The sequence below is a fragment of the Shewanella sp. GutCb genome (genome assembly GCF_002836135.1).
Classification (GTDB): Bacteria; Pseudomonadota; Gammaproteobacteria; order Enterobacterales; family Shewanellaceae; genus Shewanella.
This window is the reverse complement of sequence record NZ_PJBL01000008.1, coordinates 1-55,574: the sequence shown is the minus strand read 5'-3', so window position 1 is coordinate 55,574 and position 55,574 is coordinate 1. Positions and strand designations below refer to the sequence as shown.

The 55,574-nt window shown below is 44.6% G+C and carries 52 protein-coding genes and 1 pseudogene; 13 read left to right on the top strand and 40 right to left on the bottom strand.

Going from position 1 to position 55,574, the window contains the following annotated elements; genetic code table 11:
• Positions 1-336 precede the first annotated feature (336 nt).
• Both secA and CXF86_RS06265 read right to left on the bottom strand, forming a co-directional pair.
• Complete coding sequence (gene secA / locus CXF86_RS06270; protein ID WP_101089389.1) at positions 337-3,060, bottom strand: preprotein translocase subunit SecA; 2,724 nt, start codon at positions 3,058-3,060, stop codon at positions 337-339.
• Between the two features lie 59 nt (positions 3,061-3,119).
• Positions 3,120-4,019 carry a M23 family metallopeptidase gene (locus tag CXF86_RS06265; protein ID WP_101089388.1) on the bottom strand — a complete coding sequence of 300 codons (900 nt, stop codon included), beginning with the start codon at positions 4,017-4,019 and terminating at the stop codon, positions 3,120-3,122.
• Positions 4,020-4,046: 27 nt separating this feature from the next.
• Here CXF86_RS06265 and CXF86_RS06260 point away from each other — a divergent pair, with 27 nt between their 5' ends.
• A complete protein-coding gene (locus tag CXF86_RS06260) occupies positions 4,047-4,499 on the top strand; it encodes a DUF721 domain-containing protein (protein WP_101089387.1) in 453 nt (150 codons plus the stop codon).
• 7 nt (positions 4,500-4,506) lie between these two features.
• Here the strand turns inward: CXF86_RS06260 and lpxC are convergent, their stop codons facing one another.
• From lpxC to mraZ, 15 genes are all read right to left on the bottom strand, one after another.
• Positions 4,507-5,427, bottom strand: a complete 921-nt coding sequence (lpxC, locus tag CXF86_RS06255) for a UDP-3-O-acyl-N-acetylglucosamine deacetylase (RefSeq protein WP_101089386.1) — start codon at positions 5,425-5,427, stop codon at positions 4,507-4,509.
• A gap of 176 nt (positions 5,428-5,603) precedes the next feature.
• Complete coding sequence (gene ftsZ, locus CXF86_RS06250) at positions 5,604-6,776, bottom strand: cell division protein FtsZ (protein WP_101089385.1); 1,173 nt, start codon at positions 6,774-6,776, stop codon at positions 5,604-5,606.
• Positions 6,777-6,807: 31 nt separating this feature from the next.
• A complete protein-coding gene (ftsA, locus tag CXF86_RS06245; RefSeq protein ID WP_101089384.1) occupies positions 6,808-8,043 on the bottom strand; it encodes a cell division protein FtsA in 1,236 nt (411 codons plus the stop codon).
• Between the two features lie 3 nt (positions 8,044-8,046).
• Positions 8,047-8,811 carry a cell division protein FtsQ/DivIB gene (locus CXF86_RS06240; protein WP_102038616.1) on the bottom strand — a complete coding sequence of 255 codons (765 nt, stop codon included), beginning with the start codon at positions 8,809-8,811 and terminating at the stop codon, positions 8,047-8,049.
• 105 nt (positions 8,812-8,916) lie between these two features.
• Positions 8,917-10,386, bottom strand: a complete 1,470-nt coding sequence (murC, locus tag CXF86_RS06235) for a UDP-N-acetylmuramate--L-alanine ligase (protein ID WP_101089382.1) — start codon at positions 10,384-10,386, stop codon at positions 8,917-8,919.
• 1 nt (position 10,387) lies between these two features.
• Positions 10,388-11,485 carry an undecaprenyldiphospho-muramoylpentapeptide beta-N-acetylglucosaminyltransferase gene (gene murG / locus CXF86_RS06230; RefSeq protein WP_101089381.1) on the bottom strand — a complete coding sequence of 366 codons (1,098 nt, stop codon included), beginning with the start codon at positions 11,483-11,485 and terminating at the stop codon, positions 10,388-10,390.
• An 11-nt stretch (positions 11,486-11,496) separates the two neighbouring features.
• Positions 11,497-12,714, bottom strand: coding sequence for a cell division protein FtsW (gene ftsW / locus CXF86_RS06225; protein ID WP_101089380.1), 1,218 nt, complete (start codon positions 12,712-12,714; stop codon positions 11,497-11,499).
• Positions 12,707-14,023, bottom strand: a complete 1,317-nt coding sequence (gene murD, locus CXF86_RS06220; protein ID WP_102038615.1) for a UDP-N-acetylmuramoyl-L-alanine--D-glutamate ligase — start codon at positions 14,021-14,023, stop codon at positions 12,707-12,709. Before murD ends, ftsW begins: the two co-directional genes overlap by 8 nt.
• A 14-nt stretch (positions 14,024-14,037) precedes the next feature.
• Positions 14,038-15,120, bottom strand: coding sequence for a phospho-N-acetylmuramoyl-pentapeptide-transferase (mraY, locus tag CXF86_RS06215; protein ID WP_102038614.1), 1,083 nt, complete (start codon positions 15,118-15,120; stop codon positions 14,038-14,040).
• Complete coding sequence (gene murF, locus CXF86_RS06210) at positions 15,120-16,487, bottom strand: UDP-N-acetylmuramoyl-tripeptide--D-alanyl-D-alanine ligase (RefSeq protein WP_102038613.1); 1,368 nt, start codon at positions 16,485-16,487, stop codon at positions 15,120-15,122. Before murF ends, mraY begins: the two co-directional genes overlap by 1 nt.
• The gene (gene murE, locus CXF86_RS06205; protein ID WP_257985303.1) at positions 16,484-17,965 is read right to left on the bottom strand and encodes a UDP-N-acetylmuramoyl-L-alanyl-D-glutamate--2,6-diaminopimelate ligase; all 1,482 of its coding nucleotides are present in this window, start codon (positions 17,963-17,965) and stop codon (positions 16,484-16,486) included. The genes murF and murE overlap by 4 nt, the downstream gene beginning before the upstream one ends.
• On the bottom strand, positions 17,965-19,701 hold the full coding sequence (locus tag CXF86_RS06200) for a peptidoglycan D,D-transpeptidase FtsI family protein (RefSeq protein WP_101089375.1): 1,737 nt from the start codon (positions 19,699-19,701) through the stop codon (positions 17,965-17,967). The genes murE and CXF86_RS06200 overlap by 1 nt, the downstream gene beginning before the upstream one ends.
• Positions 19,698-20,012, bottom strand: coding sequence for a cell division protein FtsL (gene ftsL, locus CXF86_RS06195; RefSeq protein ID WP_101089374.1), 315 nt, complete (start codon positions 20,010-20,012; stop codon positions 19,698-19,700). The genes CXF86_RS06200 and ftsL overlap by 4 nt, the downstream gene beginning before the upstream one ends.
• An 8-nt stretch (positions 20,013-20,020) precedes the next feature.
• Complete coding sequence (gene rsmH, locus CXF86_RS06190) at positions 20,021-20,977, bottom strand: 16S rRNA (cytosine(1402)-N(4))-methyltransferase RsmH (protein ID WP_102038611.1); 957 nt, start codon at positions 20,975-20,977, stop codon at positions 20,021-20,023.
• A 29-nt stretch (positions 20,978-21,006) separates the two neighbouring features.
• Positions 21,007-21,465, bottom strand: a complete 459-nt coding sequence (gene mraZ, locus CXF86_RS06185; protein ID WP_101089372.1) for a division/cell wall cluster transcriptional repressor MraZ — start codon at positions 21,463-21,465, stop codon at positions 21,007-21,009.
• A gap of 606 nt (positions 21,466-22,071) precedes the next feature.
• On the opposite strand from mraZ, the gene CXF86_RS06180 reads away from it, so the two are divergent.
• The gene (locus CXF86_RS06180; RefSeq protein ID WP_101089371.1) at positions 22,072-22,398 is read left to right on the top strand and encodes a hypothetical protein; all 327 of its coding nucleotides are present in this window, start codon (positions 22,072-22,074) and stop codon (positions 22,396-22,398) included.
• Here the strand turns inward: CXF86_RS06180 and glpK are convergent.
• From glpK to leuA, 7 genes are all read right to left on the bottom strand, one after another.
• The gene (gene glpK / locus CXF86_RS06175; protein ID WP_102038610.1) at positions 22,395-23,876 is read right to left on the bottom strand and encodes a glycerol kinase GlpK; all 1,482 of its coding nucleotides are present in this window, start codon (positions 23,874-23,876) and stop codon (positions 22,395-22,397) included. The two genes, CXF86_RS06180 and glpK, sit on opposite strands and share 4 nt — an antisense overlap.
• 11 nt (positions 23,877-23,887) lie before the next feature.
• Positions 23,888-24,031 carry a hypothetical protein gene (locus CXF86_RS22695; protein WP_157822875.1) on the bottom strand — a complete coding sequence of 48 codons (144 nt, stop codon included), beginning with the start codon at positions 24,029-24,031 and terminating at the stop codon, positions 23,888-23,890.
• Positions 24,032-24,309: 278 nt separating this feature from the next.
• Positions 24,310-25,623 (bottom strand): outer membrane protein transport protein, encoded by a 1,314-nt coding sequence (locus CXF86_RS06170; protein ID WP_102038609.1) that lies wholly within the window; start codon positions 25,621-25,623, stop codon positions 24,310-24,312.
• A gap of 510 nt (positions 25,624-26,133) precedes the next feature.
• Positions 26,134-26,739 carry a 3-isopropylmalate dehydratase small subunit gene (gene leuD / locus CXF86_RS06165; protein ID WP_101089368.1) on the bottom strand — a complete coding sequence of 202 codons (606 nt, stop codon included), beginning with the start codon at positions 26,737-26,739 and terminating at the stop codon, positions 26,134-26,136.
• Positions 26,740-26,750: 11 nt separating this feature from the next.
• On the bottom strand, positions 26,751-28,151 hold the full coding sequence (gene leuC, locus CXF86_RS06160) for a 3-isopropylmalate dehydratase large subunit (RefSeq protein ID WP_101089367.1): 1,401 nt from the start codon (positions 28,149-28,151) through the stop codon (positions 26,751-26,753).
• A gap of 2 nt (positions 28,152-28,153) precedes the next feature.
• On the bottom strand, positions 28,154-29,248 hold the full coding sequence (gene leuB / locus CXF86_RS06155) for a 3-isopropylmalate dehydrogenase (RefSeq protein ID WP_101089366.1): 1,095 nt from the start codon (positions 29,246-29,248) through the stop codon (positions 28,154-28,156).
• A gap of 71 nt (positions 29,249-29,319) precedes the next feature.
• A complete protein-coding gene (leuA, locus tag CXF86_RS06150) occupies positions 29,320-30,891 on the bottom strand; it encodes a 2-isopropylmalate synthase (RefSeq protein ID WP_101089365.1) in 1,572 nt (523 codons plus the stop codon).
• Positions 30,892-31,408: 517 nt separating this feature from the next.
• Between leuA and CXF86_RS06145 the strand changes: the two genes are divergently transcribed.
• Positions 31,409-33,157, top strand: a complete 1,749-nt coding sequence (locus CXF86_RS06145) for a nucleotidyl cyclase domain-containing protein (RefSeq protein WP_102038608.1) — start codon at positions 31,409-31,411, stop codon at positions 33,155-33,157.
• Positions 33,158-33,167: 10 nt separating this feature from the next.
• Here the strand turns inward: CXF86_RS06145 and recQ are convergent, their stop codons facing one another.
• On the bottom strand, positions 33,168-34,991 hold the full coding sequence (gene recQ / locus CXF86_RS06140; protein WP_101089363.1) for a DNA helicase RecQ: 1,824 nt from the start codon (positions 34,989-34,991) through the stop codon (positions 33,168-33,170).
• A gap of 173 nt (positions 34,992-35,164) precedes the next feature.
• Here recQ and CXF86_RS06135 point away from each other — a divergent pair, with 173 nt between their 5' ends.
• Both CXF86_RS06135 and rarD read left to right on the top strand, forming a co-directional pair.
• The gene (locus CXF86_RS06135) at positions 35,165-35,629 is read left to right on the top strand and encodes a thioesterase family protein (protein WP_101089362.1); all 465 of its coding nucleotides are present in this window, start codon (positions 35,165-35,167) and stop codon (positions 35,627-35,629) included.
• 253 nt (positions 35,630-35,882) lie between these two features.
• Complete coding sequence (rarD, locus tag CXF86_RS06130) at positions 35,883-36,770, top strand: EamA family transporter RarD (protein ID WP_101089361.1); 888 nt, start codon at positions 35,883-35,885, stop codon at positions 36,768-36,770.
• Between the two features lie 70 nt (positions 36,771-36,840).
• Here the strand turns inward: rarD and CXF86_RS06125 are convergent, their stop codons facing one another.
• The 5 genes from CXF86_RS06125 to radC all read right to left on the bottom strand — a co-directional run bounded on the left by CXF86_RS06125 (position 36,841) and on the right by radC (position 40,274).
• Entirely contained in the window at positions 36,841-37,359 is a 519-nt protein-coding gene (locus tag CXF86_RS06125; protein WP_101089360.1) for a PH domain-containing protein, read from the bottom strand.
• Between the two features lie 77 nt (positions 37,360-37,436).
• The gene (gene argA, locus CXF86_RS06120; protein WP_101089359.1) at positions 37,437-38,756 is read right to left on the bottom strand and encodes an amino-acid N-acetyltransferase; all 1,320 of its coding nucleotides are present in this window, start codon (positions 38,754-38,756) and stop codon (positions 37,437-37,439) included.
• Between the two features lie 295 nt (positions 38,757-39,051).
• Complete coding sequence (gene rpmG / locus CXF86_RS06115; protein WP_101089358.1) at positions 39,052-39,225, bottom strand: 50S ribosomal protein L33; 174 nt, start codon at positions 39,223-39,225, stop codon at positions 39,052-39,054.
• Between the two features lie 6 nt (positions 39,226-39,231).
• Positions 39,232-39,468, bottom strand: coding sequence for a 50S ribosomal protein L28 (gene rpmB, locus CXF86_RS06110; RefSeq protein ID WP_101089357.1), 237 nt, complete (start codon positions 39,466-39,468; stop codon positions 39,232-39,234).
• A gap of 128 nt (positions 39,469-39,596) precedes the next feature.
• Positions 39,597-40,274, bottom strand: coding sequence for a RadC family protein (radC, locus tag CXF86_RS06105; protein ID WP_101089356.1), 678 nt, complete (start codon positions 40,272-40,274; stop codon positions 39,597-39,599).
• Positions 40,275-40,423: 149 nt separating this feature from the next.
• Here radC and coaBC point away from each other — a divergent pair, with 149 nt between their 5' ends.
• The 5 genes from coaBC to folE all read left to right on the top strand — a co-directional run bounded on the left by coaBC (position 40,424) and on the right by folE (position 45,751).
• Positions 40,424-41,617, top strand: coding sequence for a bifunctional phosphopantothenoylcysteine decarboxylase/phosphopantothenate--cysteine ligase CoaBC (gene coaBC, locus CXF86_RS06100; RefSeq protein WP_102038607.1), 1,194 nt, complete (start codon positions 40,424-40,426; stop codon positions 41,615-41,617).
• Complete coding sequence (gene dut / locus CXF86_RS06095) at positions 41,618-42,076, top strand: dUTP diphosphatase (protein ID WP_101089354.1); 459 nt, start codon at positions 41,618-41,620, stop codon at positions 42,074-42,076.
• Positions 42,077-42,175: 99 nt separating this feature from the next.
• Positions 42,176-42,769 carry a nucleoid occlusion factor SlmA gene (gene slmA, locus CXF86_RS06090; RefSeq protein WP_101089353.1) on the top strand — a complete coding sequence of 198 codons (594 nt, stop codon included), beginning with the start codon at positions 42,176-42,178 and terminating at the stop codon, positions 42,767-42,769.
• 133 nt (positions 42,770-42,902) lie between these two features.
• Positions 42,903-44,873, top strand: a complete 1,971-nt coding sequence (locus tag CXF86_RS06085) for an alpha/beta hydrolase family protein (protein ID WP_102038606.1) — start codon at positions 42,903-42,905, stop codon at positions 44,871-44,873.
• Between the two features lie 218 nt (positions 44,874-45,091).
• The gene (folE, locus tag CXF86_RS06080; RefSeq protein ID WP_101089351.1) at positions 45,092-45,751 is read left to right on the top strand and encodes a GTP cyclohydrolase I FolE; all 660 of its coding nucleotides are present in this window, start codon (positions 45,092-45,094) and stop codon (positions 45,749-45,751) included.
• A 222-nt stretch (positions 45,752-45,973) separates the two neighbouring features.
• Here folE and pyrE read toward each other — a convergent pair whose 3' ends face one another.
• Both pyrE and rph read right to left on the bottom strand, forming a co-directional pair.
• Positions 45,974-46,615 (bottom strand): orotate phosphoribosyltransferase, encoded by a 642-nt coding sequence (gene pyrE / locus CXF86_RS06075; protein ID WP_102038605.1) that lies wholly within the window; start codon positions 46,613-46,615, stop codon positions 45,974-45,976.
• Positions 46,616-46,735: 120 nt separating this feature from the next.
• A complete protein-coding gene (gene rph, locus CXF86_RS06070; protein ID WP_101089349.1) occupies positions 46,736-47,449 on the bottom strand; it encodes a ribonuclease PH in 714 nt (237 codons plus the stop codon).
• Positions 47,450-47,641: 192 nt separating this feature from the next.
• Between rph and CXF86_RS06065 the strand changes: the two genes are divergently transcribed.
• Positions 47,642-48,505 (top strand): YicC/YloC family endoribonuclease, encoded by an 864-nt coding sequence (locus CXF86_RS06065; RefSeq protein ID WP_101089348.1) that lies wholly within the window; start codon positions 47,642-47,644, stop codon positions 48,503-48,505.
• Between the two features lie 202 nt (positions 48,506-48,707).
• Here CXF86_RS06065 and CXF86_RS06060 read toward each other — a convergent pair whose 3' ends face one another.
• Positions 48,708-49,478 (bottom strand): DUF1223 domain-containing protein, encoded by a 771-nt coding sequence (locus CXF86_RS06060; RefSeq protein ID WP_257985302.1) that lies wholly within the window; start codon positions 49,476-49,478, stop codon positions 48,708-48,710.
• 77 nt (positions 49,479-49,555) lie between these two features.
• Between CXF86_RS06060 and CXF86_RS06055 the strand changes: the two genes are divergently transcribed.
• The gene (locus tag CXF86_RS06055; RefSeq protein ID WP_101089346.1) at positions 49,556-49,831 is read left to right on the top strand and encodes a Rho-binding antiterminator; all 276 of its coding nucleotides are present in this window, start codon (positions 49,556-49,558) and stop codon (positions 49,829-49,831) included.
• On the opposite strand, the gene CXF86_RS06050 is transcribed toward CXF86_RS06055, so the two are convergent.
• Positions 49,815-51,305 carry a Na+/H+ antiporter NhaC family protein gene (locus CXF86_RS06050; RefSeq protein WP_102038604.1) on the bottom strand — a complete coding sequence of 497 codons (1,491 nt, stop codon included), beginning with the start codon at positions 51,303-51,305 and terminating at the stop codon, positions 49,815-49,817. The genes CXF86_RS06055 and CXF86_RS06050 overlap by 17 nt on opposite strands.
• A gap of 179 nt (positions 51,306-51,484) precedes the next feature.
• Here CXF86_RS06050 and CXF86_RS06045 point away from each other — a divergent pair, with 179 nt between their 5' ends.
• Positions 51,485-51,688, top strand: a complete 204-nt coding sequence (locus CXF86_RS06045) for a cell division protein ZapB (protein ID WP_101089344.1) — start codon at positions 51,485-51,487, stop codon at positions 51,686-51,688.
• 240 nt (positions 51,689-51,928) lie between these two features.
• On the opposite strand, the gene CXF86_RS06040 is transcribed toward CXF86_RS06045, so the two are convergent.
• The 6 genes and pseudogenes from CXF86_RS06040 to CXF86_RS22690 all read right to left on the bottom strand — a co-directional run.
• Positions 51,929-52,141 carry a DUF1107 domain-containing protein gene (locus tag CXF86_RS06040; RefSeq protein WP_101089343.1) on the bottom strand — a complete coding sequence of 71 codons (213 nt, stop codon included), beginning with the start codon at positions 52,139-52,141 and terminating at the stop codon, positions 51,929-51,931.
• Positions 52,142-52,507: 366 nt separating this feature from the next.
• Positions 52,508-53,119: a thiol:disulfide interchange protein DsbA/DsbL gene (locus CXF86_RS06035; RefSeq protein WP_101089342.1), complete on the bottom strand. Its 612-nt coding sequence runs from the start codon at positions 53,117-53,119 to the stop codon at positions 52,508-52,510.
• 123 nt (positions 53,120-53,242) lie between these two features.
• Complete coding sequence (locus tag CXF86_RS06030; RefSeq protein ID WP_101089341.1) at positions 53,243-54,277, bottom strand: serine/threonine protein kinase; 1,035 nt, start codon at positions 54,275-54,277, stop codon at positions 53,243-53,245.
• A 47-nt stretch (positions 54,278-54,324) separates the two neighbouring features.
• Positions 54,325-54,630 carry a DUF3630 family protein gene (locus tag CXF86_RS06025; protein ID WP_101089340.1) on the bottom strand — a complete coding sequence of 102 codons (306 nt, stop codon included), beginning with the start codon at positions 54,628-54,630 and terminating at the stop codon, positions 54,325-54,327.
• A gap of 61 nt (positions 54,631-54,691) precedes the next feature.
• A complete protein-coding gene (locus CXF86_RS06020; protein WP_102038603.1) occupies positions 54,692-54,985 on the bottom strand; it encodes a hypothetical protein in 294 nt (97 codons plus the stop codon).
• 112 nt (positions 54,986-55,097) lie between these two features.
• Positions 55,098-55,574, bottom strand: a pseudogene (locus CXF86_RS22690) (hypothetical protein); the annotation flags it as partial.

Genomic DNA, 55,574 nt, shown 5'->3' with positions numbered 1-55,574 from the left:
AGAAAAAACGTCCTTTCTTCAATGTTTTTACTTAACCACACTTTAGCCACTACTTACCCTCAGAGTTATCCACAGATCTTTACTTAAGCGTTTGTTTTACATACAACACCGTGGATTTAATTTGGATCTAAGCTCAAGTGCTACATTGATAAATATGCTATTTAAGTATATTTGTGTCTATCTGCCACATTCAATCGCAATACAAACACTATATTGTCATGCCTTTAGCGAATACGAGCACATTGCGGTAATGACACTCATAAAACCTTAAAAAATGACAACAAAAAAGGGTGACTTCTCAGTCACCCTTTTAATTATTTCATGAAGCGAGTGCTTTTAGCTCAATTTACCGTGGCACTGTTTGTACTTCTTACCAGAACCACAAGGGCAAGGATCATTTCGGCCCACTTTCTCACCGTCACGCACTTGCGGCTGTGTAGCCACTAGTGCTGCACTTTCTTCTCCACCGACTAAAGCTTCAGCTTCTGCGTGCTGATAGTCACGACGGATCTTTGCATCTTCTTGACGACGACGCTCTTCCATCTCTTCAACATCGGACTGCGCTTGTACCTGTACTTTAGACAAGACACTGATCACGTCGTGTTTAAGTGATTCGAGCATTTGCTGGAATAATTCAAATGACTCACGCTTATACTCTTGCTTAGGATTCTTTTGTGCGTATCCGCGCAAGTGGATACCTTGACGTAGATGATCCATGGCAGAAAGGTGTTCTTTCCATAGTCCATCTAAGGTTTGTAACATGACTGCTTTTTCAAATTGACGCAGTACTGACTCACCGACCATCTCTTCTTTTGCTTTGTATGCGTTAATCCATGTTTCAACAATACGTTCGCGTAATGTCTCTTCATGCAGTTCATCTTCTTTATCTAACCACTCTTGAACAGGCAAGCTCATTGAATACTCTTGCTGCAAGCGTTGCTCTAAACCTGGTACATCCCATAACTCTTCTACTGATTGAGGCGGAATGTATTGATCCATTAACTCTTGAATGACGTCAGTTTGAATATTGGTAATAGTGTCTTTAATGCTTTCAGCATCCATTAGCTCATTACGCTGAGCATAGACAACCTGACGTTGATCATTAGCAACATCATCAAACTCTAGCAATTGCTTACGAATATCAAAGTTACGGGCTTCTACTTTACGCTGTGCGTTTTCAATAGCACGAGATACCCATGGGTGCTCAATGGCCTCACCTTCTTCCATACCCAGCTTCTTCATCATTGAAGAAACACGGTCAGAAGCAAAGATACGCATCAAGCTATCTTCCATAGATAGATAGAAACGAGATGAACCTGCATCACCTTGACGACCAGAACGGCCACGTAGCTGATTATCGATACGGCGAGATTCGTGACGTTCTGTCCCTAGAATATGTAAACCACCGGCATCAACAACTTCATCATGACGAATTTGCCAATCTGCTTTGATGGTAACTCTCTGCTCGCTAGTCGGATTCGCAATGGCGTCAATTTCCATATTCCAGTTACCGCCTAACACGATATCGGTACCACGACCGGCCATGTTAGTCGCAACGGTTACAGCGCCAAGACGACCAGCTTGAGCCACAATGTCAGCTTCACGTTCATGGAACTTAGCGTTCAAGATCTCATGTGGGATCTTTTGCTTCTTCAATAAACTGTGCAGTAATTCTGATTGCTCAATTGATACCGTACCTACCAACACTGGTTGCCCACGCTCACGGCAACCAATGATGTCTTTAACAATAGCGGCATACTTTTCATCAGCTGTAAGGTAAACCAAATCTGGATTATCAATACGTACCATAGGGCGGTTAGTTGGGACGACTACAGTATCGAGTCCATAAATATGTTGGAATTCGAATGCTTCTGTATCGGCTGTGCCCGTCATACCGGCAAGCTTTTTATATTGACGGAAGAAGTTCTGGAAAGTAATTGATGCTAAAGTTTGGTTTTCATTTTGAATATGAACACCCTCTTTAGCTTCTACTGCTTGATGTAAACCTTCAGACCAACGACGACCTGGCATAGTACGGCCAGTATGTTCATCAACAATAATGACTTCATTGTCTTGAACAATGTAATCAACATCTTTTTCAAATAAGGTATGAGCACGTAGCGCTGCAGTCACATGGTGCAGTAACGAGATGTTAGCGGCAGAATATAATGAGTCGCCTTCAGCTAACATGCCACGCTCAGTCAACAAGACTTCGACCTTTTCTTGGCCGCGTTCTGTCATATGAACTTGTTTGGCTTTTTCATCAATGGAGTAATCGCCTTCACCAATCTCATCTTCAGTGTCTTCTTTTTCTTGCTGAATGAGGTTTGGAATAAGGGTGTTAATCTTGGTGTAAAGCTCTGAGCTATCTTCAGCTGCACCGGAAATAATAAGCGGTGTACGCGCTTCATCGATTAGGATTGAATCGACTTCATCGATAAGGGCGTAATGCAAGGGACGCTGCACTCGCTCTGCTGGCGAGAAAGCCATGTTGTCACGAAGATAATCAAAGCCGAACTCGTTATTGGTTCCGTAGGTAATGTCAGCGTCGTAGGCAGCTTTCTTCTCTACCTGACCAAGACCCGCTACATTAATACCAACAGTTAAACCAAGAAACTCAAAAAGAGGACGGTTATTGTCGGCATCACGTCCAGCTAGATAATCGTTCACGGTAATGACGTGAACACCTTTGCCCGTTAAACCATTGAGGTATGCTGGCAAGGTTGCTGTTAACGTTTTACCTTCACCGGTACGCATCTCTGCAATACGGTTACTGTCTAGGATCATGCCACCAATCATCTGCACATCGAAATGACGCATTTCGAATACACGCTTTGATGCTTCACGGACAGTAGCGAACGCTTCAGGTAAAACAGAATCTAATGTTTCACCTGCATTGAGTCGTTCACGAAAAAGGGTTGTTTTTGCTTTTAAATCTTCATCGGATAACTGCGCGTACTCTTCCTCAAAACCATTAATTTTATTAACGACTTTTCCGAAAACTTTAAGTGTACGATCGTTGCGACTACCAAATACTTTTGTCAGTAATTTACCAAACATCTGAACCACTTCTATGTTGTTGGCCAAGTCCCTTTAAGAGCCTGAAAGCCTAATTTAGATTAACCTGCCTTGCGGTAGACATATTTTTGCGGATCGATCTGCTGTCCACCGCGTAACACTTCATAGTGCACATGAGGCCCGGTTGAGCGCCCAGTACTTCCCATAACAGCGATTTTATCGCCCTTCGCGACCACGTCACCTACAGTTACTGACAAAGCTTTATTGTGACCATAACGAGTTCGTAGACCATTACCATGATCAATTTCAACGAGCTCACCATAACCAAACATTTTGTCCGCCCACATAACAACTCCACCTGCAGTAGCTATTACATCGACGCCCTCTTCTCCAGCAAAGTCGATGCCTTTATGCATCGTTCGTTTACCGTTAAAAGGATCATTTCGTAAACCATAGGACGAGGATAACCACCCTTTTTCAATTGGTCGCCCAGATATAAAACGTTCTCTATCTATATGGTGATTAGATGCTACCGTTTCAAGTAGTGAGAGCTGAACATTATTATTATCCATTCGTGATACCAGCGCATCCATATCGGCAATGAGCTGATCGAGTTCGATGTTAGTACCTAATTCACTGATACCACCAACACCGACTTCTGAAGAGAAATCAAATTGATCTTCTAATTGATTGTTTAAAGCAACCTGCTGACCCAACGCTTCTAAACGACTGAGCTTAGCTTGCATACGCGCAACGTGGGTGACTAACATCGACAATTGAGTTTCAGTTGCACTCTTTAAAGAGTTCAACTCGCTTTTTTGCCCTTCACGAGCTAAGCGTTCATTATCAGTATTAGTCTGTTGCTGTATAAGCTGTTTGGCATTGTGTTGATAAAGACCTGTACCTGCTGCAATGAGCAAGATAGGTAGAAGCAACCAACGCTTTCCCGGTTGCCAGCGTGTGGCACCGTTTCGACCTTGAATAAAAACTGTTACACTCATAGCCTAATTAAGCCATTTTATTATCATATGAAAAAGCCCCCACAAGATCTCAGTCAATTACTGCATCAGCAAGGGAACATGCCCAACTTAGCTGAAAAAGCAGAACTGCTATTACACTTAGATCACTACGTAAAAAAAGTGCTAACTGGCCCAGTGATAGAGCAGCTAAAAGTTGCCAATCTACGCCAAGGTATCTTGGTGATTGAAACAACGACGGCTGCTTGGGCTGCAAGAATTAACTTCCAAAAACCCAAGATACTGCAAATGCTGCAAGCCGAAACGCTACCCATGCTTACCGCTATCGAGGTCAAAGTCAACCCAAGCTTGTTAATGTATGCAACAAAACCCAAACTAGCTCACAACCACATAAGTGAAAATGCGGCGGCTCACATTGAAGCGTTAGCTGAACATGCCGAAGGCACTCTGGCGGTAAAACTAAAACGGCTGGCTGCATTAGCCAGCCGTCCAAGGCAATCTTAATTCATAATTAAGCGAACACGGCACCCGAAGGTACTGAGAAGCTTACTGGGGCGTCAGCTTCTTTTTCGAAACTAACGATTTCCCAGGCGTCTTGCTGGGCAAGCATTGCACGCACTAACTGGTTGTTTAAGGCATGTCCTGTCTTGTATGCACAGAACTCGCCAACTATAGCGTGACCCGCCACATACAGGTCACCAAATGCATCAAGAATTTTGTGCTTAACGAACTCATCCTCATAACGCAGGCCATCGGGGTTGAGAACTCGATATTCGTCAAGTACAACAGCATTTTCCATACTGCCACCAAGCGCTAGATTATTAGCCCTTAAATATTCAATGTCTCGCATAAAACCGAAGGTTCTCGCTCGACTGATATCTTTAATGAAAGCAGATGATGAAAAATCCATTACCATGTGTTGTTGACTGCGGGCTATTTCTGGATGATCAAAATCAATTTCGAAATCAACTCTAAAACCTTTAAACGGTTTTAGCTCAGCCCACTTATCACCATCTTCAACACGAATTGGTTTGGTGATCTTGATGTATTTCTTAGCCGCGGCTTGTTCTTGAATACCTACCGATTGCAGCAGGAATACAAAAGGACTCGCGCTGCCATCCATAATGGGGATTTCAGGCGCATCAACTTCAATGATAGCGTTATCAATACCCAAGCCGGCAAGTGCCGCAAAAAGATGCTCAATAGTCGATATACGAACACCATCGTCATTTACCAATGCAGTACACATTGTTGTTTCACGAACTTGATCGGCTACAGCTGGAATTTCAACTGCAGGCGACAGATCCGTACGAACAAGAATAATGCCGGTATTGACTGGTGCGGGTTTAACGATCAAAGTCACCTTGTTGCCGGAATGCAATCCAACACCAGTAGTTTTAACTATTTCTTTGACTGTTCTTTGAAAAATCATGTGTTTACCCGTTTATTCGCTCAACAAAAAAGCACACCCTGCACACTAATTAACCGTGTATGGCGTTGCTGGACGCATATCTTAGCATATCTTAGCGAGTTCACCAAAAATGAGCCCGCTTTAAGACAATACATTAGTATTACCTCACATTACTTAACATGCTATTAACATAGATTTTAATCTGCTTGCTTACGCAAAAATGCAGGAATGTCTAAGTAATCAAGGTCGTTCTTTTTCTCTGCTACTGGAGCGACAGCTGGCTGAGTTACTGCCGCGGTATTACCGTGCGATAACGTAGCCGAAATAGGATCTTCTGCAGCAAATGTTTCCACTGGCACAATAGGCTCTGGGCGTGAAACAGGCTTAGTGACTAACTGGATATCCGCCTTTTTCTCAGCACCGATACCTGTAGCGACAACCGTTACACGTAATTCATCTGACATTTCAGGATCAATAACTGCACCCACGACAACAGTGGCATTATCTGAAGCATAAGCTTTTACATGGTTACCCACGGTTTCAAACTCTTCAATGCTCATATCCATACCAGCCGTGATATTAACCAGTACGCCACGTGCACCCGCTAGATCGATATCTTCTAGTAATGGGCTTGCGACTGCAGCTTCAGCAGCTTCTTCTGCACGATCTTCACCACTTGCAACGCCTGTACCCATCATGGCGTTACCCATTTCTGACATAACCGTTTTCACATCGGCGAAATCGACGTTAATCAGACCTGGACGAGTAATTAACTCAGCAATACCTTGAACAGCGCCCAGCAGTACATTGTTAGCCGCTGCAAAAGCATCAAGTAAAGAGGTGCCACGACCCAGTACTTTAAGTAGTTTCTCGTTTGGAATAGTAATCAACGAGTCCACATTCTTAGCTAGTTGCTCAATACCCTGTTCAGCGTAGGTCATACGCTTTTTCCCTTCAAATGGGAAAGGTTTGGTGACAACGGCTACCGTTAAGATCCCCTCTTCACGAGCGACCTCAGCAACCACTGGCGCAGCACCTGTACCCGTACCACCACCCATACCCGCTGCAATAAAGATCATGTCAGATCCCTTAATTGCATTACGAATACTTTCTCTGTCTTCTTCAGCTGCTAAACGACCTATTTCAGGGTTAGCGCCAGCGCCTAGCCCCTTAGTCACATCGCGGCCTAGCTGAATAGTGGTGCCTGCAGATGACTTACGTAATGCTTGCGCATCCGTATTAGTCGCTACAAATTCAACACCTTCAATATTGTGCTTAACCATATGCTCGATAGCATTACCGCCACCGCCACCAACACCGATGACCTTAATCACCGCTTCATCTGTATGACTATCCATGATCTCAAACATGGTGTTTTCTCCGTTTGCCTGCGTTGCTAAATTAAAATTCGCCTTTAAACCAACTTTGGACCCGATTCCAAAGACTGGTTACCCCTTGTCGCTCAGGACGCTCGAACTGACGTTCAATTACTCTGCGCGCTCCATAATGAAGCAACCCGACTCCAGTAGAGTAAATAGGCTGATCCACATATTCATATAATCCTTTTACTGGCAACGGTTGTGCCATTCGAACTGGCATACCAAATGTTGCTTCCGCAATATCAACCGCCCCTTCTATCGAAGCGGTTCCGCCAGTGAGCACGATGCCCGCTGCAACTTGATCTTCAAGTCCACAATCTCGCAATTGCTTTAAAATCAATTCAAATAGTTCTTGGTATCTTGGCTCAACCACTTCAGCAAGTGTATGGCGCGACATACTACGTGATGGCCGTCCACCCACTGAAGGGACTTCGATACTGTCTTCGCGACTGACCATAGAGCTACGCGCACTCGCATGTTGCACTTTGATCTGCTCTGCATGCGATAATGGCGTTCTAAAAATTTTGGCGATGTCGTTAGTCACTTGATTACCCGCTACTGGTACCACTGCGCAATGACGCAATGCTCCATTGGTATAAACCGCTATATCTGTGGTACCACCACCGATATCAACCAAACAAACACCCAAATCTTTTTCGTCGTCAGTCAACACTGAGTCTGCTGAAGCGATGGCAGAAAACACTAAGTCATCGACTTTTAGTCCGCAACGTTCAACGCTCTTAGTAATATTCTTTGCCATATCATTCGCACACGTAACGATATGCACTTTGGCTTCCATACGCATGCCTGACATGCCTATAGGGCTCTTAATTCCATCTTGGACATCAATAGCATATTCTTGCGGTAACACGTGCAATATACGTCTTTCCGTCGGGATCTTTACTGAGCGTGCCGTATGAATAACGTTATCGACATCTTCTTGTGTCACTTCTTCATCGTTAATCGATACCATGCCATTTTCGTTCTGGCATTCGATATGCTTGCCTGAAATGCTCAGGTAAACAGAAGAGACTTGGCAATCTGCCATTAATTCCGCTTGATCAAGTGCTCGTTGCACACTGCGTACAATAGAATCGAGATCGTTTACACCGCCTTTATCCATGCCGCGCGACGGATGGTTGCCTAGGCCGACAATACTGATCTCGCCATCAGGCAATACTTCGCCAATGATCACAGCAACTTTCGAAGTCCCTATGTCCAAAGCAACGATCAGATTTCTATCTAGATTCTTAGTCATTAATTAACGGCTCTCTGTTTGTGCATCATCCCAATCTACGGCCAATCCAGTGTCGTAGCGCAAATCCACCACCCCTACTTTTTTATCTTGCGCTGCAAGCTTGGGGTAGACATGAATAAATCGTTGTATCCTTGCCATACTATCTTCACGGCCAAGCTCAAGCTTGATTCCGTTGTTTAATTCTGCATGCCATGCATGCCTTGCACTTAAGCTCAAACTCTGCAAAACAAATCCATTTATGGTTAACAACTCTCCCAGCTGCTGGTAGGTTGTTAACACTGATTTACCTTGATTCTCTGGTCCGGTAAGCGACGGTAAATTAGGTATTCCCTCCTTCACTGGCGCGTCAAATACATCACCATAGGTATTGAGCCAAGCATCGCCGTTCCATTGAGCAACCGGTGTCTGTTCGACTAAATACACTTTTAACTTTGCTGGCCACTCTCGCCTAACCGATGCTCGATAAACCCATGGCAGATCTTCCAATGCTTGTTGCACTGCATTTATGTCTGCAGAGAAAAAACTTCTTTGCATTAAATCTTGTAGCGCCACTTGAATCTCTTCATCTGCGGTATAACGTCGCTCGCCTTTAATCGCAACAGCTTCTATCGGCAACGCATCAGCATCATTCAATACCGCATTGAGCTTAAAGGCCGCAGCTGAAAGCCCGATTAAAACACACAATAAAAACACTAACCCAAAGCATAAATACCAGTCCGCTTTTAACAGCAAAATCCGAACACGTTGGCCTTTATCGCTCCAAGACATCTTCACGCCCTCTTTTGAAGTCGCGAAGACAGAAAACCGGCCATTATATAGACCTTATTCCGATCGTCAAAATTTACAGCGTAACTCACTGAATATCTTTCTAAGTTACCCATTTTTATCTTCAGCATGTTTTGAGTCAAAGCCCAAATTTGACTGTGCCAAATTTCGCGATAACAAGCCAATGTTACCCGCCCCTTGAGTGAGAAGGAGATCACCGTGTTGAAGTAGTTCCGGCAACACGGTTTGCAGCTGCTCGGCACTGGCAACAAAAACAGGTTCGAGCTGACCACGAACGCGGATAGAGCGACATAATGCCCGACTATCCGCTCCCGGTATAGGCGCTTCGCCAGCGGCATAAACATCAAGCAATAACAAGCAATCAACTTGAGACAGTACTTCAACAAAGTCTTCGTAAAGATCGCGAGTGCGGCTGTAACGGTGCGGCTGATAGATCATCACCAATCTTCGTTCAGGCCATCCCTGTCTAGCCGCTTTAATAGTGGCTGCTACCTCACTAGGATGATGACCATAATCATCAACCAGTTTGATCTCACCTTTACGGGTTTCAAAATCTCCAACTTGCTGGAAACGGCGGCCAATCCCTTGGAACTCAGCCAATGCTTTAATGATTGCTTCGTCTTCAATGTCATCTTCACTTGCTACCGCAATTGCCGCTAATGCATTGAGCACATTGTGCTCACCCGGCAGGTTGACAGACAATTGCAGATCTTCAACGCCATTACGCTTAACGGTAAATTGGCTGCTATAACCAGTTTGCGAGAAGTCAGTGGCTTGTACATCAGCCTCTTCACTAAAACCATAAGTGACTATTTTTCTGCTAAAGCGTGGCAATAACTCACGTACGATAGGGTCATCGATACAAACAACCGCGACACCATAAAAGGGAAGGTTATGAATGAAGTCGACAAATGTCGTCTTTAACTTCTCAATATCGCCGCCATAGGTATCCATATGGTCGGCTTCAATGTTGGTCACTACGCTGACCATAGGTTGCAGGTGTAAAAAGCTCGCATCGCTTTCATCAGCTTCAGCGATTAAATAACGACTATGACCTAGACGAGCATTAGTGCCCGCACTATTCAACAAGCCACCGATGACAAAAGTTGGATCGCGATCAGCCTCAGCGTATACACTGGCGATTAAACTGGTGGTAGTCGTTTTACCATGGGTTCCAGCTACCGCAACGCCGTGACGATAACGCATCAACTCAGCAAGCATTTCAGCACGCTGTACTACCGGTATGCGCAATTCTTTGGCAGCAATGAGTTCTGGGTTATCTGCACTAATTGCGGTTGAAACCACCACAACGTCCACATCTTTAACTTGACTGGCATCGTGGCCAATATGAATAACTACACCTAACTGTGTTAGCCGCTGTGTGACCGCATTTTCAGCAATGTCCGAGCCACTTAACTTGTATCCTTCGTTAACAAGCACTTCCGCTATGCCACCCATACCCGCACCACCTATTCCAACAAAATAGATATGCTTGACCCTACGCATTTCAGGGATCATGGTTCTTAGCTGCGAATACTTCTCTGCTTTGTTACTCATCTCAACCCTTTTCCGCTAATTTAATACAGACGTCGGCGACTCTTTTTGTTGCATCGAGTACTGCCACATCTCGGGCGCGCTCGCCCATCTTGCATAACTCTTTTCTATCTGAGGCCAGCATCGACAGCTTGGTGATCAATTTACTGCTATCAACCACTGGCTGAGGTAGCAAAAACGCCGCTCCAGCCTCAACTAATACTTGGGCATTCTTAGTTTGGTGATCGTCCACCGCGTGCGGGTAAGGGACGAGCAAACTGGGTAGTCCAACAGCCGCTAATTCTGAAACTGTCAGTGCACCAGAGCGACAAACGACAACATCAGCCCAACGATATGCTGATTCCATATCGTCAATAAACTCAGCCACTTTAACGCTGCCATCTTGTCCTAAATGCTGATATTCACTTTTCACCGACGCCAAATTATTGCGTCCTACTTGATGCCATACTGTCATAGAGTGGGTTTTACTCACTCCCTCAAGGACACTTGGCATCACATCATTAAATATTTTTGCACCTAGGCTACCGCCAACCACTAAGACTTTAAGTGCATCTTCTTCGCATGCAGTATCCCTATTGCCGCCAAGAGCGATTAGCTCTTTACGGATAGGATTACCCACGGTTTCAGCGGTGACATCGGTAAAGGTGTCAGGAAATGCACATAACACTTCATTTGCCACCTTGGATAACAACTTATTGGTCATTCCAGGAATCGCATTTTGCTCATGCAATACCAAAGGAATGCCAGATAGCTTGGCAGCAACACCACCTGGACCACTGGCAAAGCCGCCCATACCCATCACCACATCAGGCTTAAAGTCCTTTATCACTGAGCGAGCCTGCATAACCGAACGCAACACCTTAAAAGGCGCTGCTAACTTACGCAGTAAGCCGTTACCTCTAACACCTTTGATATCAATAAAATCAATATCAAAACCATGTTGAGGGACTAATCTTGCTTCCATTCTATCTGCCGTGCCTAACCAACGCACCTTCCAGCCTTGCTGGCTGAGATATTTAGCCACCGCGAGCGCCGGAAAGACATGGCCGCCAGTGCCACCTGCCATAATTAAAATGCGCTTATCTGATGCTTGGTCAGTCATTAATTTACTCATTATTTTGGACCTCGCCCTTCTACGGCTTGGGTCACGCTTAATCTTCTTTCGTAGTCAATTCGTATCAACATCATTGCCGCTGCAGTCATGACCCATAAACTACTACCGCCATAACTGATAAACGGCAAAGTTAATCCTTTGGTCGGTAACATACCGATGCTCGCACCGACATTCACCACAGTTTGGAAGCAGATCCAGATGCCTATACCGTAGGCAAGGTAACCATCAAATGCTCGCTCAAGCGCAAGGCACATGTTGCCTAACTTTATTGCTCTCAAAGCCACAAATAGCAGTACCGAAAGCACCACTATAATGCCAACAAATCCTAACTCTTCACCGATAACGGCAAAGATAAAATCGGTATGAGCCTCTGGTAAATACTCAAGTTTCTGAATACTGTTTCCTAGTCCCTGACCAAACCAGTCACCTCGGCCGTAGGCCATTAGTGACTGTGTTAACTGATAGCCGCTGCCAAATGGATCTTGCCAAGGGTCTAAAAAAGAGGTGACTCGGCGCATACGGTAAGGTTCTAATGCCACCAACGCTACGAACGCTAACACGCCGGTTAAAATCAACGCGAAAAAGTCCAGTAAACGTGCCCCCGCTAAAAACAACAACCCTACAGTGCCCACAAACAACACCACCACGGTGCCGAGATCTGGCTGCATCAAAATAAGAAATGCATACACGGCAAATACGGCTATCGGTTTATAAAACCCTTTAGCATTTTCTCTAATTTCTTGGTGACGTCTAACCAAGTAGCCCGCCATATATATTGCAAAAACAAACTTGGCGATCTCAGCAACCTGTATCCGAATAGGACCGATAGATAACCATCGAGTTGCGCCGTTTACCGTGGTGCCAACAAAGAGCACTGCAACTAGCATGATGCCAACAATCAGCAGTAGAAACGGGCTAAAGTTTTGCCAATGCCGCATCTCTACTTGTAGGACAACGCCAGCAATCACCATGCACCCCACTAAATAGGCGCTGTGGCGCCAAACAAAGTGAAATGGATTGCCCGTTAAACTCTGCGCTTCAGGCATCGAAGCCGACATCACCATCACAAACCCAAAGCAAATCAATGATAATATTGCAAACAGTAATGCGCGGTCATACAACTGCATTCCTGGCGCAGTTCTATCAGTAAATAAGCTTGATAGCGACCATTTGAAACGGTGACTAAACAGACTTAACTGCTTTTCATCGCTAGGCATTTAACTTGCCAACTTCAGCACGGAAATCATCACCACGCACCATAAAATTAGGGTACATATCTAAGCTCGCACATGCCGGTGACAGGATCACTATATCACCCGCTGTCGACACTTCATTCGCCAAAGCGACCGCTTCGGCCATCGTATTTACGGCCAATGCGCCCTCTTTTAAAGCCGCAATTTTGCCACCATCTTGCCCAAGAGTAATTAAAGTACTCACTTTTCCCAATGCCGTTGCAAGCGCTGAAAAATCAGCGCCTTTACCATCACCGCCAGCGATAAGAATTAATTCACCTAAATGTTCACTTAAACCGTCAATAGCTGCCACCGTGGCTCCGACATTAGTGGCTTTAGAGTCATTAACGTAGGTGACGCCAGCAATATCAGCAACCACTTCACAACGATGTGTGAGTCCATTAAATTGCTGGGCGACTTCAACAAGGTATTGACGTTCAATACCCGCCGCGGTCGCCAAAGCCATTGCTGCGATGAGATTGGCATGGTTATGACTGCCGACTAAGGCTACATCGCTAATGGCCATTATCTGGCTACTGCCATGCACTATTTGTCCCTCGACGACTCCCCAAGCATCCACTTCAGGAGCATCTAACCCAAAACTGTTTTGATTCATTGGGCTGTTCGGCAAGGTGAGCTGATCTTCTCGGTTAAATAACACACTCTTGCTTTGGTCATACAGATTCAACTTAGCTTGTCGATAAGACTCTAGATCACTATAGCGATCCATATGGTCTGCACTAATGTTCAAACAAGTCGCCGCGATACAATTAAGACTATGGGTTGTTTCAAGCTGAAAACTCGACAGTTCAAGCACGTATAGCTCTTTTGGCTCGAGTAGTAAATCCAATACTGGAATACCGATATTACCGCCCATCGCGTATGACCGTCCGGCAGCTGCTGCCATCTCACCCACTAAGGTGGTAACTGTCGATTTACCATTTGAACCTGTGATAGCAATGACACTAGCAGGGCTATTTGCTAACGCTCTAGCAAATAGCTCAATATCACCAATAACCTCAATACCCATATCAAATGCAGCACGAACCTCTGGCGTTTCAACCGAAATACCAGGGCTTATCACTATCTGGGAAGCCTGAACTAAATAACGGCAATCAAATCCGCCAGCAATCAACTCTACGCTAGGATAGGCAGCAGCCAGCTTGTCAGCCCCAGGAGGATTCATTCGACTGTCCATAACCAAGGGCGTTATCCCCTGCTCACACAAGTAGCGCACAACAGATAACCCTGTTGCACCCAACCCTAAAACGATGTGTGAATACTGCTGTGCCATGTTATATGTCCGTATTATCTAAGCTTCAATGTTGCAAGTCCTAGCAAAACTAGGAATAAGGAGATGATCCAAAAACGCACAATAACTCGTGGTTCGGGCCAACCTTTCAACTCATAATGGTGGTGTATAGGTGCCATGCGGAAAATACGCTGGCCCCTTAATTTGTATGATCCCACTTGCAAAATGACCGACACCGTCTCCATCACGAAAACACCGCCCATGATCACCAGTAGGATCTCTTGACGGACTAATACCGCGATTGCACCTAATGCCGCCCCAAGTGCTAAAGACCCAACATCGCCCATAAACACTTGTGCAGGGTAGGTGTTAAACCACAAGAATCCCAAGCCAGCACCCACGATAGCGGTACAGACAATGACCAATTCACCCGCCCCGGGCAGATAAGGTATATGCAAATAATTAGCGAATTGAACATGGCCAGAAAGATAAGCAATCAGTGCAAATGCAGCGGCAACCATCACTGTTGGCATAATAGCCAAACCGTCGAGTCCGTCAGTTAGATTCACCGCATTACTTGAACCGACAATAGTGAAATACACTAGCACGATAAAGAAGCCGCCAAGTTGAGGCATCACATCTTTAAAGAAAGGCACGACTAACTGGGTTTCACCCGCTAGATCAGCCGAAGCATAGAGGTAAACCGCAATAACAATGGCCGCCAGAGACTGCAGAAGGTACTTCCATCTTGCGATCAAGCCTTTAGTGTCTTTACGAACGACTTTGCGATAATCATCAATAAAACCAATGGTGCCAAAGCTTGCTAAAACAAACAGAACAACCCACACATAGCGACTACCCAAATCACCCCAAAGCAATACACTAATGAAGACACCTGCAAGAATAAGTAAGCCACCCATAGTCGGTGTACCACTCTTACTAAAGTGCGACTCTGGACCATCACTGCGTACGACTTGACCAATTTGCAATAACTGCAACCGCTTAATCATCTTTGGTCCCCACCAAAGACTAAACATTAATGCCGTCATCAAGCCAAGAATGGCTCTAAATGTGACATAAGAAAATACGTTAAACCCACTGTAAAATTGGGTTAAATACTCCGCCAGGTAAACCAGCATTAAACAAACTCCCCGCGACCAAAGGCCATTGTTAAAGCTTCAACTACACGTTCCATTCTCGCACTGCGAGAACCTTTGACTAATATGCTGATATCTCCAGGACGTTCATTAATATAAGTTATTAATTTTGCGACCAATTCCTTGATATCTTTATAGTGTGTAGCACCAAAAGCAACACTTGCACCTTCACTTAGCTCGCCAACACAAAACAGTGCATCAACACCTTTTGTTTTAGCTTCTTTACCTAGATCACGGTGCAAAAGGGCGGCATTGTCGCCTAATTCCCCTAAATCGCCCAGCACTAAACACCGATCCCCTTGAATTTTTTGCAGCCAGTCAATCGCAGCACCGACCGAAGCGGGGTTAGCATTATAACTATCATCAATAACAGTTACGCGGCCTAAGCTGGTTGGCAACATTCTACCTTTTACCGGTTTAAGTAAGCTTAACCCTTGGCAGATATTATTTAATGTCAGTCCCAACGCCAAACAGATACTTGTGGCCGCTAAAGCATTAAGCACTTGATGACGTCCTGCCAGCGGCAAAGCCACTGACTTATGTTGATCTGCATAGGAGATATTGAAGTGGTATCGACCCCCTTTATCAGCTTGTAATGCTGTTGCTTTAACCTTGGCGTCGGCATCAATCGCAAACGTCAGTTGCGCTAAATGCTTAGATGCTTCTAACATCACCGTCGCAAACGCATCATCAGCGTTGATAATCGCCGTGCCATCCGCAGCAACATGATTGAATATTTCTGCTTTGGCCTTAGCAACGCCAGCCAAAGAACCAAACCCCTCAAGATGTGCCGAAGCCACGTTATTAACCATCGCAACATTGGGCTTGACTAAGCTCGAGGTATAATCGATTTCACCAGCATGGTTGGCACCTAACTCAAACACACCAAATTGGTCTCCAACCTGCAAGCGTAATAGCGTCAGCGGCACGCCAATCTCATTATTAAAGTTACCCGCGGTATAAAGCACTTGATGCTGCTGAGACAGAATAGTCGCGACCATCTCTTTTACGCTGGTCTTGCCGTTTGAACCGGTCAACGCAACACAAATAGGCGCTAACCGTTGACGAACATACGCGCCAATCTCGCCCATTGCCCGCTGACTGTTTTCCACAATAATTTGCGACACCGCAATCGGCAATAAACGTTCAACCAATACCGCTTTTGCACCCAGTTCTACTGCTGATGCAACAAAATTATGCCCATCAAAATTATCACCTTTCAGTGCAACAAAAAGAGTTTTGTCACATACAACACGACTGTCGCTCGACACCTGTTCAACCGACAGGTCTTCACCGTGCAGTTTACCGCCGAGGTGCTGGGCTATTTCAGTCAGTGATAGCGTTATCATGCATTACCTTCCGCTATCGCTTGCGTAAAAGCTCGTTCGTCGTAATTCAATTTTTCACCATTAACTTCTTGATAGGTTTCATGTCCTTTGCCAGCGATTAACACCATGTCACCCGCTTTAGCCATCGCCACGACCTCTCTGATCGCTGTTTTTCGATTGACTTGTGATTGCGCTTTTTGCGGTTCAGTAAATCCGGAAAATACATTCGCGATAATTTCTTCTGGGTTTTCACTGCGAGCATTGTCACTGGTCACCATCACGTGGTCGGCAAACTGTTCAGCACTGCGAGCCATCATCGGACGCTTACCAGCATCACGATCACCGCCACAACCAAACAGACACCATAGCTGCCCTTTACAATGCACTCTTAATGCCTGTAAAGCGTGCTCAATGGCGTCGGGCGTATGTGCATAATCAACCACTAAGGTAACCTTATTGGTCGTCGTAAAACGCTCCATTCGTCCTGCAACGGGGGTCAGCATGGCGGCGGACTTAACAAGGGCAGCCATATCTGCACCAACAAGATATAGCGCGCCTAATGCAGCCACTAAATTAGACAAGTTAAAGTCGCCCAGTAATGGCGACACCAACGTAGCTTCACCTTCAGGCCAAACGAGGATGCATGACACACCGCCATCATGATATTGACAATGCTTGGCGTAGATATCCGCTTTGGTATCACCTTTGATGCTGAAAGCTAATGTTTTAGACGCTGGTGTTTTAGCGGAAGATGTTTGTGCTAACCATGACGCGCCAGTTGCGTCATCACAATTAATCAGCCCTGCGCGTAAAGAGCTAAAATGAAAAAGTCGCTGCTTGGCCGCTCCATAAGCCTCCATCGTGTGATGATAATCAAGATGATCACGACTCAAATTGGTAAATACTGCAACATCAAACGGTACCGCTTCGACGCGGCCCTGCACTAAGCCGTGACTCGACACCTCCATCGCACACGTATCGGCATGGCTAATTTCAAAATCTTGTAACTGCTTAATAAGAGTAATGGCATCCGCTGTGGTATTGCCACTGTCGACTAGCTTGCCCCACAAGCCATTGCCTAACGTCCCCATTACCGCAGCTTGCTTATGTTGAAGTTGCTGTAACTGAGCAATTAACTGGGTGACTGATGTTTTACCATTTGTCCCCGTCACACCGATAATTCGTGGGCGTTGACTCGACATTGGGTAAGCCTGCGCTGCGAGCGCCGACACTTGTCGATTAAGCTGGAAAAAAGCAATTTCCAGCCCCATCTCGGAGGTAATATTGCCATGTTCTTCGGGAGAATCGGTATGCACCAACACTGCCGCTGCGCCCTTGGCAAAAGCGGCCTTAATATACTGTCGTCCATCGACCTGATAACCAGGTACTGCAACAAATAGATCTCCCACTTTTAGCGCACGGCTATCAAGCGTTAAATCATTAAATACGTCTCTTCCGGAATAGTGAAACCAAGGAGCAAGGAGATCTCGAATTAACATTATTCTGCATTCCTAGATAAAGCTGCCAAACGAACTTTCTCGCGGCTAGAAATTGGTTCTACATTTAACATCTGCAGCGCAGCAGACATTACGGATGCAAAGACAGGAGCTGCGATATCACCGCCATAATAGCGGTCGCCTTTAGGCTCATTAACGATAACGGCAATGGCAAGTCTGGGATTATGTACTGGAGCTACTCCAGCAAAAATAGCCACATAATCCTCACCATAGCCTCCGGCAACGGCTTTACGGGCAGTCCCCGTTTTACCTGCAACGGGATAACCTTCAATATGCGCTTTACGTGCCGTGCCGCCTTTCTCCGTTACGCCTACGAGCATCTCCATCACGCTCTGCGCGACTTCAGCGGATATCACTTGAGTACCTTCAGGTTTTTGCTTGAGTTTTAAGATTGAAACAGGATAAAGCACACCTTTACTGCCGAGAGTCGCGTACATTCTGGCGAGCTGTAAAGGGGTCGCCATTAAGCCATAGCCAAATGATAACGTCGCCCGCCCAAACTCTGACCAACGCCTACGGTCATGGATAAGACCCGCGCTTTCGCCTTCGAGGTTAATCCCCGAGTAGTTACCCAAGCCCATTGTTTGCAGAGAACCTAATAACTCTTGTACTGGCATTGATAAGGCTATTTTGCTCATACCAACATTACTGGAGTGAACAAGGATGCCGCTAAGAGAAAGATCACCATAATTACGCCCATCACGCACTATCTTGCCACCGATGCGTATACGACCTGGACTGGTTTTTATAATGTCGTCCTGTTTGATATAGCCTGCATCAAGTGCTGCAGCCACTACAAAAGGTTTAATGGTTGAACCAGGTTCATAGGCATCCGTTAAGGCGCGGTTGCGCATCCGATAGCTCTGTAAGTTCTCTCGAGAATTGGGGTTATAAGATGGCGTGTTGGCCATCGCTAGCACTTCGCCAGTATTCACATCTAGCACCACAATCGATGCTGAGGTGGCTTGATTAACTTCAGTGGCTTTTTTTATCTCTCGATATGCTAATTGTTGAATTCGCTGATCGATACTTAATACAAGATCATTCGGGCTTTCACCCTCTTGCACCATATCCAAACGCTCAACCACGTGGCCATCGCGAGATTTACGCACTTTCTGTTTACTCGGCGTCCCCGTTAACCAATCGTTGTAAGTATTTTCAATACCTTCGATACCAAGATCATCAATATTGGTAATACCCACTAACTGTGCCGATATTTCGCTAGTTGGATAATAGCGACGCGATTCGGGCTTAAGATAGATTCCGGGCAGTTTGAGTTTTTTGATATAGTCAGCAACCGCGGGGGTGACTTGGCGTTTCAAATAGGTAAAGCGTTTACGCGGATTAGCTTGTACACGTTTGAGGATCTTATCTTTTGGCTCGTGCAGCACGTCAGCTAATGCCTGCCAGCGGCGCATATCAACGAAGCCATTTTCATCATGCACCACTTTAGGATCGGCATAAACCGCCTTAACGGGTACGCTGACCGCTAACATTTCACCATTACGATCGGTGATCAAGCCACGCTGTACTTCGCGGCTCGTTGTTCTTAACGTACGCATATCACTTTCATGACGCAGCTTTTCCGGCTCAATGATCTGAATATAAGCCGCTCGCCCAATAAGACTGCTAAATAACAAGCAAACAAACGCCACAACAACGTATAAACGCCATTGAATTAACTTTGGTTTCTGTTTGCGCTTTGCTTGTTTATTCATCGCACTCTTACTACTACCTCTTCTTTAGGTAATGGCCGCCTCATATTGAGCTCTTTGGTCGCCATCCGAGTTACCCTGCTATGTTCTGAGCGAGACTGCTCTTCAAGTAGCAGGTTTCGCCATTCAATATCTAATCGGTCTCGCTCTTGTAACAACAGCTCCCACTGACTAATGTATTGCCGACCTTCGTAACTGGTATACACCACAGCAATAGCATTAAGCATCACCAATAGTGCGACCACCATGACCCATTTGTGGTGCCACAAATCGAGCAGTACAATACGGGGCAGATTAAGCTGCGATTTACTCACCGTAGTCTTTACTGTTCGTCAATATCGTAGGGTAAGCGCTCGCCAATACGCAATACTGAACTGCGCGATCTCGCGTTACGTTCAACCTCTTCCACTGACGGTTTAATGGCTTTGCCTATGCCTTTTAACTTACGAGTTTTATTAATTTCTGCTTCGGTGATAGGTAGCCCATGTGGCACACTTGCCCCTTGACTGTGACGGCGAATAAAACGCTTAACCATGCGATCTTCTAATGAGTGGAAGCTAATTACTGATAGGCGACCTTCAGGTGCAAGTACTTTTAATGCCCCTTCAAGCGCTTGATCAATTTGTTCAAGCTCACTATTGATATAAATTCGAATCGCCTGAAACACACGTGTTGCAGGATGCTTATTACGCTCTTTATTTTTAGAAATACGTGCGATAAGGTCAGCTAACGCTTTGGTGCGTAAAAAGGGTTCTTTCTCTCGATCGGCCGCAATACAACGCGCAATATGTCGAGAATTTTTCTCTTCGCCATAGGTCTTAAATACCCATGCCATATCTTCAATTTCAGCGCGGGCAATCCATTGAGCTGCCGTTTGGCCTTGTGAGTTATCCATGCGCATATCAAGGGGACCATCGCGCAAGAAACTAAAACCACGCTCAGCGTCATCTAATTGAGGCGAAGACACACCAAAATCAAGTAATACACCATCGATTTTGCCTTTTAGGCCTAACTCTTCTACATATTCTGCTAACTGTCCAAAGCCACCATGCACAATTTGGAATCGACTATCGTCTTCAAACTGCTGGGCTGCAACAATAGCTTGTGGATCTCTATCGATAGCGATCAAACGACCATTAGGGCCTAACTGCTCTAGCACTTTTCTTGAATGTCCACCGCGGCCGAAGGTACCATCAATGTAGATGCCATCTTCCCGTATGTTTAGGCCTGCGACGGTTTCTGTCAGCAAGACGGATAGGTGTTCAAATGATTGCGTCATGTTCATCTTCTATTGGTTAATATCACTCGTTAGAGCGAAAAGTCAGCTAAACGTGAGTTAGCTGCTAAATCTTCATTAAGAATCGCAATGCGACTCTCTTCAATCTGTTGCTGCCAAGCAGCTTCGTCCCACAGCTCAAACTTATTAAGCTGACCGACTAACATCGCCCGCTTTTCTAAATTGGCGTATTGACGTAAGGGTGTCGGCAGTAAAATTCGGCCATTGCCATCAAGCTCACATTCATGGGCATAACCAAGTAGCATGCGTTTGATCGCGCGCTCGGCAGGTTGTGTATCTGATAATTGGGATAATTTAGCGGCAACTTGCTCCCACTCTTGTATTGGATAGACCAGTAAACAAGGTGATTGAATATCGACAGTAATCACTAATTGGCTGTTATGATGGGCATGCAAAGACTCACGGTACCGTTTTGGTATCGCGACCCGTCCTTTAGCATCTAAGCTGATAGCACTCGCCCCAGAAAACACCTTAAGTCATCCTTGTTAAATTATTAAAATCCACAAATTTCCACATTTCCCCACAACAGCTAAGTTTAGGGACAGAATGCAAGAATTGTCAAGGATTCTGCTCTATTTAAAATCCAGTAACCAAGCGGGTTAGCAGCCAGTTTTCATCTAGTTGTAATCGAGTGCACAAATAGGGGATTTTGTGGGAGCTAGGTTATTCAAAATTTCTAATCAGTAGGAAAAACAGACAGTAGAGAGTAATAGAGTGGATCTGAGGTCGTACTTTAAGGATGTTTTTTCCCTACAGCCATTTATTAACGAAGCCTTAATTAGTCTATTTACCGAAGTAAAAGCCACTTTCAGAGAGCTGCAGATAAAATAGGGTTAACAATATTTAACCCATTACCATGCCTTAATCATAAATATCTTACAGTCAAACACAGAATCTGGTTGTCACCGTCAGGGATTCGAGCAGATATCAACGATGGTCAATACGATTAAAGCCCCAATAAGGTGGAGTCTTTGACTTAAACCATCACTCATTTCGAAAAACATCACCAACAGGCTAAATTTTAATCAGTAGCGGTCGATATATAAGGTATCAATAACTTACAAAGAGGGAGCAGTATGATCAGTTTAGACAGTGTTTACGCCATGCTTGCACGACCACCACTGCGTGAGATTAAACAGAAAAATGGTGTAAAGCCAGTAGATAATAGTGCCGCGATTGCAGCGGATAGTCATGAACAACCACAATCACAACTACCGCCAAATTTAGAAAGACGTCAGTCTCGAGAGGAAAGACGTAAAAACCCACCCGGTCTTTATCAGCTAGAACCAACGTTAGAAAGACGTAAAAACTATGTCGAAGATAGGCGTGATGACGAAGAACGACACTCTCCAGCTGATAAAGAAGATGACTCGCCCTTTCCTCATATCGACATCAATATCTAACGTGTTCTAGCCACCGCTTCTTTCCAGCCATCATACAGAGTGGCTCTAGCAGCATCATTCAGCTGCGGTTTAAAACGTCGCTCTATGCCCGATTTATGCTTAAGCTCTGCTGTAGAACTCCAAAAGCCGACCGCTAATCCCGCTAAGAATGCAGCCCCCATCGCCGTGGTTTCAGTTAACTCTGGACGCAACACTTCTACATTAGTGATATCGGCTTGAAACTGCATTAAAAAGTCGTTGGCAACCGCCCCCCCGTCCACTTTTATCTGCTTAAGCTGCACACCACTGTCTTTACTCATCGCATCAAGCAGATCTCGACTTTGGTAGGCAATAGCTTCAAGTGCTGCACGAATAATATGATTACGATTTGCACCACGTGTCAGCCCAACTAATGCGCCTCGAGCGTCAGGATCCCAATACGGTGCACCTAATCCAACAAATGCCGGCACCAGATATACGCCATTGGTGTCATCTACTTTTGAGGCAAAGTACTCCGTATCTTGTGCATCTCGAATAAGACCTAACTCATCACGCAGCCATTGAATGGTCGCGCCCCCCATAAATACCGACCCTTCGAGCGCATAATTGACTTCGCCTTTAGCCCCGACCGCAATGGTTGTTAGTAAACCATGCTTTGACTTCACCGCTTCTGTGCCCGTGTTCATTAATAAAAAGCAGCCAGTACCATAGGTATTTTTTGCCATGCCTTCATCAATGCATAGTTGACCAAACAACGCTGATTGCTGGTCGCCAGCGATCCCTGCAATCGCAATGCTGCCGCCCTCGCCCACAATACGGGTGTGACCATAGATCGCTGACGACGGTTTGACTTCAGGAAGAATGGATCGTGGGATATTAAGTGCATTAAGCAGCTTTTCATCCCACTCTTGGCGATGAATATTGAACAATAACGTACGCGAGGCATTGGTTGGATCAGTGACATGCACTTTACCTTCGGTAAGCTTCCAGACTAACCAAGTATCTATGGTGCCAAATAAAAGCTCGCCTCTTTCAGCCCGCGCTCTTACGCCATCAACATTGTCTAGGATCCATTTTATTTTAGTACCTGAAAAATAAGGATCTAACAGCAAGCCCGTGGTATCTCTAACGTAATCTTCAAGCCCCTGTGCTTTCAATTCATCGCATATCACTTTGCTTCTTCGGCATTGCCATACAATCGCGTTATAGACTGGTTTACCCGTTATTTTGTCCCAAATAACCGTGGTCTCACGCTGATTAGTGATGCCAATCGCTGCGACGTCCTCACTATGAATATCGGCTCTTGCCAATGCTTCTATTAGCGTTGAGCTTTGAGATGCCCATATCTCCATCGCATCATGCTCAACCCAACCCGGCTTGGGATAAATTTGCCCAAACTCTCGCTGAGAGCTCGCCACCATATTCGCGTTATGATCAAAAACGATGGTTCTAGAACTGGTAGTGCCTTGATCAAGCGCTATGACATATTTCTTTGACACAAAAAACTTCCTTATTGACGTGTATCTTGTAGCAGGCCGATTTCCGGTTGCACAATATGACTATTATCCGCCGACGTTTCACCCTTATAGCTCCAGGTGACCTTCATAACCGTGCTGACATCATTAGCAGAGCCAACCACTTGAGCCGGAGTCACTTTAGCATCGGTAAGTACTACAAATAATCTGCCATTGCCGCACCCAGTTCATTTTTTGATGAGGTCTACGTCAGCATTTCTGTACCAGAGAGACCAATGGCCCTTAGCATGAGCCTTTAGACCAAGCACAAAGATAACTATTAGTCTTTTTTACCATGAAACTCATCTAATAATCCAACCCCAATAGAAAGTAAAAAGCCTCGCAATTGCGAGGCTTATAACGTTACAGAACAACACTCGCGTGTTGTAAGTGCCATGCTACTTACAATATTATGAGTTTAGAAGCGGTAACTTGTTTGAATACCGACTAACAAAATATTGCCGCTGGTCGTTCCACTAAAAGTACCACCAAAGTGTGCAGAAGAATCATCTGATGGGATACCAGGACGAGGTTCAACCACTGGAGATTCATCAGCAAAGATGTAAGTCAGGCCAAAGTCCATATCAAAGTTTTCACTAATGCGGTAACCCATACCCGCACTCAACCAGAGACGATCCATTTCTGGAATTGTTAGAGTACGGTTTGCATCAGATACTGCTGACTTGTCATATGCAACACCCGCTCTCATGCTAAGAGTGTCGTTTAACTGATAAGTGGTACCCAGTGCAAAACGGTAGTTGTCTTCCCAGTTTTCTTGCTTCACTAGTTGAGTCGGCTCAGATAGCGATGGAATAATGGCTTCAAGCTTGTCGAATGAACTCCAATCAGTCCAGTTGATGCTGGCATGGATCGCTAGCTTCTCACTGAGTTGATGGAATGAAGCAATTTCAGCAGTTGCTGGCAATGACAGCTCCATAGAGCCCGCCATTTTCATGTTAGGATCCATAGGATTAAAGGCTAAACCGCCAGCTTCTCCTTCAAGGTTTTGATCCACAGCAGATCGATAGTTCAGTCCGATACGGTTATCGGCATTGATCTGCCAAGCACCACCAAGCTGCCAGCCCCAAGCAGTATCATCACCTTCCATGTATTTGAGCGTTGTTCCCTTTGGTACTGACAAATTGCCCATAGGAGTAGGAAGAACGGTGTCAACTGAACTTTTCGCACCAATGCTGCCTTCGCCAATAACAAAGCGCACACCAGCACCAATACTAAATTGATCATTAATGCGGTAAGCCACATTCGGGTTAATTTCGATTGTGGTTACTGATGCTTCATTACCAAATTGAGTACCGCGAAAATCATCATCGAGCTCAGTCGCCATACCAAAGTTGCTGCCTAGCGCAAGACCAACAAACCACTGTTGGTTTATCTGATGAGATACATAGAAGTTTGGAATAACAGCATCGTCAGCGATATCTTTTGCAGAAGTAGGGTTAGTGCCATCGGTATAGGTCACTTCGCCGTTGATATCGATATTCGGCATAACCAAAATGGCGCCCGCCGTCATTTGAGTACCCGTTAAATAAGTCAACATCGCCGGATTACGAAACTGTGCAGCTGCGTTATCAGCCATTGCCGCTTCACCAGCAAACGCACGCCCAAGGCCCGTAGCTGAGTATTCAGCTAGCTGGAATCCAGCAGCTTGAACCTGTGTCACATTCCCCAAAAGTACCGTGCTAACGGCAAGTGTTAATAAACGCTTATTCATTTTTATTCTCTAATTATGTAATTACAACAAGTAGAGTAATCACTCCACTTTAAAGTGGAGCGGATTTTACAAGCACAGAATATCTTTACAAGCGTTTTAATAAAAACAGCATAAAACACCACCAAAAAGCATTAAGAGCAGTGATAACCCATTACAGATCACAGTTTAAAATTTAAAACAGGATACAAACGCGCAGAAAACGTCGCTAAAGCAGACAAGTCAAAAAATAAAATCACATAAAAAGGCAATAATTACAAATGAATAATAACAACAAAAAGAAAAACAAACGTACACTCAAAAAAACAAACTCTAGTAGCATAAATCACTACCTAAAAAGCAATGGATGCAAAAAGTCTTAAGCCAAAACTAAATAAACCCATAATTACAATGCGTTAACTGGTTGGCGGTAACATTTAAAACAAAAGCCATTTAGGTTTAAACCTAAATGGCTTTCTTAACACGATACGCTGGTACAGATGTACGCTTAATAATCACATTTTCAGGCTTTAGTTAAACTCTCCATGCCGGTAAATTTGCTTCGTACGTTGCAATCGCATCAGATTGAGCTAACGTCAATCCAATCGCATCGAGACCATTTAGCAAGTTGTGTCTGGCAGATTCCGCTATTTGGAAGCTAAACACCGCGCCAGACGGCGACGTCACAGTTAATGCTTGCAGGTCAACATGGACCTCGGCGCCTGGTTGCGCTTCAATCTCTGTGATCAATTGAGCAACTTCTGTTTCTGTTAACTGAACGGGCAATAAACCATTGTTGATTGAGTTGCCATAAAAGATATCGGCAAAGCTCGGGGCAATAATGGCTTTTAAACCAAAGTCAGCCAGTGCCCATGGGGCGTGTTCTCGACTAGAACCACAGCCAAAGTTCTCTTGCGAGACTAAGACTGAGGCCCCTTTATAACGGGGTTTATTTAAACTAAAATCAGGATTAGGCTCATTGCCGGCATCATCAAGATAACGCCAGTCATGGAACAGGTGAATGCCAAAACCATCGCGGGTCACCTTAGACAAAAACTGCTTCGGAATAATCTGGTCGGTATCAATGTTTGCGCTATCAATGATAACCGCAAGCCCTGTGTGTGCAATAAATGGTTGCATAACTTAACTCTCTAGTAAGGTTTACGGATATCAACAAAATGACCTGCAATAGCTGCAGCAGCGGCCATAGCGGGACTCACCAAGTGAGTGCGGCTACCTCGCCCTTGTCGACCTTCAAAGTTACGGTTACTCGTCGATGCGCAGCGATCGCCCGCTTCTAACTTATCGTCATTCATCGCTAAGCACATAGAGCACCCCGGTAGACGCCACTCAAAGCCTGCATCCAAAAATATCTTATCTAAGCCTTCTGCTTCAGCTTGCTCCTTCACCAGCCCAGAACCTGGCACCACTATCGCAGTCACGCCTTGGGCAACTTGACGCCCTTTAGCATGTACCGCAGCAGCGCGAAGGTCCTCAATACGAGAGTTAGTACATGAACCGATAAACACCTTATTAATGTCTACATCTGTCATTAAGGTGCCTGCGCTCAAATCAACATATTTAAGGGCTTTCTCGATACTTGAACGAACCGTTGAATTGATGGCATCAATTGGATTAGGCACCAATTGGTCAATCGCGACGACTTGTCCAGGGTTGGTTCCCCAAGTTAACTGTGGAGCAATATCGCCCGCTTCAAGCGTCACCGTCGCATCAAATACTGCATCATCGTCTGTTTTCAATTGCGCCCAAGCCGCAACGGCTTGCTCCCAATTGTCGCCTTTTGGTGCGAATTCACGACCCTTAATGTACGCAGCGGTGGTTGCGTCAGGGGCTATCATGCCCGCTTTGGCGCCCATCTCGATGGCCATGTTACACACGGTCATGCGGCCTTCCATGCTAAGCGCTTCAATGGCTTCGCCACAAAACTCAACCACGTAGCCCGTACCGCCGTCCATGCCAATCTTACCAATAACTGCCAGTACGATATCTTTTGCGGTAATGCCATCAGCAACGTGGCCACGCACTTCAATCTTCATGGTCTTGGCTTTTAGCTGACGTAACGTCTGCGTTGCCATCACATGTTCAACTTCCGAGGTACCGATACCAAATGCTAACGCCCCAAAAGCGCCGTGAGTTGCAGTATGTGAATCGCCACATACAATCACAGTGCCCGGTAAGGTAATACCCAGTTCAGGGCCCATTACATGCACAATACCTTGGTTCTTATGATGAATATCATAAAGACGCACACCAAACTCTTTACAGTTGCGCTCCAAGGTTTGCACTTGAGTGCGCGCCATAATACTTAAGGCATCCAAGCTAGCACTGGTCGTTGAGGTGTTATGGTCCATGGTGGCAAAAGTTTTTTCTGGGGCGCGCATTTTGCGACCCGCCACTTGCAAACCACTAAATGCTTGAGGCGAGGTCACTTCATGGACGAGATGTCTATCGACATAGATAATCGGTGCTTCACCTTTTGTCGCCACCACAATATGGTCATCCCATACCTTTTCATATAACGTCTTAGCCATTGTTAAACACCTTCTCTTACAAGCTGAGCAATATAATCGCCCATTTGGCGGGTTGATTTTGCATTGTGACGCTCCTCAGCTGGCAGTAATTCACCGGTTAAATAACCGTCACCTAATGCTTTACCTACCGCTAACTCTATCGCCGTTGCGGCTGCTTCTTGCTTTAAGCTATGGCGCAATAACAAAGCTGCAGACAAAATCTGCGCCACTGGATTGGCAATACCTTGACCCGCAATATCTGGCGCACTGCCGCCAGCGGGCTCATACAAACCAAAACCTGAACTGTTCATACTGATAGACGATAGTAAGCCCATAGATCCGGTTAGCATGGCTATCTCGTCAGAGATGATATCGCCAAATAAGTTAGAACAGAGCATCACATCAAACTCATTGGGGCGACGTAATAGTTGCATGGTCGCATTATCAATATAGATATGTTCAAGCTCAACATCTGGATAATCTTTCGCTACCGTTTCAACAACTTCACGCCATAACACTGAACATGCCAGCACATTCGCTTTATCAACGGAGGTGACTTTTTTACGACGACCTTGAGCGGTCTCAAAAGCAATTTTAGCAATACGGGTGATCTCTTTACGGCTATAACGCATGGTATCAAACGCTTCTTCGTTTTCACCTTCGCCCTGACGGCCTTTAGGCTTACCAAAATAGATACCACTGGTGAGTTCTCGCACGCAAAGTATATCAAATCCACGTGATGAAATATCACTGCGCAGCGGTGACATATGCTCAAGCCCAGCATGTAATTTAGCCGGACGCATATTACAGAACAGCTCAAAGTGACCACGCAGCGGCAATAATGCTCCACGCTCTGGTTGATCATTTGGCGCTAAGTGTTCCCACTTAGGACCGCCTACTGAACCAAAAAGAATAGCGTCAGCGGCTTCACAGCCTTTAAGAGTCGCCTCCGGTAACGGGCAACCTTGATTATCAATCGCGGCGCCGCCAACATCGTAGTCAGTATATTCAATAGAAAGAGCAAAGCGTTCCTCAATAGCCGTAAGTACTTTACGGGCTTCTGCCATGACTTCAGGACCAATCCCATCTCCAGCTAACACTGCTATTTGATAACTCATACGACAACTATCTCCTTTAAATTTTTCTTATATTCAAATCGGGTACATCAAACTATTGCTATGTTTAAAGCCTAAACACAGCCGAGTTCTTGCTTATTCTGTTTAATCTTCTGCTTACAATCAGCGACTTTATCGGCTCGCCAAGTAAGGTTCATCACATGAACTAATGCTTTAGCCGAGGCTTCAACAACGTCTGTGGCAAGTCCGACACCGTGGAAGTTCTGCTGACGATAACTGGCGGTAATATCGACCTGACCCAGTGCATTCTGCCCTTCGCCTTTCGCGCCAAGCTGGTAGCTAGTGATGTCTATCTCACAGCCACTTGCACGAGCAACCGCTTTATAAGCTGCATCGACAGGGCCATTACCAATAGCCGCTTCGGTAATCGTTTGACCATTGACTTCAATTTTAACGGTGGCTGTAGCGCTGCCTTCGGTAGAATCTGAATGCACCACTAACTGCTGCAGCTTAAAATGATCATCATCTTCCGCTTGTGCTTCCATAAAGGCTAACGCTTCAAGATCGTAATCAAACACCTGGCCTTTTTTGTCCGCCAACACTAAGAAATCGTTATACAGCACGTCCATGTCGTAATCTTGCTCGCTATAACCGAGTTCACTCATACGATGCTTAATAACATGTCTTCCAGAGCGTGACGTCATGTTCAGATTGCTACGGTTTAAGCCGATACTTTCTGGTGTCATAATCTCGTAGGTATTTTTCGCTTTTAACATACCATCTTGATGAATACCGGAAGAGTGTGTGAAGGCGTTAGCGCCCACAATGGCTTTGTTTGCCTGCACTGGCATATTACAAAGCTGGCTCACCAAACTCGAAGTACGATGGATCTCTTTGGCATTAATGCCTGTCTCTAGACCCAAGGTGCCTTTACGGGTCGACAAAATCATCGCGATCTCTTCTAACGAACAGTTACCGGCACGCTCACCAATACCGTTGACGGTACACTCAATTTGGCGGGCACCGTGCTGCACTGCAGTTATAGAGTTAGCCACCGATAAACCAAGGTCGTCATGACAATGAACCGAGATAACGGCTTGGTCGATATTAGGTACTCGGTTAAACAAGGTTTGAATAATGCCACCGAATTCACTCGGTACGGTGTAACCGACAGTATCAGGAATGTTTATGGTGCGAGCACCAGCCTTAATGGCCTCTTCAACCATTCTGCAAAGGTTATCAATAGGGGTTCGACCAGCATCTTCACATGAGAATTCAACATCATCGGTAAAGCGGCGCGCATACTTAACAGCAGCCACTGCCATTTCCAATACTTGATCAAAAGAACGCTTAAGCTTACTTTCAACGTGAATGGTTGAGGTTGATATAAAGGTATGGATACGAAATTGATCAGCAACCGATAATGCTTGTGCGGCTGCATCGATATCTTTTTCTAATGCCCTTGCTAGTGCACAAACACGGCTATTCTTTACCGTTCTAGCAATCGTCTGCACCGACTTAAAATCACCCGGTGATGACACCGGAAAACCAACTTCCATGATATCAACGCCAAGACGTTCTAAGGCCAACGCAATTTGAAGCTTTTCTTTAACCGTTAAACTAGCAGCTAATGCTTGCTCGCCATCACGTAGTGTCGTGTCAAATATAATCACGCGGTTAGACATCTATTATCTCCATTGAACTTCAAACGTTCAGTTATGCTTTCAGGCAATTTAAATACAAAAAACCCCGCGTATTATGTGCGGGGTTTATAAATGCTGGCTTTCTCAAGCGTGTAGCACTATATCCGCCGCGCAGTGACTGCGAGAATGAGAATGAGGAGTCGGAATAGTGTGCTTGTGTGTTTCATCAATGATTATTCATCTTTATTAAATAAATATTTCAGCATGAGTTGCTGACAGAGTTAATTTTTAACGCGACCAGCCATCTGTGTCAAGTCTAAATTGCTCAACTTCAGCATTTAACAAGCCTAACATTGCTTACGCAAATGACAATAGCGACACTTAAAGTCAACAACAAACACTATCTCGAGATATTATTGCTAAGCAGCACCGAAAATAGAGTGATGTCGCAATATTCTCAACTGTTCAGCTTTTTTATGCATATTTTTAGATAAAATGGTTATAATAGCTCCGTTCTGCTAATGGAAAGCGGATTGAAGAGTTACCACTGGAGCTAAAAATGGATTTTAGGATCATCGTTCTTTGTCTGGCATGCTGGGTTTCGCCAGTATATGCGGGCACGTTAGAACAACTTGATCAATTAAATACCCTTGTATTTCAATATCCAAGTCAAGCATTGTCAGAGATTAATACGCTCGAAGGTCACTTTGAGGGGGTAGTAAGATCAGACTCTATATTAATGCGCTTAAGTGCGCTTAAATGTGAATCCTATATTCAACTTGGCGAAAATGCGGCAGCAGTCAATCTCGCACGTTTAAGCGAAGCTAGGGCAAAACAATTAGGACTTGAACAAGCTCGGCCCTACTTTTTAAACTGTATGGCGCAAGCTTATGCAAACTTCGGTGACTATCAACAAGCATTACCGCTGTTATACTCCTCTATTTCATTGTCACGTCAGCTAAAACAGCCTCAAGCGTTGATAGGTGGCCTCTGGCTAAGAAGCCTGCTTAATGCCAATGTTAATCACAACAACGCGGCCATTGAAGATCTACGATTAGCCCTCGATATCTATCCAGACATTACTCAACAAAAACAAAAATGGACTTGGCCGCCTAAAGGCTACCTATACACATCAATGGCCAAACAGTTGGCCGAGATAGGCGAACAAAAAGAGGCAGAGAAAAACTTGAAAAAAGCCTTGAATGAAGAGACAACACAAGGAAAAGTGTTACTTTTTATTGCGCTCGATATGGCAAGATTCGCCCAGCAAAATCAACAACCAAACCTGCGTAATAAGTATACTCAGATAGCAAGAGTCAAGCTCGCCGAGTTAAGCACACCGTTGGAGCTTGCGATTGCTTACAAAACAATTGCACTTATTGATTTTGACAGCGGGAAATACAGTAGCGCAGAACAATTATTAAACCTCAGTTTAAGTACATTTCGTAAGGAAGCTGATGCTATTAACACCATTAGTGTTTTATGGCTAAATGCCCAAGTTAATCTAAAGCGGGATAATGAAGCTGCGGGTTTGACACTAATGGAACAAGCAATATCATTGGCGAAGGACAATGCTCGTTACTCAGATTTAAAGAATTGCTATGCCACTTTGGCGACTTACTTTGCAGAGCAGGGAAAGTTCTCACTCGCGTATCAATATCAGCTTAAACAATTAGAGGCTCTCGAAAATGAAACGCTATCGATTAAGAATATTTGGTTATCTCAGCTAAAGGCAGATTTAAGCCGTAAAGAGCAGATAACCCCGCCAACACACTCCCTTATCACGGCAACAACATCCAATGGGATAATGCTCAGTTCTTTTTTCCCTATCGCGTTAGTGATCGTCAGTTTGGTTATATTCATCACTTGGTACCAAAGAAAACTACCGCAACAAAAACAAACTGAACACCTCGTAGTCAATCTTGACACCAAGATGGATAAGAAGAAATCTCTTGAAGATCTGCTCAATATCAATAAACAGGCTGGCTACCCTTTGTCCTTATTAGTCTTTAATCCCAAGCATATTATTGCTGCTGATGTGCTGATTGTTATAGAACAACTACAAACAAAGTTGCGGGAACAAGATGTGTTATTACAGCAATCTGATCAGCAGATCATCATCATGCTGCCGCATACATCAGAGCAGGGTGCGATGAATGTGATTAAGCAGCTATCGAGTACCATTTCAGTGTGGCAAGAAGAGAGCAAAGTCAATATTGGCCTAGCATCTATGCAACAGTTTGATGATCTGCATTCAATGATAAAGCGAGCCAATATTAACCAACTGAGAAAGCTAAAAACGAACTAAACCAAGCTCATTATCCTTCGGCTAAGTAGTTTTCAATCTCATCTAAAAACTCACCACCAAAACGTTCTAATTTTCGCTCACCAACACCATTAACCGCCAGTAACTCAGCGGGACTGGTGGGTAAAATAGAGGCCATCTCAGCTAAAGTGGCATCGTTAAACACCAAATATGGCGGTACATCTAGCTCCTCGGCCATGGTGCGTCTCAATAACTTAAGCCTGGCAAAGAGTTTACGATCATAATTGATTGGCGCTTTAGGATTATGGCCACGGCGCTTAGTGGTTTGAATGACGATTCTTGGCTCAGCCAGTAATAACTCAACTTCGCCTTTTAATACCGTTCGTGCTGAAGGGTTAAGGGTAACCGAAGAGCCACGAGTGATATCTTGGTTAGCAAGCCCTAGATGGATAAGCTGACGAATGACACTTAACCAATGTTCATGGCTTTTCTCTTTACCTATTCCCCAGGTCGAAAGTTTGTTGTGCCCCCGCTCCATCACAGTGGCCGCTTTAGAACCTCTCAGCACTTCAATCAGGTGGTTCACACCAAAACGTTGCCCGAGTCGATAAATGCACGACAGCACTTTTTGGGCATCTTGAATGCCATTGTATTTTTTCGGTGGGTCCAAACAAATATCACAGTTACCGCATGGCTCTAACGCGCTTTCATCAAAATAGTGCAGCAAGACTTGGCGACGACATGTCTGCGCCTCAGCGAAGGCAGCCATAGTGTTGAGCTTATGAAACTCTACCTGTTGCTGCGGCCCGGGTTCCGATTGATCAATAAGATGCCTAACTCTACCGATGTCGGCAGGGTCAAATAACATCAGCGCTTCGGAGTCCAGACCGTCTCGACCTGCTCGGCCCGTTTCTTGGTAATAAGCTTCAACGCTTTTAGGAATATCGTAGTGCACCACGTAACGCACGTTAGACTTATTGATCCCCATGCCGAAGGCCACGGTTGCCACGACAATATCCAGTTGATCTTTTAGAAAGCGATCTTGCACATTAGCTCGCTCTTCTTGAGTGCGACCAGCATGATACGCTTCAGCCTGATGCCCCTGCAGGCGCAAACGATCAGCCACCTCGTCCACTCGGCGACGACTGCTACAATAAACGATGCCACTGTTACCATTTTGCGCATCAATAAACTGCCGCAACTGATTAGCCGCATTGAGCTTTTCAGCGACGGTATAGCGAATATTAGGTCTATCGAAGCTCGTCAGTAGCGAGAATGGCTTTATCGTCAATCGCTCACAGATATCCACCCGTGTGGCATTATCTGCCGTGGCGGTTAATGCCATGATAGGCACCTGAGGAAATTGCTGCCGTAATCGGCCAAGCGCTGCATATTCAGGTCTAAAATCATGGCCCCATTGCGAAATACAATGCGCTTCGTCAATGGCGAATAAAGAGATATTTAGCTCATGGAGCCGGTCGATAAAGCTTGCTTGCAGTAATCGCTCAGGTGAAACATAAAGTAATTTTAGCTCGCCATAACGCATCTGCTGCAAAATCTTTAGGCTCTCTTCCCTAGGTTGAGACGAGTTAAGATAAGCAGCGGCCACGCCAGTCTGAGTCAGGCTGTCGACTTGATCCTTCATTAACGATATCAGTGGTGACACCACTATCGTTAAACCTGAAAGTTGCAATGCCGGCAGCTGATAACACAGGCTTTTACCACCGCCAGTCGGCATGATCACTAAGCAGTCTTGTCCAGCGCAGATCTGTTCAATGACTTCACGCTGACCGTCTCTAAACGTGCGATATCCAAAGACAGACTGAAGGCTTGCTGATAACTGATCGACCGGTTGTTCGATTGCCACCTTATCCATAGTGAACCTGTGTTAAATATAAGGCCGACCATTCTAATGGAGCGAACTGCCGTTGTCTCTCCCCAAACGGTTTATCGATTGAAATTTAAACTTGCAACACAGGCTCCATTAGCGATAGATTAAATGCTCTAACACTAAGCGATTGATCCTAAAAGAAACAAGCAGGGAGCAAAATGAGTAATATTATTCAACAAGAAACATTACGCAGGGTCGCTGAGGTGTTTGACCAACATGTGCCGTTTCACAACTTACTCGGCATGGATATCAAACGTTATGATGTGGAAGGCGTTGAAGTTGTCGTCAAAATGAAGCCCGAATTGATTGGTAATATCCATCAGAAAATATTGCATGGTGGCGTTACGGCAACCGTGCTTGATGTTGTTGGCGGATTAACGGCTTTTTCTGGCCTAGTCGCCAGCCGTGATGACTGGAGTATCGAAGAGTTAGAGAAACGTATTCAAACCTTAAGCACCATCGATCTTAGAATCGATTATTTACGTCCAGGACGTGGCGAGATTTTTACCGGGACTGGTACCGTCATTCGCGCAGGCAATCGAGTGTCAGTTTCCAGAATGGAACTGCATAATGAAAAAGGCGATCATATTGCTTTCGGCACAGGCACTTATATGGTTGGCTAATCGAGACGAACGCATAATAAGCGATAGTGAAACGGCACTCATCGCTTTACGCTAACAAACATGACCGACTCAATACCAAACTCACGATAGCCATTTTTTTAAAAATGCTTATATGTCGCACTCTGCGCTCATGTGGCAGCATTTCTTTCCTCACTGTCACACGGCAGTGTGTAGATAAACACTTCGGCGAACTTGAGTCTGCGCCACTACGAGATTACAATTACGCCCTACTCCCTCTTTTTAGCACATTCTAATGCAAGATATTGAACACCGTAAAGGCATCACATTTGCCATTTGCGCCTACACCCTATGGGGCTTCGCTCCGCTGTACTTTAAATTGCTAACTGATGTGTCTGCAACTGAGATATTGTTGCACCGTGTACTTTGGTCATTTGTTTTTGTAGCGTTATTAATGAGCTTGTTTGGCGGCTTTAGTCGTGTCAGACAACTATTAAAAAAGCCTAAACAATTAGCCGTTCTGTGTATCACCTCATTATTAATCGCCGCTAACTGGCTGCTGTTTATTTGGGCGGTGAATAACGACCATATGCTCGATGCCAGTTTAGGTTACTTTATTAACCCTCTGGTTAATGTATTTTTAGCCATGCTTTTTCTCGGTGAGCGTTTGCGCAAACTGCAGTGGGCTGCGGTTTCTTTAGCCGCCATTGGTGTGTCGGTACAGCTAATTTCGTTTGGATCTATTCCACTAGTATCGCTTGCCTTAGCAGGCTCTTTTGCTTGTTATGGATTGCTGCGTAAGAAAGTCAATGTCGATGCAAAAACGGGCTTACTGGTTGAGACCGCGATTTTGATGCCAATTGCGCTGATTTATCTATTAAGCAATATGGGTGATTCAATGACGCATCTGTTGAACAATGACATGCATCTCAATCTTTTATTGCTCGCAGCCGGTGTAGTGACGACGGTGCCACTATTGTGTTTTTCGGCGGCGGCAGTGCGGATCCCATTCACCATGCTCGGATTTTTTCAGTACATCGGACCCAGCATCATGTTTATTCTTGCAGTAAACTTGTTTAACGAGCCCTTTGATATAGAAAAAGGCATTACCTTTGCCTTTATTTGGGCAGCACTGGCCCTGTTTACTGTCGATATGTTCTATAAGCGAAAGCAAAAAAAGTAGGCTTTAAAAATACTAAAAAAGCGAACCCTTAAGGTTCGCTTTTTACGTAATAGGTTTAGCTATACGAGGCTTATTTGATAGCACTTAACAGCGCATCAGGCTGCGCTATGCTCAGTAGTATTGAGTAGCCTCTTAACGTGGGGATCACCACCACGGTGTCGGTCTCAGTTATCGCCACAAATGCCTTTTGCTGATCTGACAATCTAAACCATCCGAGCTGAAAACCAGGCATGCCCACACCGTTAACGCGAAGATCGGGTTTTAAGCTAAGATCAGCTCCTTGTTGCCAAGCTAACTTGCGGATCTCTAGCTTATTAACATCTTCAATCGGTAGGGTAAAACCATAAAAAGGCACATCAACCGTTACAGAGTCTGTCGTCAGAATGAGCTTGGCATCATTAACGCTATACAGCATCCAACTAAACGCACCTACCATAGGTAGCAGTACCGCTGCTATTACCACCTTGCTGGTTTGCGGCAGTGCCTTATAGTAGATGTAAATGCCCAATCCAATAAAGCCGACCAGTAAGGCAATAAAGCTCCAGTTACCTGTCGAACTGAGTGGCGCAAGATCAAAGCTCTGAGTCATAGGACGTTCTCATTAATACAGTCGCTCTATCCTTGGCCACTAGACGCACTAGGTCAAGATGAACTTGGCGCAAACACTTATAAATCTAATGCTAGGATCTTAGATTTACGTTGATAGTTATACAGCTGCTTCTTTTTCCCTGGTAGCTCATCGACTTCAACAATCGTAAAGCCATGTTCTAAAAACCAATGAATACTGCGAGTCGTTAACGCAAACAACCGTGAGTAACCCCTTACCCTTGCTTGGCTAATAATATTTTGCAGCAACAGACTGCCACGATCAGCATCTCGGTATTCTGGATGCACCACCAAACAGGCGAACTCCCCCGCGTTGTCCTCTTCAAAAGGGTAGAAAGCAGCGCAACCAATCACTAAACTATCGCGCTCAATCAGCATAAACTGCTCTATCTCAACTTCGAGCTGTTCACGCGAACGGCGCACTAAAATCCCTTTTTCCTCCAGCGGTCGGATAAGATCTAAAATGCCACCGATATCCCTGATAGAAGCACGACGCAAGCGCTCTGCACTTTCTGTCACAATTTGCGTTCCGATACCGTCCCGAGAAAACAGCTCTTGTAGCAGCGCACCATCATCTAAATAACTGACAAAATGACAACGACTCACGCCATTACGACATGCATCAATACTGGCTTGTAAAAATGCCTTGGTCCCTAAACAGAGTGGCGCTTGCGCTGGCAAATTATTGAGTATGCTTTGGGCATCAGTCGGCATCAATTCAGCAAGGACGTCTCCATGCTCATCCATAATGCCTTTATGCGCGCTAAAGCCAATCATCTTGTCAGCTTTCAACTTAACCGCAATTTGCGTCGCAACCTCTTCAGCCGTTAAGTTAAAGCTCTCTCCAGTGACTGAGGCTGCTACAGGGCCTAATAAAACGATGCAGCCACTGTCTAACTGCCGTTTGAGTCCGTGAGTGTCAATCCGTCGCACTCTCCCGCTAAGGCTATAATCCACACCATCTTCAACCCCTAATGGCTGCGCAATAACAAAATTGCCACTGACCACATTAATTTGAGCGCCCTGCATGGGAGTATTACTCAAACTCATCGACAGCCGAGCCGTGATATCGAGTTGCAATGCACCAACCACCTGTTTAATCACTTTGAAGGTATCTTCTTCAGTGATCCTCACACCATTGTAATACTCAGGGGTTAGGCTGTGCTGAGCGAGTGCTTCATCGATTTGTGGCCGAGCGCCGTGAACCAGCACAATCTTGATCCCTAAGCTATGCAGCAGTGCGATATCATTAATAATGGCTTTGAACTGCGGCTGCGCAAGCGCTTCGCCGCCAAGCATAACGACAAATGTTTTACCTCTATGCGCATTGACATAGGAAGCTGAGTGACGAAAACCATCGACAAGTTCTGTAGTACGCACGCTAAATCCACCTTATAGTCTAAATAGACAGTCGCAACAATCTGCATCATTGATAAACACTAATGATGATATTGCATTTTAATTCATTTAAACAGCATTTATTTTCACTTATTAATATAAAATAACATTGTTAAGCATGTGAATTTAAATGGTTGAAGCCTATAAAGCTAATGATGGCAGAAATGAATAGTCAGTCGTTGTAGCGAGAGAGGGGATTATCGAGGGTATATTCGGATTTTAAGACAAAAAAAAGCCTCTAAAAATAGAGGCTTTTTAAGATGCTAAAAGTAAGTTACTACTTCATTTTAGCTTCTTTGTAGATAACATGCTGACGAATAACTGGATCAAATTTCTTGATTTCCATTTTTTCAGGCATGTTACGCTTGTTTTTTTCAGTCGTGTAGAAATGACCAGTTTTAGCGCTAGATACTAGCTTGATCTTCTCACGATTACCTTTAGATTTAGCCATGGTTTATTATACCTTCTCGCCGCGGGCACGAAGTTCAGCAACAACAACTTCAATACCTTTCTTATCAATGATACGCATACCCTTAGTAGAGATACGTAGCTTAACGAAACGTTTTTCAATTTCTAACCAGAATCTGTGATTCTGTAGGTTAGGTAAAAAACGACGTCGCGTAGAATTCTTCGCGTGCGAACGGTTGTTACCAACCATTGGTTTCTTGCCAGTTACTTGGCATATTCTTGACATGTCAAACTTCTCCAAAACAATATATATAACGCTCGAGCATTAATGTACCTCGAACACGGCCGTCGCCTGAGGCACACAACAGAGGGCGCATTTTATACAGGATCTAAAATAAAAGATCAAGGGTTAGATTAATCTATCCACCCTCGTTCAGCGAAAGAAACTATCTCTCGATCGCCTACAACCATATGGTCCAACAAGGAAACATCGATAGTTTGTAGGGCTTGTTTCAATCGCTCAGTAATTCGTCTGTCGGCTGTACTTGGCTCTGCAACTCCAGAGGGATGATTGTGACACACGATCACAGCCGCAGCTTTTTTCTCAAGCACCAAGCTCACCACATCTCGCGGATAAACTGACGCAGAATTTATTGTGCCCCTGAATAATTCAACGAATTGAATCACCCGATGTTGACTATCTAACAGTAAGACAGCAAACACTTCGTAGGCACGATCCCCTAATTGTCTCATTAAATAGTCTCGAGTTAAATCAGGATCCGATAAAATTTTGCCTCTTTTTAGCTTTTCTTTCGAAATTCGCTTACCGATCTCTACAGCAGCCTGCAATTGAGCATACTTAACTGGACCAATTCCATCTAAACGGCATACTTCTGCTTGAGACGCTGTCAACAAGCTTCTAAGCCCTCCAAACTCGGTTATCATAATACGAGCTAACTCGACGGCACTTAAGCCCTTAAGGCCAACCCTGAGCAATACTGCAAGTAACTCTGCATCCGATAGTTGCTGTGCACCATTAAGCAGTAGCTTCTCTCTTGGTCCTTCGCCTTGTGGCCAGTCTTTAATTCCCACAATAACCTCCTTGTTATTATTTAACATTGAGTATGGTCGAGAATTTGCTAACTTGTTCATCAACTCGTTTAGGATTGTGATATCTTAGGCCGCACATCGACTGCACGGATGGCATTAAAATCCGTCAAAATGATAATGGAAGAGTACGTATGGGTTTGAAAAACAAGAAAGTCCTTTTAGGAATTGGAGGTGGCATTGCTGCCTATAAATCTGCTGATTTAGTTCGCAAACTAAAAGACCGTGGCGCTGACGTTAGAGTCGTCATGAGCCAAAGTGCGCAGCAATTTATCACACCACTCACCCTCCAAGCTTTATCTGGCTATCCGGTTGCCACCGACCTGCTCGACCCCACTGCTGAAGCCTCCATGGGCCATATAGAATTAGCCCGCTGGGCTGACTTAATCATTATTGCCCCCGCCACGGCAAACTTAATTGCGCGCATGAGTATCGGCATGGCCGATGAACTCATCACCACCACATGCCTAGCAACAGAAGCGCCCATAGTGCTTTGCCCTGCGATGAATCAGCAGATGTACCGCAATGCAGCGACGCAAGCCAATTTAAAAACCGTAGCACAACGCGGCTTTACAATATGGGGCCCAGATTCTGGCTCACAAGCCTGTGGCGAAGTGGGCCCTGGCAGAATGTTAGAACCCGTGGCGATTGCAGAACGAGCCGAACAGCTATTAGGGCCAAAATTGTTAGATGGCGTCTCTTTATTACTCACGGCAGGACCCACTCGTGAAGCCATAGATCCGGTAAGGTATATCTCGAATCACAGTTCAGGAAAAATGGGCTTTGCACTTGCTAGCGCGGCTGCTGAGATGGGTGCAACTGTCACACTCGTTGCAGGACCTGTAAACTTAGCCACTCCAGCGAATGTCACCCGTATTGATGTTGGGTCAGCACAAGAGATGCTTGATGCCGTGATCCCAGAAGTAGAAAACCACCAAATTTTTATCGGTTGTGCGGCAGTGGCTGATTATCGAATAGCGGATATTGCAGAGAGTAAAATAAAAAAATCTGCGGAACAGATGCAGCTTGCGCTCGTTCGAAATCCTGATATCTTAGCCACCGTTGCCAGCCATGCAAAACGTCCGTTTACGGTTGGTTTTGCAGCAGAAACAAATAATGTCGAACAATACGCCAAAGGTAAACTGGTGCGTAAGAAACTCGATATGATCGCCGCCAATGATGTGTCTAACAGTAACATTGGTTTTAATAGCGACAATAATGCGCTCAGCGTGTTTTGGCACGGTGGTGCGACACACTTACCCCCTGTTGACAAACAAACGTTAGCCAAGCAATTACTCACCCTAATCGCAGAAAAAGTAAAAAAATAAATGAAAACACCGATTGAATTAAAGATCCTAGACTCACGTATTGGCACGCAGTTTCCGTTGCCTGCATATGCGACTCCAGGTAGCGCAGGAATGGATTTACGCGCTATCACCGACACTGCTCTCACCATACAACCGGGTCAAACCGTCCTTATCCCTACCGGTATTGCAGTGCATGTGGCAGATCCAAGTTTGGCCGCCATCATATTGCCTCGTTCAGGCCTAGGTCATAAGCACGGTATCGTGCTCGGTAACTTAGTGGGGTTAATCGACTCTGATTACCAAGGACCCTTAATGGTTTCTTGCTGGAATCGTGGTAGTGAACCCTTCACTATCGAAATTGGTGACCGTCTTGCGCAGTTAGTGTTTGTTCCCGTCGTACAGGCTGAGTTTAAGCTTGTGGATGAATTTGATAGCTCAGATCGCGGTGCAGGCGGGTTTGGTCATTCAGGTACAAAATAATACATTACCGCGTTAAACGCATCACTACATTTTATAGATAGCACGGAGCAGCGTTTCCTTGCTATCTCGCTCAGTAGTAATCGAGTGAAGGACTGATAAATGGCTGCAAGCCCAAAAATAAACCGTCGCGAACATATTCTTCAATGTTTGGCGACCATGCTAGAAACAAATCCAGGACAACGTATAACCACTGCTAAATTAGCAGCTGAAGTTGGCGTATCAGAGGCAGCCCTCTACCGTCACTTTCCGAGCAAAGCACGTATGTTTGAAGGCCTTATTGAGTTTATCGAGGAGTCACTGCTTTCTCGAATCAATCTCATCATGGATGAAGAAAAAGACACCATGAAACGCTGCCAACAGTTATTGCAACTGCTGCTGGTTTTCGCCGAGCGTAACCCCGGTATTTCGAGAGTGTTAAACGGTGACGCCTTACTCGGTGAACACGAACGTTTACGCAGTCGAATTAGTCAACTTTTTTCTAAAATTGAAACTCATCTTAAGCAAATTCTACGCGAGAAAAGCTTACGCGAAGCCCAAGGCTTTAACATCGATGAAGCCGTTCTGGCTAACTTACTGCTTGCAATTGCCGAGGGCAGAATTGCCCAGTTTGTTCGCAGTGAGTTTAAAATAAAGCCTACCAAGCACTTTAATGAACAATGGGCATTTGTTCAGCAACAACTGCTGCAGAGCTAGCCATTAATGCGCTAAGTGGCGGGCCATTCGCCACTTACTTATTAGTTAACTTTCCCATTGAAAATTTATTACTTTTCCCCTACTCTCTAACTGCTTAAAAATACAACTCTTTATAATTAAACAAGGAAGTATTATGAGGATCACCTCTCTCATTAGCCTAGTTGTGCTTATTGCCACAGCTATGCCGGCCTTCGGCTCAGACACCACCCTAACTATAGCAAAACAATTTAGTCGCGGAGCGGAGTTTAGTCATCTAAAACTCTCACCTGGCGGTGACTATATCGGCGCTATTACCAAACATGATGGTAAAAATAAACTGTTAATATTGGATGCTAAAACTAAGAAATTACACCATGCAGTATTTTTCCCTGGTAATGCTCAAGTCGGTAACTACGCATGGGCTAATGATGATCGAATCGTTTTGCAAAAAGAGTACTTAAAAGGCTGGCAAGATACTCCCATCTATTATGGTGAGTTATTTGCTGTTAATGCTGATGGCTCTAATGCGCAATATTTGTTTGGCTATAACGGTGGCGAACAACAAACAGGTTCAAACCTAAAAAAGAACACAGCTATTCGAGCCACCGCTTATATTTTAGATCCACTGCCAAATGATGATCGTTACATGTTGGTTAACGCAATACCTTGGAATAATAAACGTACCCTTGATTATGAGCGGAAACAAGACGTTTACCGTGTCGACATATACAAAGGAAAACGCAGAAAACTGATGCGTGCGCCAATTGGTCATTCTAGATTCTTAACTGATTTTAAAGGTGAAGTTCGCTTTGCTGTTGGTGAAGATAAAACTAACACCACTAAAGTGTTTTACCGCAAAGATGGTGAATGGGTAAATAGTGACCAACTCTCAATTGGTCTCCTTGATTTTAGCCCTATTTCTTTTGCTGAACAGAAAAACAGTATTTATGCCGCAGGCCGTGAAGATGGGCAAACTTTAGGTGTGTACAGCATCGATCTTGAAACAGGTAATAAAAAGAAAATAATTCAAGATGAAGTTGTCGACCCAAGCAATTTTTGGATTAACCAGAAAACTAAAAAATTGTACGCAGTAGAGTTCGACAACGGTTACCCAACCTACGCTTTTGTTAATCCCAAAGAACAACACACAAAAATACTTAAACAACTGATAGCGGCTTTACCTGGTCACCAGGTCCAAATTGTCAGTGAAAATAGAGATTCCAACTTACTCATTATAAAAGCATCTAATGATCGCAACCCAGGCGACTACTACATCTTTGATACTGAAAAAGTAAAGCTTGAATATCTAGCATCTCAAAAACAATGGCTCGACCCTGAACTAATGGCTGAAGTTAAACCTATCAGTTTTGTCAGTCGAGACGGGATCAAAATAAGTGGTTACTTAACATTACCTCATGGTAAAGAAGCCAAGAATTTACCCTTAGTGGTAAACCCCCATGGAGGCCCATATAACGTCAGAGATTGGTGGGGCTTTAACGCACAAAACCAAATGTTAGCCAGTGAAGGGATGGCGGTACTACAAGTCAACTTCCGTGGTTCAGGTGGTTACGGTAATGCCTTTGAAAAGGCTGGGTACCAAAAGTGGGGCACTGATATTCAGTATGACATCATTGATGCTACGCAGTACGTTATAGAGGAAGGCTACGTTGATGAAAAGCGTATCTGTATTGCCGGAGGCAGTTTTGGTGGTTATAGCGCCTTACAAAGCGCCATTATCGAACCGAACATGTTTAAGTGTGCCATTGGATTTGCCGGCGTTTACGACTTACCACTCATGTTTGAGGAAGGTGACGTACAAGGACGCCGATCAGGTCTGAACTACTTAAAAGAGATACTTGGTGAAGACCAAGCATTATTAAAATCGATGTCGCCAACTTATAATGTGAGCAAACTCAAAACCAACATTTTATTAGTTCATGGCGGTGAAGATGAAAGAGCTCCCATTGAACAACTTGAATCATTAGAAGATAGTCTCAAAGAAATCGATTATCCCTTTAAAAAGTTAGTGATGGATGATGAAGGTCATGGATTTTATGATGACGGACATAGGGCAAAATACTACAGTGAAATGCTCAGCTTCTTAAAGACCAACCTTAAGCTGTAATCCCTCAAATAGAAAAACCGACTAAATTAGTCGGTTTTTCTTATCGCAAGCGAGATTTTTGGTGTATATTTGCATCAAATCGCTGTGCCTCCGTGCATCTTAGCGCCAAAGCAAAGCGTTAACGCTCTACTATTACTGTTAAGCGATACCTGTCAAATTGCGAACCGCAACTAAGATCACCAGAGACAGCACCACTACCCATTAAAGTGGAGGACATTATGACATCAAAAGAAGCTATCCTCAGCGAATCAGCACAATTAGTACAAGCTGCGCTACTTGAACGCGGACTTGAAACCCCGATGCTACCCTGCGAATTTAGTCCTGAAGAACGTAAGGATAAAATTGAGCATCATATGCGCGAGATTCTAACATTAATGTCGTTAGATCTACGTGACGACAGCTTGACCGATACGCCACGTCGCATTGCAAAAATGTACGTTGATGAGATATTTTCAGGTCTCGATTACGCCAATTTCCCAAAAATCACCGTGATTGAAAATAAGATGGGCTTCGACGAGATGGTCAAGGTTAATGACATAAGTCTCACCAGTACTTGCGAGCATCACTTAGTCACCATCGATGGCCTAGCACGAGTAGCTTACTTGCCGCGTAAAAACATTATTGGCTTATCCAAGATAAACCGTATAGTGCGCTTCTTTGCGCAGCGGCCACAGGTACAAGAGCGTCTGACGCAACAGGTTTTAGTTGCACTGCAAACCTTACTAGAAACCAAAGACGTCGCCGTTAAAATGGATGCGGTACATTACTGCGTAAAATCACGTGGCGTGATGGATTCAACCAGCTCAACAACCACTACAGCATTAGGCGGTATTTTTAAATCTAACCCTGCCACACGGGCTGAGTTTCTTAGCAACTAGCCCAACTTTAGGTTCTAGGTTCTAGGTTCTAAAATACTGCGCCAGAAACAAAAACGCTGCGTCATAAACGCAGCGTTTTTTAGTTTCTAGATAAGAAAATGAAATAGCCCTATAACGGAACGGACTTCGGCCTCACGGAAAATCAAAGCCGATTCTAAATATTAATTTGTGCTCCTGCTTTTCCGTAAGCGCAGCGCTCTGTAGTCAGAGGCTTTCTACACTTTAAATCCCGTATTGGTCGCGGTAAGCACTCACTGACGCCAGCTCTGTTTCCATACCGGTCTTTTCTGACAGGTAGTTAATCAAGTCTTCAAGTTTAATAATCGACACAATCTCACAACCAAAATCACGCTCAACTTCTTGAATGGCAGATAACTCACCTTTGCCTTTCTCTTGACGATCAAGTGCAATCAACACACCCGCTAACTTAGCATTGTGAGCCGCGATAATTTCCATTGACTCGCGAATGGCTGTGCCAGCAGTAATGACATCATCGACTAACATCACACGGCCTTTAAGCTCGCTACCGACTAGGCTGCCGCCTTCACCATGTTGTTTTTTTTCTTTACGGTTAAAGCAGTAAGGCATATCGATATCGTGGTGTTCACACAAAGCAACCGCCGTTGTTGTCGCAATGGGAATGCCTTTATATGCAGGACCAAACAGTAAATCATATTCAATAGCTGAATCAACTAATGCCGTTGCATAAAAACGACCAAGACGCGCTAAATCACGACCGGTATTAAACAAACCAGCATTAAAAAAGTAAGGGCTAGTGCGGCCTGATTTTAACGTAAACTCGCCAAATCTAAGTACCTTGCGCTCAAGGGCAAACTCAATAAACTCACGTTGATAGGCTTTCACAATCTCTCCTTAAAAAATGTAGGGCAACTCAAATTATTTTAATCATTTTATTTATTATAAGCGCGGTCAAAAAGCACTTACAAAAAGGACCCCGTAGGGCCCTAGTAACAACAATACGATTTAGCTTAAAGACGCTTTTTGAATATCAACGATCTCTCGGATACCATGCTTAGCGAGTTCTAATAAGCTCAATAGCTCTTCATGACTGAACGGCTCGCCTTCGGCTGTACCTTGGATCTCAATCATTTTACCAGTTTCAGTCATCACAACATTCATGTCGGTTTCAGCTGCGCTATCTTCAATATATTCTAAATCGCAGATAGGCTCGCCTTTATAGATACCAACACTAACAGCAGCAATAAGGAACTTAAGTGGGTTAGTCTTTAAAATGCCTTTACCGCGTGCCCAGTTAAGTGCATCAACTAATGCCACACAAGCACCTGTAATAGCAGCTGTACGCGTGCCACCGTCTGCTTGAATAACATCACAATCAATAACAATCGTGTTTTCACCCAGTAGCTTCATATCAACAGCTGCACGTAGTGAACGGCCGATTAAACGCTGGATCTCTTGAGTACGGCCAGACTGCTTACCACGAGCCGCTTCACGGTTCATGCGGCTATGCGTAGAACGCGGCAACATACCATATTCAGCAGTAACCCAACCTTGGCCTTGGCCTTTAAGAAAACGCGGTACACCCTCTTCAAAACTGGCGGTACACAGCACTTTAGTGTCACCAAACTCAACTAAAACCGAACCTTCGGCATGAGCGGTAAACTGACGTGTAATAGTCACTGGACGAGATTGTGCTGGAGTTCTGTCGCTTGGGCGCATAGTGAATTCCTGTATTTGAAAACATTGGGGTAATTTGGCTGCATATTATAGGGACATGTGAGCCAGTATGCTATCTGAAAAATAAAACTCATCTTAAAATCCCGACAGTAAATTAAGGCTAGATCCTGCACCTTCATGCTAATTGAGTATATAATCACAACTCACTTAGACGAACTACACTGGAAATTATTCATGATCCAAAGCATGACAGCCTATGCTCGCATTGAGCACAAAGCAGATTGGGGCACCGCCTCTTGGGAAATCCGTTCCGTTAACCAGCGCTACCTAGAAACCTACTTGCGTTTACCAGAACATTTCCGCAGCTTAGAGCCAGTGCTTAGAGATCGTCTTCGTAAACGTTTAAACCGCGGTAAAATTGAAGTTAACCTGCGTTATGACCTCAATGAAGGTGATAGCAGCGAACTGCAACTCAATAAAGAACTCGCTAAGCAAATTATCAACGCCGCTAATTGGGTAAAAGATGAAGCTAAGCAAGGCGAACTCAATGTCGTTGACGTGCTGCGTTGGCCTGGTGTGATGTCTAGCTCAGAGCAAGATATGGACGCCTTAGGTAAAGATCTATTGGGTGCATTCGACTTAGCTATCGATGAATTTATTGAAGCTCGTGGCCGCGAAGGTGAAGCAATCAATACTATGTTGCAAACTCGTCTCGACCAAATAGTGGAGCAAGTTGCCGTGGTTCGTGGTCATATGCCAACGATTATGCAATGGCAGCGCGATAAGCTTACTAACCGTTTAGCCGAGATCACCGGCGAACTTGATCCAGCCCGTATGGAACAAGAGATGGTATTAATGGCACAAAAAATGGACGTTGCCGAAGAGATGGACCGCCTTGATGCACACGTTACCGAGACACGTCTCATCCTTAAAAAAGGTGGTGCACAAGGCCGTAGACTCGACTTTATGATGCAAGAGTTCAATCGTGAATCAAACACCTTAGCCTCAAAATCTATCAGCGCAGACGTCACTGCTGCTGCAGTAGAGCTTAAAGTGCTTATTGAGCAGATGCGCGAGCAGATCCAAAATGTTGAATAAGGTTTAAACAATATCCCTATCAATTAGAGCCTTGCATATGCAGGGCTTTTTTATTAACTCTATATTCAACATATTGTCTAAGGGACTCTAGCTAGCGAGTCTTAATATTGAAGGCAAAACAGGTATACCGCTCAATGCTATCTAACAAGTCTGATTGAGTCGCTGACACCCGATATCGATTATCGCTTTTAATATTCTAAAGTCACTCAGCTTCTAACCAAGCCGCAACGGCCTGCACTGGTTGATCTCTTTGTTCTATCCACGCCACCCAAGCAAATTGCTCAGCCGTCCATGACTTGGTATCAATACGCTCAATTTCTGCTGTAAATGTACTTTGCTGCCTTCTATTCGATTTAATCACTTGATGACTCAGCACAGTAAAATCATGCTTCAGTTGTTTATTACGATTCTCACCGCGTTTAACCTCCGTTTCCAAGCCTGCCCCCACCAAAGCCAAGTGCAGCTCAATAGGTGCACTATTGCCTGTTTGGTTATCGAAGCTAGCGGTTAGTTGCAGGCCTTCAATAGAAACAGATAATGCTCCGACTTCCGGTTGTACTTTGCTAAAGACATCCCCTAATTTACGATCAAACCAACCCCGCCACTCTTGGCCGTTAATGACAAACTGCGGAGTGTAAACCTGGCCAATGTGCTTGGCGTTAAGATGATCATATTGCCGCTGACTAAAAGTTTTCGCTGCAAAAGGATCTTTCCAACCGATGTAATCCCAGTAAGTGACATGAAAAGCAATGGGGAAGTATTTATGCCAAAGTTCGGTCTGTTTGCTAAATGCAGACAGCCAAGTCTCTGCCGGAGGGCAACTACTGCAGCCTTGTGAGGTGTATAGCTCAATAAAGTATGGGCGGGTCGTCGTGCTTGTCTTATTAAACTGAGTCAACGTTTGCGCGGCCGCAGTGGTCGTAACCAATAACGATCCACATAAAACAGCTACAGCAATAGAATTCATTAACATTAGCTAAATCTCCTTGGCTTTCTACAATAGACCTAGCCAAGAAGAAAAAGCATTCACTACTAATTTTAGAGGTACCTATGCAGCCCTACATTACCGTTAATTGTCATTGCCATGATTATTTAGAATTAGCTTGCATGAGAGGCTATCAATTAAAAATTGAGTTACATAATAAAGCGCCACTAACTGCCCAGGCAGTAACCTTAGTCACTAAGGCTGACAAAACGGAATGGCTGATAGTAAAACAAGTCGTTAAGCAAAATAATAGCCTCAACGAAATACGCTTAGATCAAATCATCGCGATAACGCCCATTGATACCGCAGCCGATTTTAAGCGTATTACGATTGCGCCTTAGCCACCTCAACTTGGCTACCGCGAGTCCCTCGATGATAAAGAGCAAGTAGTAGCAGTGCAGCGAGCAGAACGATACACCACGACCATATCGGGTCTACCTTCAAGTTAATTAACTGAAAGCCTAATAACGCACTAAAGGCCGCAATCAACGCAAAAGGAAGCTGGGTAACCACGTGCGCGTGAGGCTCACAGCCCGAGCTGGTAGCACTAATCACACTGGTGTCTGAGATTGGAGAGCAATGGTCTCCAAATACTGATCCGGCCATCACCGCGCTTAATACTGGCAGCATCAAAGTCGAATCAACGGCAACAGCAATCTCGGCTCCGATGGGGATCATAATGGCAAAAGTGCCCCAACTTGATCCTGTGGTAAACGCCATTACAGCGCAGAGGATAAAGGTACCTGCGACTAACATATTGCTTGAGATAAACTGTTCTGCCCAACTGGCTAATAATTTAGCCACGCCTAAATCAGCAATGACGGCGCCAATCATCCAAGTAAATAGCAAAATGGATATTGCAAAACTGATGACCTTCATTCCCGCAAACATGTCCACCACAAGCTCCTGAGCTTTGCGACCAGAGAGCTTCAGCATAAAGACGGCAATAGTCATTGCTAAAATACAAGCATCGCGCATGGCAGCGCCAATATCAGCCGAAGTGATCCACTGGCTAATATCCGCTGATTGCGAATTAGATGCGCCTGACCATAACGTTAAAGCCACCGATGCAATCAATAGGCTTGCCATAGGAATGCCCAATAACCACGGATTACCCGCTTCAACCTCTGCAGATTCTGGTTCCGTTGTTGCGGTATAGGTAAAGCCAATACCAAACCAAGCCACCAATAGCGACAATATAATCACGGTAATCGCGTAAAAGTTGAGCTTTGCTATTTCAATAAAGGATTCTAGCGGCGAGAGAGGCAATAGCGTAATACTCGCCAAAATCGCCATGACATAAGGGCCCCAACTGGAGAAGGGCAACAATGCACACAATGGCGAGGCATTTGAGTCAACAAGATATGCTATTTGCTCTTTACTCATGCTATATCGTTGACTGAGAGGTTGGCATACATGACCCACCGCCAGACAACTAAAGATACCATCAATAAAAACCACCCACCCCAGCACAACAACACCGACCCGCGCCTGACGACCGCTTTTAATTCGGTGATATAGCCAATCAGCAAATGATTTTACCGCGCCGCCTCGGGCAAGCAGCTGTGTCATCATACCCAGTAACGCCATCGCGGCCAGCACGTTAAGGTGCCAAGCTTGCCACTGCCCATCAGCATAAAATTGCATCCAAGCTTTTGACGATAAATATACGGTTGTATTAACAGGGTTAAATGCGCTGATAATAAGTGCACCTGAGATAATACCAACGCCTAAAGCCACAAGTGTACGTCGTAAAACTAAGGCTAATACTAAGGTTAAAACCAACGGAGTCAGCATTAAGATATTGCCTAACATGGCTGCAATTCCTGTAGAAATAAAGAGATGGATACTAACGAGTTAGTCACAAGTACAAAAAAAAGCCACTCTCACAACTTTTATCGTAAGATTTTGCTTCATTTAGCATAATTAACTATTCACTAAGACCCCGTCGCTGCTAGAATCGGAGCTATCATCATGCTACCAAAGGGACTCCCATGAGCCTTGAACTATTGTCAAAATTGGAAACAAAAATCCAAGCAGCACTTGAAACTATTGAGCTACTAAGAATGGAGCTTGAAGAAGAGAAACAGTCGAGCACAAGTTTGACAGAACAAAACCAACTGTTACAACAAGAATTGAACTCTTGGAACGAAAAAGTAACAGGTTTAGTTGGTCTGCTTAACGAAGAGGTTAGCTAACCTTTCTTAGGTGAGTTTACGTAATCGTTATTTTTGCAGTTGTGTCGCTAAGTAAGTTCACATAGCGACACCTGCGAAAATGATTACTACGAATACAGCTGGTGCGGCCAATCAAGGTCAGCCCTCGCCTTCTTTGCTGCTTCGTATGGAACTGCGAGCATCTGCTTTAACGTTCTAAGTCCGCTACTCGCAATAAAACCATGTTGCTGTTTTACCGATTAACAATGCATAAAGCCGTTGTTATGCCGTTTGCATGTCACTATTTTGTGTTTCAATTAAGCCATTGAGTTCCAATATAGCTTGTTTAACTTTAGGTAAACTTTTCCTTGGTAATAAAAATCGTCCTTTATCAAATTCAATTCGACCCAAATCTTTTACCCAGATCACTCCAGTTAAAAAGATGCGCGCATGTTTAACGATTAGCTTTGGTGCATAGACAGGAAAAACTCTCACTAGACCTCCCCACAACGTTGTTTATTGTTATCTGTGTTGCTTCGACAGGTGTTTTACCATGAGAGTTTCATTAAATCGAAAATTAATTTGTAAAGAATTGAATCAAATTTAAACAACTTATAAATTCTCATCCCAATCAAGCACCTAAATAGCATTGTCATCAAATTGTCGCTTGCCAATTTTTTGACACCCTGTTAACGTTTAGGGGTTACTCAGGGTAACGTTGAGCTTTTTAGCTCCGTAGCCGTGCTTCTTGCGACCAAGAAGCACGGTTTTTTTATGCCCGTAATACGAGGTTAAATATATCCCCACGAGCAGACACAAAAAAAGGAGCGCTAGGGCTCCTTAATATTTTCGAGGTCGTATTTACTTCATTGTGGTCAGGTAGTACGCGATATCAAGTAGTTCGTCGTATGATTTGATTGCACCTGTTTCAACACGGTACTTACCATTGACAACCAGTGCGGGTACACCAGATATTTTTGCATTCTCAGTCGCACGCTTCATGTTCGACATTTGAGCACTCACCATGAATGAGTTTGCAGCAGCATCGAAGGCTTTACCGTCAACACCATTAGCCACAAAAATCGCTTTTACATCATCACGGTTAGTAAAATGCTGTTTCTTGTCATGAATGGCTGAAAAAATTGCAGTTTCCATTTTCTCATCAACTTTTAACTGATGCGCCACAGCAAAAGCACGAGACATTTCCACGCCCATGTTGCCATTGATAAAATCAACATGGTTTTGCTTAAAGACAACACCTTCAGGCAAGCCAGCTTTAATTTTTGGCACTTCTGACTTGGCAAAGTTATAGCAATGTGGACAATAAAAAGAGAAAAACTCGGTAATTTCAGGCTTTGCCGTTGCAGGCCCTTGATTAATGACAGTGTAATGTACGCCTTCTTTGTAATCTGCAGCCATTGCAGCCATAGGCGCAACTAATAATGCAAATGCGACCAATAATGCTTTTTTCATGTGGATTCCTTGGTGATGCTAAATGCATCTTTAATAATTTTCACAATAACATAATGCTCTTTCGAGTCGACCTCAAGCGCATAAGTTCATTTTTCTGTTACAAAATGCGAGTTTTAATATAATTTAATATTGTGGCATTAAACTCAGTGGTGGCTCATCAAGTGCGGCAAGTTGCTCTTTAAAAGCTAAAATTTGTTGTTCCCAGTATTTTCCTTCAGCAAACCATGGAAAATTCATTGGAAATGCAGGGTCTGCCCAACGACGACTTAACCACGCATTGTAATGCAACATTCTCATCGCTCTTAAAGGCTCAATAAGTTGTAGCTCTCGAGTATCGAACTCACAGAACTCTTCGTAGGACTCTAACAACACTTCTAGCTGTAAAGTCTGTTGCTGCCTATCACCTGCAAGCATCATCCAAAGATCTTGTACTGCGGGCCCCATTTTCGCATCATCTAAGTCAACAAAGCCTGGACCATCAGGCGTCCACAATATATTGCTTGGGTGTAGATCACCATGAAGTCGAATATTGCGGTACTTTTGTGGCTGCCACATCGCGCTAGATTTCTCTAAGATTTGCTCAACCACTGTAAAGTAAGGTAATGCTAAGCTTTTGGGAATATGACCCGACTCTTTTAGCCACTTAAGGGAATCATCACCCAGCAGCTGCGGCGACATAGTATCGCGATAGACAAAGTCTGCCTGTTTCGAGAACTGGTGAATGCGACCGATAAAACGGCCAACAGACTCTAACTGTTCAAGGTTATCAACTTCAAATGCTCGCCCACCAATAGAGGGAAATAGCGCAAACCTAAATCCTTTATACTCATGTAAAGATCGACCATCAACAATTACGGGGGTGGCAATAGGCACTTCTTGCTCCACCAGCGCAGCAGAAAAGTCATGCTCCTCTTGGATCTGTTGATCTGACCATCGCTCAGGCCGGTAGAACTTCACCACATAGCGCTGACCGCTATCACAACGGAATTGATAGACGCGGTTTTCGTAACTATTGAGTGCCAGTAAGCCCGTTTCAGGATATATGCCTAACGTTTCAATGGCGGTCAAAATAAGATCCGGCGTCAACGCTTGGTAATGAAATGCTGAATCTTCATCTACGGCGGCTATCGCTGTCTTAATCGGCTCTATTCTATTCATCTATAAATGCTCTAGCTAAAGGTGACTCGGTGTAACTCAGGCTAATGTTATGCTTGCGCCACAATGTAAGACTGCATCAATTCGGCTAGATAGACCAGCACATCGAACTCGTCTTCTCTCTCAGTTGAAAGCCAACATATGTCGCCATAAAATTCATAATGAAGTTGTAGGTGGGTTCCTTCAAACTCCAATAACCATTGATGCCTATCTGCTCCCCATTGTCTCTCTACGACCCTGCAATCAATCGCCGCTGCAAAAGGTTCAGCAAATTGGGCAAACAGCTCAAAATCAATATCTGCTTGTACCGACAAGCTCAAAGTTTGACGATCTAACGTAATAGCATTTAGTTTCATCTAGCTAACTCTCGCGACTCTTTTGTATGGGGTGTACTTGTCGAACGTTATCGAATTCCATTTACTCGGCAGACGATATCTGGCTTTGACAAACCAATGTTTTACCATCGGCAACACACAAATGGCCACACACATAATCGGCATTTTTATCGTCACTCAGGCGCAGTAAACCTTTGCCTTTGGCATGACATTGATCAACCGACGCATAGTAACCACTTATAAACTCTGCAGACTGCTCGACACTCGGCTTTGCTGCCGCGCTAGGATAATAGAGCAATGTCCACTCTGGAGAGTCAGTGCATGCTGTTAAACCAAAAGATAAAAATGAAATGAAGCACACTAAACGCAATTTCATGCTGAAGACCCTTTAAATAAAAAAAGGCGAACAAATGTTCGCCTTTATCGTAAGCAATTTAGCTTATTCTACACCGCTTCGTCAGCGATTGATGAACTTTACTGACATCGCTTTATTTATTTGCTTTGGCTTTAGCCTTGTCAATCCGAGTAACACGGCCCTCAAAGCCGGTCACTGTACCATCACTAACATCATGTTTAATCGCTGTTTTACATATCGCGATAGCCGCATCAAACTCACCATTGTCGTTGAGCAAGGTCGACATGTGCATTAGGCCAATCCCTTTGACTTCAGCATCTGGATTATCTGTCTTAGTTTCAGCAGCATAAACGGTAAACAGTGCTGTATATCGCTTAGATAAGTTTGCACCATACGTTACATATTCAGCTTGTTTACGTTGCTTATAACACTCCGCAACAGTCGAAGACATTGCAATATATTTTGCCGCGGTATCTGTGGCAGCGTCAGTATCGGCTATAGCCTGAGTTAACTTAGCATTTGCCCAAGCAACATCAACCTCTGCGGCTTTTGGCTCTGGCTCTGGCTCTGGCTCTGGCTCTGGCTCTGGCTCTGGCTCTGGCTCTGGCTC

Coding starts and splice junctions, on each gene's coding strand:
- secA (WP_101089389.1), bottom strand. CDS start 3,060: ATGTTTGGTAAATTACTGACAAAAGTATTTGGTAGTCGCAACGATCGT.
- CXF86_RS06265 (WP_101089388.1), bottom strand. CDS start 4,019: ATGAGTGTAACAGTTTTTATTCAAGGTCGAAACGGTGCCACACGCTGG.
- CXF86_RS06260 (WP_101089387.1), top strand. CDS start 4,047: ATGAAAAAGCCCCCACAAGATCTCAGTCAATTACTGCATCAGCAAGGG.
- lpxC (WP_101089386.1), bottom strand. CDS start 5,427: ATGATTTTTCAAAGAACAGTCAAAGAAATAGTTAAAACTACTGGTGTT.
- ftsZ (WP_101089385.1), bottom strand. CDS start 6,776: ATGTTTGAGATCATGGATAGTCATACAGATGAAGCGGTGATTAAGGTC.
- ftsA (WP_101089384.1), bottom strand. CDS start 8,043: ATGACTAAGAATCTAGATAGAAATCTGATCGTTGCTTTGGACATAGGG.
- CXF86_RS06240 (WP_102038616.1), bottom strand. CDS start 8,811: ATGTCTTGGAGCGATAAAGGCCAACGTGTTCGGATTTTGCTGTTAAAA.
- murC (WP_101089382.1), bottom strand. CDS start 10,386: ATGAGTAACAAAGCAGAGAAGTATTCGCAGCTAAGAACCATGATCCCT.
- murG (WP_101089381.1), bottom strand. CDS start 11,485: ATGACTGACCAAGCATCAGATAAGCGCATTTTAATTATGGCAGGTGGC.
- ftsW (WP_101089380.1), bottom strand. CDS start 12,714: ATGCCTAGCGATGAAAAGCAGTTAAGTCTGTTTAGTCACCGTTTCAAA.
- murD (WP_102038615.1), bottom strand. CDS start 14,023: ATGGCACAGCAGTATTCACACATCGTTTTAGGGTTGGGTGCAACAGGG.
- mraY (WP_102038614.1), bottom strand. CDS start 15,120: ATGCTGGTTTACCTGGCGGAGTATTTAACCCAATTTTACAGTGGGTTT.
- murF (WP_102038613.1), bottom strand. CDS start 16,487: ATGATAACGCTATCACTGACTGAAATAGCCCAGCACCTCGGCGGTAAA.
- murE (WP_257985303.1), bottom strand. CDS start 17,965: ATGTTAATTCGAGATCTCCTTGCTCCTTGGTTTCACTATTCCGGAAGA.
- CXF86_RS06200 (WP_101089375.1), bottom strand. CDS start 19,701: ATGAATAAACAAGCAAAGCGCAAACAGAAACCAAAGTTAATTCAATGG.
- rsmH (WP_102038611.1), bottom strand. CDS start 20,977: ATGACGCAATCATTTGAACACCTATCCGTCTTGCTGACAGAAACCGTC.
- CXF86_RS06180 (WP_101089371.1), top strand. CDS start 22,072: ATGATCAGTTTAGACAGTGTTTACGCCATGCTTGCACGACCACCACTG.
- CXF86_RS06170 (WP_102038609.1), bottom strand. CDS start 25,623: ATGAATAAGCGTTTATTAACACTTGCCGTTAGCACGGTACTTTTGGGG.
- leuD (WP_101089368.1), bottom strand. CDS start 26,739: ATGCAACCATTTATTGCACACACAGGGCTTGCGGTTATCATTGATAGC.
- leuC (WP_101089367.1), bottom strand. CDS start 28,151: ATGGCTAAGACGTTATATGAAAAGGTATGGGATGACCATATTGTGGTG.
- leuB (WP_101089366.1), bottom strand. CDS start 29,248: ATGAGTTATCAAATAGCAGTGTTAGCTGGAGATGGGATTGGTCCTGAA.
- leuA (WP_101089365.1), bottom strand. CDS start 30,891: ATGTCTAACCGCGTGATTATATTTGACACGACACTACGTGATGGCGAG.
- CXF86_RS06145 (WP_102038608.1), top strand. CDS start 31,409: ATGGATTTTAGGATCATCGTTCTTTGTCTGGCATGCTGGGTTTCGCCA.
- recQ (WP_101089363.1), bottom strand. CDS start 34,991: ATGGATAAGGTGGCAATCGAACAACCGGTCGATCAGTTATCAGCAAGC.
- CXF86_RS06135 (WP_101089362.1), top strand. CDS start 35,165: ATGAGTAATATTATTCAACAAGAAACATTACGCAGGGTCGCTGAGGTG.
- rarD (WP_101089361.1), top strand. CDS start 35,883: ATGCAAGATATTGAACACCGTAAAGGCATCACATTTGCCATTTGCGCC.
- CXF86_RS06125 (WP_101089360.1), bottom strand. CDS start 37,359: ATGACTCAGAGCTTTGATCTTGCGCCACTCAGTTCGACAGGTAACTGG.
- rpmG (WP_101089358.1), bottom strand. CDS start 39,225: ATGGCTAAATCTAAAGGTAATCGTGAGAAGATCAAGCTAGTATCTAGC.
- rpmB (WP_101089357.1), bottom strand. CDS start 39,468: ATGTCAAGAATATGCCAAGTAACTGGCAAGAAACCAATGGTTGGTAAC.
- coaBC (WP_102038607.1), top strand. CDS start 40,424: ATGGGTTTGAAAAACAAGAAAGTCCTTTTAGGAATTGGAGGTGGCATT.
- dut (WP_101089354.1), top strand. CDS start 41,618: ATGAAAACACCGATTGAATTAAAGATCCTAGACTCACGTATTGGCACG.
- slmA (WP_101089353.1), top strand. CDS start 42,176: ATGGCTGCAAGCCCAAAAATAAACCGTCGCGAACATATTCTTCAATGT.
- CXF86_RS06085 (WP_102038606.1), top strand. CDS start 42,903: ATGAGGATCACCTCTCTCATTAGCCTAGTTGTGCTTATTGCCACAGCT.
- folE (WP_101089351.1), top strand. CDS start 45,092: ATGACATCAAAAGAAGCTATCCTCAGCGAATCAGCACAATTAGTACAA.
- rph (WP_101089349.1), bottom strand. CDS start 47,449: ATGCGCCCAAGCGACAGAACTCCAGCACAATCTCGTCCAGTGACTATT.
- CXF86_RS06065 (WP_101089348.1), top strand. CDS start 47,642: ATGATCCAAAGCATGACAGCCTATGCTCGCATTGAGCACAAAGCAGAT.
- CXF86_RS06060 (WP_257985302.1), bottom strand. CDS start 49,478: ATGTTAATGAATTCTATTGCTGTAGCTGTTTTATGTGGATCGTTATTG.
- CXF86_RS06055 (WP_101089346.1), top strand. CDS start 49,556: ATGCAGCCCTACATTACCGTTAATTGTCATTGCCATGATTATTTAGAA.
- CXF86_RS06050 (WP_102038604.1), bottom strand. CDS start 51,305: ATGTTAGGCAATATCTTAATGCTGACTCCGTTGGTTTTAACCTTAGTA.
- CXF86_RS06045 (WP_101089344.1), top strand. CDS start 51,485: ATGAGCCTTGAACTATTGTCAAAATTGGAAACAAAAATCCAAGCAGCA.
- CXF86_RS06035 (WP_101089342.1), bottom strand. CDS start 53,119: ATGAAAAAAGCATTATTGGTCGCATTTGCATTATTAGTTGCGCCTATG.
- CXF86_RS06030 (WP_101089341.1), bottom strand. CDS start 54,277: ATGAATAGAATAGAGCCGATTAAGACAGCGATAGCCGCCGTAGATGAA.
- CXF86_RS06025 (WP_101089340.1), bottom strand. CDS start 54,630: ATGAAACTAAATGCTATTACGTTAGATCGTCAAACTTTGAGCTTGTCG.
- CXF86_RS06020 (WP_102038603.1), bottom strand. CDS start 54,985: ATGAAATTGCGTTTAGTGTGCTTCATTTCATTTTTATCTTTTGGTTTA.